Source organism: Vibrio sp. FF145 (assembly GCF_041439075.1).
Taxonomy (GTDB): domain Bacteria; phylum Pseudomonadota; class Gammaproteobacteria; order Enterobacterales; family Vibrionaceae; genus Vibrio; species Vibrio tasmaniensis_A.
Genome location: NZ_JBGONH010000019.1, coordinates 1 through 57,671 on the forward strand (window position 1 = coordinate 1; position 57,671 = coordinate 57,671).

Consider the following 57,671-nt stretch of genomic DNA (forward strand, 5'->3'; position numbering starts at 1 on the left):
CCTGTCACGCCGGGGGTCGCGGGTTCGAGTCCCGTCCACTCCGCCACTTATTAGACAAAGCCCTAACAGAAATGTTAGGGCTTTTTCGTATCTAGTGTTTTGGTCTGCGACCAACGAGTCCCGGTGCCTGCAACCCCAGCCGTTCCGCCATTTATTAGAAAGCCTAGTCTTATGACTAGGCTTTCGTCGTTTCAGGGCTGTGAGTTTTTGTCTTCGACTACGATAATATCGCTACAGATTGAGAAGATTCGCTAGGAATAGTGAAGCTTTTTCACTTAAATATCTAAAGTCAGTAGATAACTCTCAAGCTATCCCAAAAATATCACTCTCGACATACACCAATTCCCTAATGACGACTAGTATAAAAACAGTGATCGTTTATTTGGAATTGTTATGAGGTTATTTTGTACATTGGCTCTTATCTTTTGTTCGTTTGTTGTATCAGCAACCTCGTGGGAAAAAGAGAAAAGCCCAACAAGAAATTCAACCTCATCCATAGGTAGTTACGCTAATGGTTGTCTTGACGGGGCGCAAGCTTTGCCAATTAATGGGCAAGGTTATCAGGTGATCCGCCCTCAGAGAGAACGCTATTATGGCCATGCCGAAGCTATTCAGTTTATTGAACGGCTTGGTTTAACTACAAGCAAACAACTCAACACAAATCTATTAGTGGGTGATATTTCTCTGCCTCGTGGAGGACGTTTTTCTTCGGGTCATTCAAGTCACCAGACTGGTTTGGATATTGATATATGGTTAAGGCTCACTGATAAAAAACTTTCAGAGAATGAACTTGCCGTACCTAAGCCAATGAGCGTTGTCGATCTCACTAACTACAAATTGCGTGAATCGAATTGGACCGATGATCATTTTCAAGTGATTCGCTATGCAGCCAAAGATGAAAAAGTGGTGCGAATTTTTGTTCACCCAGTTATTAAGCAAACCCTTTGTGAACAAGAAAACTCTGATTCCAATAGGAGAGTTTGGTTAGGTAAAATCAGGCCTTGGTGGGGGCATCATTCCCACTTCCACGTTCGTTTAAAGTGTCCTGATGGCAGCTCAAACTGTATAGCTCAAGCAAGCCCTCCTAAAGGTGATGGTTGTGGAGATGAACTTGCAAGTTGGGCTCCAAAGACCATTCCCGTTCCTCCACCTAAAAAAGTCGTTAAAAGTAAGAAAAAAAAGAGAGTTAAAGTGATGCCAAGTCAATGTTTGGCCTTGATATCAAATAAGTAACCCTCTTCATCGAGGATTTTTGCAGTGGTAATGCCACTGGTTTTCTCGACTCTAAAACTGGAGAAATATCACACTTTTGTCTAGAGTTTATAAACACGAGATTAAGAACATCGTTTGATATCAATAAAATCAATAATGATATCAGCAAGGGCGACGATGACTAATTTGACAAGGTTTGGTCAGGGGTTGAGTGTTTTTTGGGGTGAAAGATGCGGCTTATACGCAGTATGCGAAATCAGAGTCTGATGCCCGTCGATAGATAATTCAAGGATAAGACTATGACTATGATTTGTGCAAAGGAATTTTCAGAATGGTTAAGACATAGGTTCAACGCTGAAAGCTCGGGTATTTCTATTTCAAGAGCTGATATCAATCAGCTAACAGGCAGACAACGTTTAGATCCTAGCTTCGTAAATGATGTTCACTATGAGTTAATGCAGTATGGAATGGCATTTGTGACCGACACCAGTAGAGAAAACTTCTATCTTGTTCCGATAGCTCAATCAATAAACTGGCGAGAGCGACTCGAATATCAATTTGAGAAAGAGATGTTCTGTAACATATATCCCATTGAAAAGTCGGGTTAAAAAAAAGGTTCAACTTGATGATTAAGTTGAACCTTTTATCTTTTAGGTCAAGCCTTGAATGATGACAAACTTTTCTAATAATTCGTCGTCAGTTTCAATATGGTTCGGGTCAGTAATGATACATTTTGTAATCGGACATACTGACTGACATGTTGGCTTCTCATAGTGACCTTTACACTCAGTACATAAATCAGGATCGATTTCGAAGATACTGTCACCCATAGTGATTGCACCATTTGGGCATTCTGGGTCACACATATCGCAGTTTATGCACTTGTCAGTTATTAGTAGAGCCATTTATCTTTCCCAAGTAACCGTTATTTACCTGATGCGTTACGTGTATCTTGGCCTTCGCTCAAGTTACGCATTAGCAAGCCATACTCTAGATCGAGATCTGCTGGCACAGGAATAAATACGAAGTGACCGTTACCTTTTGCGTCGTCTACCGCTTCAGATTTACGGTTTTCCATCACTTCTAGTTTGAAAACAACGTTACCTTTAGGTGTCATCATTTCTAGGCTGTCACCAACTAGGAATTTGTTTTTCACTTCTACTTCAGCTAGGTCGCCACGGCGTTTACCTGTGAATTCACCAACAAACTGTTGAGTATCAGAGATAGAGTAACCGTATTCGTAGTTTTGGTATGAATCGTGAGTGTGACGACGTAGGAAGCCTTCAGTGTAGCCTCGGTGAGCTAGGCTCTCTAGCGTACCCATTAGGCTCTCATCAAATGGCTTACCTGCAACAGCATCATCGATAGCTTTACGGTAAACCTGTGCTGTACGTGCACAGTAGTAGAAAGACTTAGTACGACCTTCGATTTTCAGAGAGTGAACGCCCATCTTAGTTAAACGCTCTACGTGTTGGATTGCGCGAAGGTCTTTCGAGTTCATGATGTAAGTTCCATGCTCATCTTCAAACGCTGCCATCTTCTCTTCAGGTTTGTGTGATTCAGAAAGTAAAACGACTTCATCAGTTGGTTTACCAAGGCCTAGAGTGTTGTCAGGGCGCTCGTCTTGAACTTCAATACCTTGAGTTTCTACTTCTTGAATAGCAACGCCTGTAGGGTTAGCTTCAACGATCTGACCGTTTTCGTCTTCTTTTGCAGCTTCTGTCTTGTATTCCCAACGACAAGCGTTAGTACAAGTACCTTGGTTTGGATCGCGTTTGTTCATGTAGCCAGAAAGTAGGCAACGACCAGAGTAAGCCATGCATAGAGCACCGTGAACAAAGATTTCTAGCTCTGTTTCTGGGCAGTGTTCGCGAATCTCTTCGATTTCTTCAAGAGATAGCTCACGAGATAGGATCACACGCTCAACGCCTTGAGTTGACCAGAACTTAACGGTCGCCCAGTTTACTGCGTTTGCTTGAACTGAAAGGTGGATCGGCATTTCAGGGAATGATTCACGTACCATCATGATAAGACCTGGATCTGACATGATAAGTGCGTCTGGGCCCATCTCAACAACTGGCTTAAGGTCGCGGATAAATGTTTTTAATTTAGAGTTGTGTGGCTGAATGTTACATACAACATATAACTTTTTGCCTTGAGCATGAGCTTCATCGATACCGATTTGTAGGTTTTCGTGATTGAACTCGTTGTTACGAACACGAAGGCTGTAACGTGGCTGGCCTGCGTATACTGCATCTGCGCCATAGGCGAATGCGTAACGCATGTTTTTAAGGCTTCCTGCCGGTGATAATAGTTCAGGTACAAATGGTTTTTGTGTCGTCATTGCTTCGTTCTCTAATCTGATCTCAAGTCAGGTTGATACCACCAAGTGATATCAAAGGGGCGCAAATTTTACGCTAAAATGAGTTTGGTTGATAGCCCTAAAGATAACAATGGTATTGCGAAGAGTGTTGTTAGGTGTTGATAGGCGGGGTGGAGAAGAAAACAAGCTCAGATATCGTCGACACCTGAGCTCTAAATCGGAACAATTAAGCGTTAGGTTGAGTTAACCCGCCTAATGATTCAAATAGGTTTGGAAGGAAAACACTGAACTCCCCACATAGCAGTGAGAAATCTGCATCAAAGCGCGCTGCTTGATCTTCACGAGGAATATCGTCGTTCTCATCTTTTAATTCATCACTGAATTTCAGGCGCTTGATGCTGCCATCTTCAGCAAGGATGAACTCTATGCGATCTTGCCAGTTAATAAGAAGCTTAGTTACAACTTTGTTGGCTTCAATGTGGTTCTTTATCTCATCAGCTTCTAGTTCTTGTTTCTTAACTCGAACAATACCACCGTCTTCTTGGATTGATTTAAGCTCTGCTTCATCGAGCATAGTGATACCTTGAGGCGTATCACCTGATTTCACCCATTCAGTTAACGTTGTTTCAATCGCTTGTTCTGGAATAGCTGGCACTACAGGCAGGCTACCCATAGTTTTACGTAGTAATGCCAATACGTCTTCAGCTTTTTTGTAGCTGCTAGCATCAACCACAATAAAGCCTTCTTTCGGCATGATCAGCGCGTAAGTAAAGTTACTGCGGCTGAAAGCACGAGGAAGAAGATCGATGATGATGTCTTCTTTTAGGCTGTCTTTCTCTTTCTTTTTCAAAGGAGTACCAGACTCCGCTTCAAGCGTTTCTACTTTTGCATTCAATGAATCTTTGATCACAGAAGCTGGAAGCATTTTCTCTTCTTTCTTTGCACAGATTAGAATGCGGTTTTCTGATACGTGCGTCATCATATCGCCGTGTCTACCCATCGCATTTACCCAACCAAACTTCTGTTTGTCTTGGCTACCACAAGGGGTAAAACGGAACTCTTCAAGTTGTTTCTCTAGCTGATCTGCGTTGAAGTCTATATCACGATTAAAGCGATAGACGAGGCAATTCTTAAACCACATAAATATTTCTCATACCTTTATCTGAAGACGCTCATCATAGGAGATTTCGATCCATTTGTCTTATACCTGCAATAAAAATTAAAAGTGAAATGTTTGAGACAGTTATATGAAAATTTGTTTTCAAAGGTCACAAAAGTGTCATAATTAAACCAGATAATGCAATGCGTTGATTAAATACTAAGGCTATTCAATTATGTCGAGAAGGATTCTGGTCGTTGAAGATGAAGCACCTATTCGTGAGATGCTGTGTTTTGTACTTGAACAAAAAGGCTACCAAGCAGTAGAGGCTGAAGATTACGATACAGCGGTAAACAAGCTATGTGAACCTTTCCCAGATCTAGTATTACTAGATTGGATGCTACCTGGTGGTAGCGGGATAAACTTTATCAAGCACATGAAGCGTGAAGAGTTAACTCGCAACATCCCAGTGGTGATGCTGACGGCTCGTGGCGAAGAAGAAGATAAGGTGCGTGGTTTAGAAGTGGGCGCTGATGATTACATCACCAAGCCATTTTCACCAAAAGAGCTCGTTGCTCGCCTGAAAGCGGTTATCCGCCGTGTAACGCCTACTGCACTAGAAGATGTGATTGATGTACAAGGTCTTAAGCTAGACCCTGTATCTCACCGCGTGACAGCAAGCGAAGGCCCAGTTGATATGGGCCCAACCGAGTTCAAAATGCTGCATTTCTTTATGACTCACCAAGAGCGAGTATACAGCCGAGAGCAACTGCTCAATAACGTTTGGGGTACCAACGTTTACGTTGAAGATCGTACGGTTGATGTTCATATTCGACGTTTACGCAAAGCACTTGAATCTGCTGGTCATGACAAATTAATTCAAACGGTTCGCGGCGCAGGCTACCGTTTTTCTACAAAGGCTTAATGTGGCTTCACTGCCCAGTTTATGGAGTCCTGAATGGTTGAGAAGTTAACCTGGAAGAAGCTAGCTTGGGAGCTGGCTTTTTTTTACGCACCTTGGATTATAGTCGGATGGATATTCGGTTATTTACCTTGGTTATTGCTGGCTGCAACAGTATTACAGTTAGCATGGCATCTACACTATCAAATGCGTTTGTCTGCTTGGTTGTGGGATGAAAAGCGGTTAACACCCCCTTCAGGTTCTGGAAACTGGGAGTCTCTGTTTAACGGTATCTATCGTATGCAGCAGAGACAGCGTCGTAAGCGCAAAGAATTGACCAACCTCATCCGCCGTTTCAGAAACGGTGCTGAATCCCTACCCGATGCCGTTGTGGTGTTTCGCGGTGAAGGCAATATTGTTTGGTGCAACAAGCTTGCTCAGTATTTACTGGGTTTTCGCTGGCCAGACGATTCAGGCCAACCCATCTCTAACTTGATCCGCACGCCGGACTTCATCAAGTACCTTAATAAACAAGATTTCTCAGAGCCGTTAGAGATGCCTTCGCCACTTAATGTGGAGCGCATGCTTGAGCTTCGTATCGTACCGTATACCGAGGGCGAACACCTCATGGTAGTACGTGATGTTACTCAGCTAAAACAGCTAGAAGGCATGCGTCGTAACTTTTTCGCTAACGTTTCTCACGAGCTACGCACTCCAATGACCGTACTTCAGGGCTATCTTGAAATGACGGAAGATCCAGACATGGTCGTTGGGCCTATGTGGCCTAAGGCTCATGGTGTGATGACTGAGCAATTGAATCGCATGAACAGTTTGGTCAATCAGCTTCTTACTCTTTCTAAGATAGAAGCGGCGCCAATGCATGAATTGGATGAAGTGGTTAACGTTCCGGCGATGTTGGAAGTTCTTGAAAAAGAAGCCGCTAGTCTCAGTGGAGAGCGAGAACACAAGCTGGAATTTGATATTGATAAGAGCTTACGCGTATTAGCTGATGAAGATCAGTTAAGAAGTGCGATATCGAATCTGGTTTACAATGCAGTGAAATACACGCCGCCTGGTGCGACCGTAAAGGTTCGTTGGTATCAAACCAGTCAAGGTGCGTGTTTGGATGTGTCAGACACCGGAGACGGTATCGAACCACAACACTTGCATCGACTTACAGAGCGTTTCTATCGTGTTGATAAAGCACGCTCACGCGATACTGGGGGCAGTGGCCTAGGGTTAGCGATTGTGAAACATGCGCTTAGTCACCATGATTCACATTTAGAAATTCAAAGTGAAGTGGGTGTTGGTAGCCGATTCCATTTCACGCTACCTAGCCGATTGACAGTGTCATGAGTTCCTTAATACGCCGGATGCGTTTCCCCATCAGTTCATTATTAGCATTAGCTTTGGTTACCCCTGTTCATGCCGAGCAAAGTGTCGATTCTCTTCCTGATTATTCTAAGGTTCCGGGTATTTCTGGCAGCTTGTTGTCTGTCGGTTCCGATACCTTAGCGGGAATGACAACGTTATGGGTTGAAGAGTTTAAGTCTTACTACCCGAACGTGAATGCTCAAGTTCAGGCTTCTGGTTCATCCACTGCACCTCCTGCATTAACGGAAGGTACTGCTCACCTTGGGCCTATGAGTCGTCCAATGCGCCTACGAGAAGTGGAAGCGTTCGAAAGGGAGCATGGCTATAAGCCGACGGCGCTTCGAGTTGCTATCGATGCGATTGGTCTTTTTGTGCATCGTGATAATCCTATCGAGGGGCTTAATTTTCGCGAAATTGACAGCATATTTTCGGAGACATTGCGCTGTGGCGCGACTAAGCCGCTAAACAATTGGCAAGATTTAGGTATCAGCCAGCCGTGGGCAAAACATAGATTCCAACTGTTCGGTCGTAATTCCGTTTCGGGAACCTACGGCTACTTCAAACAAAACGCATTATGTAGTGGCGACTTCAAGAACCGAGTCAATGAACAGCCAGGCTCAGCGTCGGTTGTACAGTCGGTCGCTTCATCAATCAGCGGGATAGGGTACTCAGGTATTGGTTATCGAGTGGCTGGTGTAAAGTTAATTCCTATTGCGGAGCATGGTTCTGATTACGTAGAGCCTACTCGAGCGAATATTTTAAGCGGAGATTACCCTCTATCGCGCTTTCTCTATGTGTATGTGAATAAACACCCAGATAAACCGCTTTCTCCTGTAGAGAGAGAGTTCCTCACTTTTGTATTCTCGAAGCAAGGGCAAGAACTGGTAGAGAAAGATGGCTATTTAGCGATACCGCCTGAGTTCGCGGAGCAAGAGTTGGCAAAAGTCGGGCTCTGATTGAGGCTAATACAAACTTAGAAAACGAACGTATGAACAGCTTGCTAAGTCGCAGGCTGTTTTTATTTTGACTGGTCGTTATTCTACCTTTAACGACCATCCAGCATTTTGCCAACGTTGTTGTTCTTCTTTGAGTTCATATTCAAGCAGTTGGTTTTGGGCCAACCAATAGCTGTTAGATCCTTTCAATCCCCAGTTATCCTGTTGTTCAATCGTTAGAGTCGTGTCTGGGACTAGTGCTTGATTTCTCTGACGATTGAGTAAGATAGCGAGTCTTAATATGCGAATTAGTAGCGTTATTTGTTGTGGAGAAAATAGAGACAGTTCCGGCAAGTCTTGTCGCTTAATCGCTTTTCTTTGGTGGCGAACCAATGTCGAGATAAGACGTTGTTGCTCAGTATTGAAACCGGGCATTGTCGTGTGCTTAAGCAGATAAGCCGAATGGCGGTGATAGCCTTGGAATGCGATGCTTTGCCCTACCTCATGAAGTAGTGCAGCCCAACCAACTAGATCATACAGCTCATTAGTGACCATAGTCGTTACTTGAGGCTGCACTTGTTTCAGTAATGCAAGGGCGAGTTCTTTGACTCTCTGGCCATGAGCTACGTCAACATGGTATCGAGAGACGAGCGTTTCGGCAGTTCTTGTTCGAACATCAATATCTTTAAACCTATCCTCCATGTCATAAAGAACGCCTTCTCTCAGGGCGCCATCAGAAAAATGTAACTCCTTTATGTCTAGCGTATCCATGGCTGCTGAAAGAATGATGACGCCAGCAGCAAACACCGGCTTTCTCTCATCACTTAAACCTGAAAGGTCTAAGGTTTTGGATGATGAAAACTCACATAAGTGATTTTTCAAATAGGACAGACGTTGTGGCGTAATGAGACCATCGGTAAAGCCTAAACCAATGAGTACCTCTTTTATTGATTTAGCCGTCCCTGATGAGCCAAAGGCGATTTCCCAAGGCGCCTTTGTATATTCTTCAATCAATGGCATCAATAGACGAGTAGCCGCGGTATAAGCATCTGAGAAGTGTTGTGAGGTTAGCTCTCCGTCAGCAAAGAAGTGTTGAGTGAAGCTGACGCATCCCATAGGTAAACTGCGCATAATTAGGGGCGTAAAGCCTTGCCCTGCGACGAGTTCCGTACTCCCTCCACCGATATCAATAACCAATTTAGATTCAGAAGCGGTTTGAGTGTGTTCTACACCGTTATAGATTATTCGAGCTTCTTCTTGACCTGAAATGATCTCTATTGGAAAAGGAAACAGTGGTTTGGCTTGCTCTAAGAAGTCTTGAGCGTTTTTGGCTTTTCTTAGGGTATGAGTCGCAACAACTCTTACATCATCAAGTTCAAAATCCGCTAGTCGTTCTGCGAACACTTTGAGGCACTCCAAGCCTCGCTCGATAGCACTTTCGGATAAGAAGTTAAACTCATCCAACCCATCACCTAATCTCACTTTCTGTTTGTGTCTGCTGACTAATTGCAGGTGTTGTTCGAATACTCGGGCAACCACCATATGAAAACTGTTCGAACCCAAGTCGATAGCGGCAATACATCGAGAATGTTTGTTATCAATTAGCGGCATGATTTCTTCTCTTGTTTGTACTTCTTGCGAGCAAGTTTCTCCATACGTTTAATATAGTGGTAAGTGGAGAGTTGTGACGTCGGGTAATCGAGTGGGTTTGTTGGAGCTTGTATGTAAGGATTGCTCATCGATTGGTCTAGCACTCGAGCTTTGTTGCTGTCATCGAAATGAAACTCGGTGATATCGATAATGGTTTGCTTGATCTTTGGATCTAAAATTGGAGTGGCGACTTCGATGCGGTGATCGAAGTTTCGTGTCATCCAGTCGGCAGAGGAGATATAGACTTTTGGATTACCAGCGTTACCAAAGATCATCACTCTTGGGTGTTCGAGAAAACGATCGACCACACTAACAATCTCAATCTGCTCACTGATGTTGGAGACTCCCGGTACGAGAGAGCACATACCACGAATGACCATTCTCACTTTCACATTGGCTTGGCTGGCCTGATAGAGCTTCTCAATGATCTCTCGGTCGACCAAATTGTTGAGTTTTAGAGTGATACTTGCAGGCTTGTTCTCTATCGCGTTTTGTATTTCATTATCTATCAACTGATACAGGCGTTTTCTTGTATTCTTTGGTGACACAATCAGTTGCTTGAACTGTGATTTTTGATAAGGGTTTTCAATATACTTAAAGACTTGTCTCACCTCTTGAGTCAAATCTTCATTTGCAGTGAGCAGAGAAAAATCGGTATACACGCGCGCTGTTACTTCATGAAAGTTACCGGTGCCAATATGAGCGTAATGCGCCGTATGCTTGCCTTCTTTCCGTTTAATGAGCAACAGCTTGGAGTGGATTTTCAAACTTGGGATGCCATGGATGACTTTTATACCGGCTTCTTGAAGTTTCTTGGTCCATTGAATATTGGCTTGCTCATCAAAGCGAGCTTGAAGCTCAACGACGACAGTTACTTTCTTACCATTGTGCGCCGCATCGATGATCGAGCTAAGGAGCTTTGAACCTTCTGCAACACGGTAAACGTTTATTTTTATGGAAGTTACCTTCGGGTCAAAGGAAGCCTGCCTCACGAGTTCAGTAATGTGATTAAAGGTGTGATAAGGGTAATGCAACAAGATGTCACGAGCTTTGATCGCTTCGAAATAGTTTGGGTAATGACTGAAATGCGCGCACTTAATCGTGGGTAGTGGACGATTAACTAAATCACGTCGATTAAGGCGTGGGAACTCAGAGAAGTGTTTGAAGTTATGGTAGCGACCACCCGCAATGACACTGTCATAGTCAGATAGTTTAAGTCTGACTTGTAAGAAATTGAGCATTTCAGCGGGCATTTCTGACTCATAGATAAGGCGTATCGGTAGTGCCGTCAAACGCTGTTCTAAACCCAACGACATAGATTCTAGTAGAGTATTTTCATTGCTCTCTTGAAGGTCATAATCGGCATCACGAGTCATTTTTATAGCAAAGCAACGCACGGAGTCATACTCAAAGAATCCTTTAAGCAAGTCATCTAAACAAAATCGAACTATATTATCTAATAAGATCAAAGTCGTACGCTGTGAACCCGAAGTGTCTGGTAACTTAACAAATCGAGGGAGAGCTTCAGATGGGATTTCGAGTAAGACATATTGAGAAGATGTCTCTTGCTCAATGTCGATCGCCAAGTAGCTTTGTTCATCTTTGATAATATTGAGTAACTGGCTATCTTCGTTCAAGAGAAACGGAGTTAAATGTGGAAGCACTTTTTTCTTAAAATACTTTTTGATCCACTCACTTTGCTCTTCGCTGATTTGCTGTTCGTTGACCAGAAAAATACGATTGCGCGCCAGTTCCAATAGTAATTCGCTATACAATTCATGGAATTGAGCATCGAGCTTACTTGCTTGGCTCTGCATTTGAGTTAGCAGGGTTTTCTGCGAGTTGGCAGGTAATTGAGGATCTTGAAGTAAGATCTTTCGTTTCACATCAGCAAATCGGACTTTGTAAAACTCATCGAGGTTTTTCGAGTAAATACCTAAAAAACGAACTCTTTCGATTAAGGGTACTGATTTGTCGGCTGCTTCTTGGAGCACTCTTTCGTTGAAGGATAACCAGCTAAGTTCTTTTGTGACATAGTCTTTTTCCATCGAGATGATAATCCTTGAGTGCTGGCTATAGAGCTGGTTACTTTAATTTAGAATGACAAGATTCACAAAATCTATGATCTTACTTTAAGAAATATGGTCAACAAACTTGTTATTAGTTTCAGTTGTTTAACGTAACTTGTAATATAATTGTCATCTAACGTACATATTATGTCAGTAGCTAAAAAAAGGTAGATAAACAGATGGCTTCAGCCCAATTTTCATTGAAAGAGCGCGACAAAAAAAGATGGTTGAAAGATCGTCTCGTCCGTTTTTCGGTGACATGTGGCGCGGTCAGTGTTCTAGCTGCTCTGGTGCTGATCTTTGTTTACTTGGCGATGGTCATTTTACCGGTATTTTCTGATACTGGTTTAGATACTGACCAAGCCGTGAAGACAGTAGCCATAGAAAAGCCTATCGCCTTATCCGTGGATGAATACGGTCAGCATGCGTTTACTATCGAAAAATCCGGTTTGGTGCAGTTTTGGGATTTAGAGTCTCAAAATACACATTCTTACTTTGAGCGTAATGTTTTAGCTAACCCCATCGCTTTTTCTCGAAATACCCCATCTGAAAACTGGTTTGCCTTTGCTGATAGCGCAAGCAACCTTACTTTTTTCTACCCTGAGTATAGTGCGCCTGTGCTGCAAAAGGGCAGTGAAGCCGAACCTAAAATTGAGCAAATCGATCTCCCGGAACCGTTTTTAAATGATGAATCATCAAACGGAACAACAATCGAAAAATTTGCGTTCTCTAAGAATGGACGTGGTATCACGGTTGCCGCTCAGCTAAGCGATCAACGAGTTTTGGTTAAGTGGTACCAGAGTGATCTTACTGGTCAGTATGTTTTTCAGAAGAGTCAATGGCTGTCGGATAAGTTGGGTTTACAGCAACAGTTGTTAGTCACGCCTGATGGCCAAACTTTATATCTTCGAGCACAATCGGATTTAGTTGTATTGAAGTTATCCGATAGCGGCTTCAATGTTCGTGAAGTGATTGATCTTAGCTTAAATGATGCGAAGCACTCGGTGAAAAGTATCGATTTACTGTCTGGAGCTTATTCACTGTTGGTTACGCATGAGGACGGACAGGTTTCTCAGTGGTTCGATGTACTCAAAGATGAAAAGCGTAGCCTGACCCATATTCGCGACTTCCAACTCGCCGAAGAGGTTCAGTTTATTCTGCCAGATACTTATAGAAAGGGTTTTTATAGTTTCTATCAGAATGGCACATTACAAAGCCACTATACGACCAGTGAAAAGCTGTCGCTGTTTGAGCGCGCATTTGATAAGTCACCACAATTAGCGGCTATGTCTGCTAACGAACTGCATTTGGCGACGCTGATTGATGGCACCATCAGCGTGGCTAAAGTTGATAACGAATATCCGCAAATATCATTCTCATCGCTTTGGCAAAAAGTCTGGTACGAAAGCTATCCTGAGCCACAATACGTTTGGCAATCAACGTCGGCGAACGATGACTTTGAAGAAAAATTCAGTTTAGTCCCTATCACATTCGGTACTATCAAAGCCGCTTTGTTTGCGATGATGTTTGCCGTGCCGGTTGCTGTGCTCGGAGCCATTTACACCGCATACTTCATGTCTCCACGAATGCGAAGAGTCGTGAAGCCGTCGATAGAACTGATGGAAGCTCTTCCGACCGTTATCATCGGATTCTTGGCTGGGCTTTGGTTTGCTCCCATTGTTGAAACGCATTTAACGGCCGTCTTCTCGTTAATGGTGCTATTACCACTGAGCACGCTACTGACTGGGCTTGTTTGGTTCTGTTTGCCAAAAATGGTGACGAGCCGTTTTACTAATGGTTGGCATGCTCTGATATTGATCCCGGTATTGGTGATTACTGTGATGGCAGTCTTTGCTGGTGAAAATGGTATGGAAGCCTTGTTGTTTGGTGGTGATATTCGTACCTTCTTGGCTAACTATGGCATCGACTTTGACCAACGTAATGCGCTGGTGGTTGGCTTCGCTATGGGCTTTGCTGTCATCCCGACAATTTTCACGATTGCAGAAGACGCTATTTTCTCTGTGCCAAAACATTTATCCGATGGCTCACTGGCGCTGGGCGCAACAGCGTGGCAGACCCTTATTTATGTGGTGTTATTGACGGCTAGCCCAGGTATCTTTTCTGCAATCATGATGGGGCTAGGACGAGCGGTTGGCGAGACTATGATTGTCTTGATGGCGACAGGTAACACCCCTATTCTTGACTGGAATATTTTGGAAGGGATGAGGACATTATCGGCAACAATTGCTGTCGAGTTACCAGAGTCCGAGGTGGGTGGTTCTCACTTCCGATTGTTGTTCTTAGCAGCACTCTTACTGTTTATTTTTACGTTCGCGGTGAACTCTGTCGCAGAGTGGGTTAGACAAAGACTGAGAGATAAATATCGTGCGCTGTAGTTTTAAAACTCTACCTCAATCTCTATCAATGGCTGTTCGCTGTTTGATTAGCGTATCTCACGAACTTGGCTCTTCCTTGGGTTCAGCACGTCAGAGCAAGGTCGTTCATGATGAATAAACTGAAGTCATTATTGTCTTGGATTAAATCAGGCTCTCCGTGGATCTGGCTTACGGGCGGGGCGGTGAGCATCAGTATGCTTTCGGTTCTTGGCCTAATGCTGTTGATTGGCTGGAAGGGCTTGACTTATTTTTGGCCTGCTCCTTTGTACCAATGGCAAGTGGATTCTAAAGATGCATCGTTAGTTGTCGGCCTCGACGAAACGGTAGTAAAGCAAGATGTATTGATTGGCCAGTTATATGAACGAAAATACATCCCGATAGAGCAAGTCCCACAAGTACACGACCTCTTGTCGACTCAAAACCTGTCGACTGGGCTAATTCAGCGCTTAAGTATCAAAGTTGCCAACAGGGAGATTTATCCAGCGGACTTTGTTTCCATTTTGGATGTGAACTTACGTGAACCAACCACCCCACCTGACTGGGCTGTGATTGAGCGAAGTCGAGGTGGTTATTTCTTTGGTAAACCAGTGGGTTTTATAACCGCTTCTGGCACCTTTGATTCGAACATAGACCAAAAGCTCGAGCAAGGCTTGGCGTTCGCTGATACGTTACGTAAAGAAACGTCGCGTGTAGTGAACCAAGAAATCCGCAATATCAGCTGGCAATTGGAAAATTTGCGCTTAGAAAAACGTAAGCTTGAACTCAATGAGTCAGTGAGCGATGAATACCTTAAAACCTATACTCAAACTAAACTGGAATTAAATCGCCAGTTGGCTGAAGCCGAAGTAAAGCTTGAGCATCTTAGAACACAGCTCAATGTCGAAAGCTTGTTGGTAGAAGATATGACAGGAGAGCAGGTTGAAATTTCGCTCAGTCATATTTTGGATTATTGGTACCCGAATAATATGTCTTATCTTGAAAAGGTTGGACATTGGGGAAAACAAGTTTGGAAGTTCTTGTCGGAGAACCCACGAGACTCAAACTCTGAAGGCGGTGTGTTTCCTGCGATTTTTGGCACGGTACTGTTGGTTATTCTTATGTCGATTGTAGTGATGCCTCTTGGTGTGGTTGCTGCGATATATCTTCATGAATATGCAAAAAACAACGCATTAACACGTTTGATTCGTATTGCCGTAATTAACTTAGCGGGTGTACCGTCGATTGTGTATGGTGTATTTGGCTTAGGATTCTTTGTGTATACCATAGGTGGCTCAATCGATTCTTTGTTTTACGCAGAACGATTACCCGCTCCGACATTTGGTACGCCGGGCCTATTATGGTCCGCACTGACCTTAGCGGTATTAACATTACCCGTTGTTATTGTAACAACGGAAGAGGGCTTAACGCGTATCCCTAGCTCCGTGAGGCACGGTTCATTAGCGCTTGGTGCTACTCAATTCGAGACGCTTTGGCGCATTGTTTTACCGATGGCAAGCCCTGCGATTATCACCGGTTTGATTTTGGCAATCGCGAGAGCTGCGGGGGAGGTTGCCCCATTAATGCTGGTGGGTGTGGTGAAACTCGCATCAAGCTTGCCTGTGGATGGTCAGTTCCCATACCTGCATTTAGACAGAAAGTTCATGCATTTAGGTTTTCATATCTATGATGTTGGGTTTCAAACCTCTAATATCGAAGCGGCACGACCTTTAGTGTATGCGACTTCATTTTTACTGGTTACTGTGATTGTTGGATTGAATTTAACGGCCATCAATATCCGTAATAACTTGCGTGAAAAATACCGAACCTTAGGACAAGATTAGATGTTCTCGATTAATGAAACCTTGGGTTACCAAGCACCACTTGATGTTCACAATTTGAAGGATGAGCAAATTGCTATCTCGATTGAAGGGCTGAATCTTTATTATAAAGAGAGCCAAGCACTTGATGATATTTCAATGCAAATCCCAAAGGGACAGGTGACCGCGTTTATTGGCCCATCAGGGTGTGGTAAGTCGACTCTACTGCGTTGCATTAATCGCATGAACGATCTTGTTGAAGGTTGTAAGGTTTCCGGAAAAGTAAAGCTTCATGGCAAGAACGTCTATCACCCTAAGGTGGATGTCGCGACCTTACGACGCCGAGTCGGCATGGTGTTTCAACGTCCGAACCCTTTTCCTAAATCTATCTATGAGAATGTGGTTTATGGATTGAGGCTGCAAGGCGTGAGCAACAGCCGAGATCTTGATGATGCAGTTGAGCGCTCTCTGCGCGCCGCGGCGTTGTGGGATGAAGTCAAAGATCGTTTGCATGAGAACGCCTTTGGGTTATCGGGTGGTCAACAGCAGCGTTTAGTCATCGCTCGTGCGGTTGCCATCGAACCTGAAGTGCTGTTATTGGATGAGCCAACATCGGCACTCGATCCGATTTCGACATTGACGATTGAAGAGTTGATCAACGAACTTAAAACCCAATACACCGTTGTTATTGTTACTCATAACATGCAGCAGGCAGCTCGCGTGAGTGACCACACCGCTTTTATCCATATGGGTAAGTTGATCGAGTACTCAGATACTGATTCTATATTTACTTCGCCATTGAAAAATCAAACGGAAGACTACATTACAGGTAGGTACGGCTAACGTTTAAGTTCGCGCCATCTAGAGCTAAGTCACTCTAAAATAAATGACTTTATTCATTTCTTTTAAGGAGCTGACATGCATTTTGGTCGCCACATCTCAGGACAGTTTAATGTCGAATTAGAATCTATCCGTACACACGTATTAACTATGGGTGGATTGGTAGAGCAGCAGTTGTCATTTGCGATGCAAGCGCTTCATAAAGATGACGCGGAACTGGCCAAAAAAGTAATTCGTGACGACCATAAAGTGAATGCGATGGAAGTTTCAATCGATGAAGCATGTACTCGTATTATCGCGAAACGTCAGCCGACTGCCAAAGATCTGCGTTTGATTATGGCGATCATCAAAACCATTACTGATCTAGAACGTATTGGCGATGTGGCCTCTAAAATCGCACAGGGTGCGATTGAGATCCCTTCGACCAAAGAACAAAAATTTCACGTCTCGTTAGAACCATTGTGTCGTCAGGCTATCACTATGCTGCATCAAGTATTAGATGCTTTTGCTCGTATGGATGTAGACGCGGCGGCGGAAGTACATAAACTTGACGATAAGCTGGATGCGGAATATGAAGCTGTGATTCGTCAGTTGATGACGTACATGATGGAGGACCCTAAGAACATCCCCAATATCCTGCAAGTGATGTGGTCAGCTCGTGCGATTGAGCGAGTGGGAGATCGTTGCCAAAATATCTGTGAATATATTATTTACTTTGTGAAAGGTAAAGATGTACGCCACCTTGGTGATCAAAGCCTAGATGACGCACTGAAGTAGGTATTAACTTTAGAAGCGAATAATTGCACCAAGGTTAAGGTTGATTGTTGTGTCGTAAGGCACGAAGGTCTTATTGTGATCAAAAATATTCATATCCACACCAGCTCGTAGCCCAAGCACTGGTGTTGCTTGGTAAACGTAGGCTCCACCTAGGCTTAAACCATGTGCTGTCTTCTCTTCAATTTCGCCGTTACGCGTTTTTGTTCCGTCATAACTCGCTACACCAATCTCCGCCTGAAAGCCGTGGTTCTGGTTGCTTCCAAACATATTTTGAATACCAACGCGGTACGCATCAACCGTTTCATCGTATCGGTCGCTGTCATACCAAAGCTGAGAATAGCTCAGATAAACCGCACCTAGATTTTCCACATCAGTAATACCTGCTTGTATTCCAAAACCATGATAAGAACCAATCTTTAGTTCAGGAGATAAGTGAAGACCATTTGAAAGTGCAGAGGTTGAGAATAAAGCTGAAGCTAAAAGAAGTGTTTTAAATTTCATGGTACCACCGAAGTAATTTTGCGCTCTCCTTAGCATTAGGTCGATCCATGCGTGAATCCAGTGAAATCACTGGCTAACGGTGATCATTATATGGGCTTTGAAAGAGCAGGCTAATTCGCATTGATTATCTCTGTGATAATGCTTGCTTATCAGCAGGAGTAAATCATTACACGTGATCTTTGGGTCTTACGTAGCCTTACAAAACGAGCGTGATAGAAGTGTCTAAACATAAGCTGATGTTCTGTAATGTATTTGTTTAAGGCTCATGAGAGAAATAACGATAGTATCGATATAGCTCATTGATGCTCGCTATATTCTTACTTATCTTTAATTTATTCTTTTACTGAATTTTTCCCTTACATTTATTTTTAGGTAGATATCAGTATGAAGAAGTTTCTTTTCGTTGTGACTCCTCTTTTCGCGTTAACTGCGTGCGGCAGCGTTGCCATCATGGACAAATCAGATGCGGTTAATCAGCAGCCAGAACTCATGGTTAAAACTGATGGTGATTTTTGGGGGTTAGGACAAGAAGGGACGTTTGATATTGCAGGTATGTACCAAGGTAAATATAGCCGAGATTCATCAGGTTCAACATGGTTTGAGACTGTTTCATTCAAAGAGGGTGAGCTGGCTGCTGAAATCACTAGAGTCGATAATGGCCAAGTGTGGAACTTAGTCTGTTCTGGCGCTGGCACTTCAGTTAACTACATGGGTGTTGATTTTGGTGGCAATAAACCTTACCGCTGTTCTGTATCTCAAAGCAATGAGAATATAGGAGAGTTCGTTTTAGAGCCTCAATCTGGGATGATCAGTGTTAGCTTAGAAAAGAAAGAAGCTGGCTACATCCGAGTTGGGGCGAATAAATATGACGTAGAAACTGTCCATTCAAGTAAAGACCTTTTAATGTCGGTAGAAAAACCACTAGGGTATAGCTTTAAACACGCTTCGCAAGAAGTAGCGGCTGCACAGACAAATGGAATGATAACGCTACAGATGTTACCTGAACTTAATGACGCTGAAAAAGACACATTAGTTATCGGTACTATTGCTAGCGCACTGAGCTGGCGTCCGGAAGAGTAAAATACAATATATAACTTTTAATCGAACTTACTTTTGTACTTGTTCTGATAAAACTTGCTCTATGAGTTTTGAAAGCCAATTTGTTAAAGGTGAGTTTCGATTTTTAATGTGTATATAACTATAGACCGGAGTTTTCAGTGTTTTTCCGTCCACTGAGACATCTATCCCGCGTAATGTCGGATAGTTTTCTACTGGGAAAAGGTTGGAATGGGGCATGTACATATCAGTATGTTGAATAACGTCGATCAGAGCCATGACCAACTCACTGCGAAAACCGATACGATGCTCGATGGAAAGGTCGGTTAGAATCTGAGACGCTAAGCTAAAATTGTCATTCCAACCTGGCGTTACTAAAGATGCGATTTCGTACCCTGCCATGTCATATGGAGTCACGGTGTTTTGCTTTAAAGGGTGATCTTTCCTAACAAATATACGTCCTGTTAATTCAATGAGCTGCCTTGTATAAACTTCTTTACTTGTCTTTTCCCCTAAGTAGCTTACTCCAATCAAAACCTCATCTTTTTGTATATCTGAGCCAGACAGACAAGAAAGCACCACTGGAGATAGGGCTATTTTCAACGTGTAATCGATCTCTTTCGGATCAAAAGTGTTTGATGTATTAACCGCGATAGATAGACCGTCCATGAATGGTTTTATTTGATTGGTGAGCTGCTCTGAAAATGCCGTAGGTTGTAAGCCTCCATGAACCTTTACGAAAAGGTCATCGTTGAAGTGGTGTCTTAGCTTTTGTAGGGCTTGGCTAACCGCTGGCTGAGAAACGAATAAACGTTCCGCAGCCTTTCTGGTGTTTTTTTCTTGATAAACAATAAGAAATGTTCGTAACAGGTTTAAATCAAGAGAGCTGAATAAGTCTTTAGCCATATCTGTCCATGAAAATTTTCTGTGCTATTAACTCTAATATACGCCAGTCCGCTAGATTCGTCAGCGTGGTTCTCTGGATTTGTGTTAGTGACGATTACCCTAAGCGGTGAGGGCAGCTCTCACATTGGATATCTTATTCGCATCAGTTACTGGTATCTGATAATCATCAACATCATTACTGCCCATTTGAGCGCTTGAATTGCTTTCCATTAGGCTGGGTCTTGTCGATTTACCTGAAAGGTGAAGTGCAGGTACTTGGGTGGAGCTTTGAATCATTTTGGCATTCGTTGCGTTGACGCCAGCACCAGCCATGATATCGATTCTGCCATCGGCTTGTTTGACCATATCTGCGAGCACATTGATGCCTTGCTCTGCATTAATAGCAAGCCCTGACGTCAGGATCCTTTCACATCCAAGCTCAATAATCTGCTCTAACGCTACTTTATAATCCTGAAGTTGGTCGATTGCACGGTGGAAGGTGATTGCTAGTTTGAATTGGTGAGCCTTGCTTGAGAGAATTTGCATTGCAGACATATCAATCTCACCATCAGGTGTTAGTACACCCAGAACGACGCCATTCAACCCTGCTCTTGCACAAGCTTCAATATCTTCCAGCATACAGAGGATATCGTCATAATCGAATATGAAGTCACCTTGTCTCGGTCGTATCATGGCATAAACTGGTACGGACGAAATTTTTGCCGCTTGCTTCATCATTCCGAAGCTTGGAGTTAACCCGCCAAGTGCTAATGAAGAGCAAAGCTCAATTCGATTCGCGCCACCAGATAGTGCGTTATATAGAGATTCTAAGTTATCGATACAGACTTCAATTTCGGTGTTCATCGTATTTATCCGTTCAAAAAGATACGGACGAAATCATAACAACCTAGATACGGATATGAATAGGTGGTAGCAGAGGAAAATAGGGGTAAAGTTTGTTCTTGTAACTGCCTCTATTAAATGTTGCAGAGACGGTTTAGGTAGAGAATTGTCGTCGGAGAGATATGAAAAAAGCCCGAAGCGTTAACTTCGGGCTTTTAATAGGACTTTACTTCTTAACTGATTGGCGGTGCGCTTTGCGCTATTAGCTTATGCTTTATTTCTCTTTATAGAGAGTCTTCCAACCATTAACCCGCGTTGAGTTCGGGCTTAAGAGGTAATTACTTGCTTAGGTCGTCAGCGTGCTCAGATAGGAATGCTGCAACACCTTGTGGAGATGCGTCCATACCTGATTTACCTTCTTCCCATTGTGCAGGACATACTTCACCGTTCTTCTCGTGGAAGTTTAGTGCGTCTACCATGCGTAGCATTTCGTCGATGTTACGACCTAGTGGAAGATCGTTAACTACTTGGTGACGTACAAGGCCGTCTGCGTCGATTAGGAAAGAACCACGGAAAGCAACGCCTGCTTCTGGGTGCTCAACATCGTATGCTTTGCAGATTTCGTGCTTAACGTCAGCAATTAGAGGGTATTTAACTTGACCGATACCGCCGTCAGCGATAGCAGTGTTACGCCATGCGTTGTGAGAGAATTGAGAATCGATAGAAACACCGATTACTTCAACGCCTTTAGCTTGGAAATCTTCTAGACGGTTGTCGAAAGCGATTAGCTCTGAAGGACAAACGAAAGTGAAGTCTAGTGGGTAGAAGAAAACTACCGCTTTCTTACCTTTAGTGAATTCTGCGAAGTTGAAGTTATCAACGATCTCACCGTTACCTAGAACAGCTGCTGCAGTAAAGTCAGGGGCTTGACGACCTACTAGTACCATTTGGAATCTCCTAAAAAATTAGTTGGCCCAACACATCTTTGTTTGGGCTCCGTTTCTACGGGACAAACTATAGTACAATCGGTACTATAGAAAAAAGCGAATTAAATAGATTAAGTTAATCGAAAAAAGCGATAAGCTTATTCTTTGTCCGTTCCTTAGGTCAAATGACCTTCACTTAAGTTATCCTACTCATATTACAAAGTAATTTCATGAATAAATGGCCAAGTCTTAAGCAACTTCACTATCTTGTTACTCTTCACGAAACTCGCCACTTTAGCGACGCTGCGGATCGCTGCTTCGTGAGTCAATCGACACTAAGTAAAGGCATTCAAAACCTGGAAGAACTCATTGGTTGTCCTCTCTATGAGAAGAAAGATAAAAAGAGCCCATTGGTTTTCACTCAAGCGGGTGAGCTGGTGGTTAAGCATGGTCGAGAGTTATTGGCGAAAGGGCAAGACTTGGTTGAGCTCGGAAATCTATGTAATGGAGACGCGATGCAAGGGCAGTTGCGAGTAGGGTGTATTCCTACTATTGCTCCATTCCTATTGTGCGATTTGGTACAAGAAGCGAACCAACGTTTTCCACAGTTGAACTTGTTGTTACGGGAAGACACGACCACTAACCTATTGGCTGCGTTGCGTCATGGTGAGTTGGATGTACTGATTCTGGCTTTGCCTGTCGATATCGACAACATGGAGAGCAAAGTTGTTGGGCAAGACCCTTTCAGAATGGTAATCAGCCGCAATCAAGCCGATGGTATTCGTGTTCCGATTAAATATGATGACCTGCCAGACGAATCTGTATTCTTGTTGGAGAACGAGCACTGCTTAACCGAGCACGCGGTATCAGCTTGTAAGCTAACCGACAAAGAGAAGATAAACCCGTTCACCGCCACAAGCCTACATACGTTGGTACAAATGGTGGCAAATGGTTTAGGAACCACCTTTATCCCACAAATGGCGATCGATCATGGTTTGTTGCAAAATCAGAATTTAGTGGTGATCGACCCGCCAGGCCAACAAGCATACCGAGACATAGGCCTTGTATGGCGACCAAGCTCGTCACGTCTTGAAACCTTTCATCAGTTAGCTGATGTGGTCTCAGAATTGCTTTAAAAAACTAGAAAATAAAATTCAAAAGAAAAAGAGCAGCTATTTGGCTGCTCTTTTTGTTTGTTCATTTGAAAAGAAAAACGCCACAAATAGTGGCGTTAGAAGCTTATTTATCTATTTTACTATAACGTTAGATTTTGAAAAAACTCAGCAAGTCTTTTTGCTTAACAGCTAATGAAGAGAGTTCTTCACTTGCCTGTTTGCTCTGCTCAATTCCTGAAACATTTTGATGAACAATATCAAAGGTCAGAGAAACATTTTGTGAAATATCTTGTGTTACGCCTGATTGTTCTTCAGACGCTGTGGCTACTTGTGTGTTCATATCAGATATTAGTTGTACAGAGTCAGTGATAGAAGCGAATGCAGCACGAAGCTGTTCGCTATACTGTCTAGATTCTTCTGCTAACGAAAGGTTGGATTGCATAAATTGGTTCGCATCTTTCGCTTGAGCCTGAAGGCGAGATATTATTTCTTGAATATCGACCGTTGATTGTTGCGTTTTAGCGGCAAGAGAACGAACTTCATCTGCAACTACCGCAAAGCCTCGGCCTTGCTCTCCCGCTCGAGCGGCTTCAATGGCTGCATTTAACGCAAGTAAGTTAGTTTGCTCAGAAATTGAATTGATCACTTCAATAACACTACCGATCTCTACCGAGTACTCTTGCAATTGATTAACGATGTTTGATGTTTCTTCGATCGAGTCTTCAACTTTTCGAGATATATCATCTGATGCATCGAGGGAAACACTGCCATCTTTGACATTTGTCGTTGCCCCAGTTGCAGCGCTCTCTGCGCTAGCTGCATTCTGGCTAACCTCACTCGCAGTACTAGAAAGTTCATTGATGGCTGTCGCGATTTGTTCCATTTGACTCAGTTCTTGTTGAGCATTTCCTTCTGTTTGGCTCATTACCGCGGTTAGCTCAACGGAGGCTGCTGAAACATTGTCTGAAATCTGGTGGAAACCATCGATTATTCGACGTAGTTCTTGGCGCATTTCTAAAATGTTTGCGTATATACCGGTTTCTTTACCCGTAATTGGAATCTGCTTTGAAAGATCACCAGCGGCGACTTCGGCAACAATTGCTTGGATGTCACTTGGCTCTCCTCCAACGACTTTCCATACACTGCGGTAAATCGAAACGGCAATGCTAAGAGAAGCGGCGACAACGAGAATTGAAAGAACGCCAAGCACAAATTGCGCGTTAGAGAATCGCTCGACCATATTAGGCCCGACAGAGTCTTGCTCTGACTTTGTTGATAGCTTTATCTCTTCAATTGTTTTTGCTGCATTAACACCAGCAAGATCAAGAGTCCCTGAAATGATGCCATTTCGCGTGTTTATAGTGTCAACGATCTTTGAAAATGTGTTGCGGTAAATTTTGAAGGCACTAGTGAAATCGTTTAAGTAGTTGATTTGTTCCATCGACATGAGTTGAGATTCGATTGTTTCTGCAAGTAGTGCGGCAGAGGCAAACTCTTTTTCAGCACGCTGAGCATCTTCTGTTTTATTGCTCGTCAGAAATTTAGAAGAGTACAATCTTGATAGCAATACATGCTGCTGAAGCTGTCCTGAACTGACAGCAACTTCTAAATCTTCTTCAGCTGAAGCCTGGGTCATTAGGTTAGTCACTGCCTCACGCATATTGACTCCTGATGGGTCTAAGGCCTCTTGAACTAGGTTGTTTCGAGTATTAACAAGTTGAACAACCTTGTTAAAGCCTTGGCTATATTGATCAAGCTGCTTCTTTATCGTTAGGAATTCATTTTTGTGTAGATCGTCAAGATGAGAGTCTAATATTTCATCTATCAATTGATTTGATGCGGTGATACGTCTATTCAGTTCAGAAGCATGTGACGGAATAGGGTTTTTAATATATTTAAGTGCAGATAAACGAGCTTCCAGTATATTGGCTTGGATTCGACCTGTTGAGACACTTGTTATTGCAAGAGAGCGGTAGGTGTTAAACCCATCACTCGATTGATAAAAGCGTAATGAAGCAACGACTGAAATAACCAAAATTAGCGCGAGAATCACGCCAAAACCTAAGGACAGCAATTTCTTTAAACTCATAAATATCATTCCTAGTAAGGCAGCTTGTTTTTATTCTTAACAAATTCTTACATGATTCTAACGATAAATATATCAATAAATAGTATGTATCCACTATATTTTGATGTCTAAGAATGATGGGTAAAATAGGTTGTTGATATTGTTGTTTTTTGTAACTTTTCTCTCGGCTTTTCATAAAAATAGATGAGATTTTAGACGTGTCAGAATTTAGATATGTTAAGAGCCTCAGGTTCAAAGGCTCTAAGGATTATCGTGAGTAATACAAACGGACTAACTTTCGACCTCTTCCGGTTCCGCTTCTTCTTGTAGCTCTAGCAGGTTAATGGCTATCGTAACGAAATCGCTGTCTGTAATGATGCCCACGAGTTCGTGGTTCTCTACGACAGGTAAACAGCCCACTTTGTGTTTCTGCATATAAACAGCAGACTCTTTTAGTCCTGCGCGCGGCTCTACAGACATAACACTCTTGTGCATGATGTCATTGAGTGGTGTTGCAAGAGTATAGGATTGAGCTTGTGGGATGTTTTGTAGGCTAGATTCTTGAGCGGCAAGAACGTCTCGCTGTGTGACGACGCCAAGTAGTTGTCTGTCGGCATCAACAACCGGAATATGGCGGATATCAAGCGCTTCCATCATGTGCTTTGCATCGGCCAGTGAGTGTGAGCGCAATAGGGTATGAGGGTTGCGAGTCATCATATCTTCAACCTTGATCATACGGACCTCCTTCTTTTTTATTTGTTGCTATTACTATAGTTTTTTATCCAAAAAATAACTGAGATCTAACGCATTTTTGGGTGAGTTTCATGCAACTAATTTTGGCTTTTTTATGAGGGGGAGTGGTCGTATTATTTTACGACTCTTTACAATAATCCAATGCTGTAAACCTTGCTATTGCGGCTCGTGTGCCTATACTAGCCCACTGCGAAATTTTTAGTCATGTTTACGATGTGTTTCTGGTAACGATTTACTTACCGAAACGATTGTTCGGCAACTTCGACTTAATATTCGTCAACGGCATAAATATCATCAACTAAGACAAGACTCGACACATGCAAGTTTCAGATTTTCACTTTGACCTACCAGATGAACTCATTGCTCGCTACCCTCAAGAGGAGCGCACAGCAAGCCGCCTACTTAAATTAGATGGCAACAATGGCAACCTAGCTGATGGTTCGTTTAAAGACGTTTTAGACTTGGTTGAGCCAGGCGATCTTGTTGTTTTTAATAACACTCGCGTGATTCCTGCTCGTGTATTCGGTCGCAAGGCATCAGGCGGTAAGCTTGAAGTGTTGGTTGAACGTATGCTGGATGAGAAAAGCATTCTTGCGCATGTTCGTTGTTCTAAATCACCGAAACCGGGTACCAAATTGTTCCTTGGTGAGAACGATGAGTATGAAGCTGAAATGGTGGCACGTCATGATGCGTTATTTGAAATCCATTTCACATCCGATCAAAGCGTTTTAGAGATTCTTAACAGTGTTGGTCACATGCCACTGCCTCCTTACATCGATCGTCCAGATGAAGACGCCGATAAAGAGCGCTACCAAACTGTCTATAATGAAAAGCCGGGTGCGGTTGCTGCGCCAACAGCAGGCCTTCACTTTGATGATAAGCTAATGGCTGACATGAAAGAAAAAGGTGTTGAGTTTGCTTACGTGACACTTCACGTTGGTGCTGGTACGTTCCAGCCAGTAAAAGTCGATAATATCAATGACCACCACATGCATGCTGAGTACGTTGAAGTACCGCAAGAAGTGGTGGATGCCGTAGCTGCTGCAAAAGCACGTGGCGGGCGTATTATTGCCGTTGGTACAACCTCTGTGCGTTCACTAGAAAGTGCGGCTCAAGATGCATTGAAAAATGGCACTGAGTTAGTTCCTTTCTTTGGTGACACAGAAATCTTCATCTTCCCTGGTTATGAATATCAGCTGGTGGATTGCTTGATTACCAACTTCCACTTACCAGAATCAACGCTGATTATGTTGGTGAGTGCATTTGCTGGCTACGACAATGTGATGGGCGCATACGATCACGCAGTGAAGAGCGAATACCGTTTCTTCAGCTACGGTGATGCGATGTTCATCAATAAGAAAACGAGCTAATTTTAGCTGGTTATAAACGATATAAGCAGAATTTACGGGTGCTAGCAGTAAGCTAGGAGTCGGGCAGGGTGTCTGTCTAATCTCTCGCAAGGAATACGCGACCGCTCCTCATAGAACCCACTAGACTGAACTTTTGTTTGGCCTAAGGTTCTGAATTAACAGTCAGATTGTTTCTCTGGCATATTGGAGGCTTCGTGAAATTAAAATACGAACTTAAAAAAACTAATAGCGGCGCACGTCGTGGTCAACTTCAGTTTGAACGCGGTACCGTTGAAACCCCAGCATTTATGCCTGTAGGTACTTACGGTACGGTAAAAGGCATGACACCTGAAGAAGTAAAAGACACAGGTGCTGAAATCCTATTAGGTAATACATTCCACCTATGGCTACGTCCTGGTCAAGAAATCATGAAACTGCACGGTGATTTGCACGATTTCATGAACTGGAAAGGTCCTATCTTGACTGATTCAGGTGGCTTCCAAGTATTCAGCCTAGGTGCAACGCGTAAAATCACTGAAGAAGGTGTTCATTTCCGTAATCCTGTAAACGGTGACAAGATTTTCATGGACGCTGAGAAGTCGATGGAAATCCAAAAGGATCTAGGTTCAGACATTGTAATGATCTTTGACGAATGTACGCCTTATCCTGCAACGCACAAAGAAGCTAAAGACTCAATGGAGATGTCTCTTCGTTGGGCTCAGCGTTCACGTGATCATTTTGATAAGCAAGAAAACCCGAACTCACTGTTCGGTATTGTACAAGGTGGCGTATACGAAGACCTTCGTGATGTATCCGTTAAAGGCCTAACAGAAATTGGCTTTGACGGTTACGCAGTAGGTGGTCTAGCAGTAGGTGAACCAAAAGAAGATATGCACCGCATTCTTGAGCACACATGTCCTCAACTGCCTGAAGATAAGCCTCGTTACCTAATGGGTGTAGGCAAACCTGAAGACTTGGTTGAAGGTGTTCGTCGCGGTATCGATATGTTTGACTGTGTTATGCCAACGCGAAATGCACGTAATGGTCACCTGTTTGTAACGGAAGGTGTGATCAAGATCCGTAATGCGAAGCATAAAACCGATACAACACCACTAGATTCAGATTGTGACTGTTACACTTGTAAGAACTACAGCAAGTCGTACTTACACCATTTGGATCGTTGTAACGAAATCCTAGGTGCTCGACTGAACACGATTCACAACCTGCGTTTCTACCAACGAGTAATGTCAGACATTCGTCAGTCTATCGATGAAGATCGCTTTGAAGAGTTCGTTGCAGAGTTCTACGCAAGAATGGGGCGTGAAGTGCCACCACTAGGTAAAGAATCTTAGTATTTCTTTTTTGCGAGCCCTATCTCTCTTCCGAGTGATGGGGCTTGAAAATAAAGGGATACGACCCAATTAGACAAACAATTACGAAAATATAATAGAGGATGTTTTAAATGTTTATTTCTCAAGCTCACGCAGCAGCAGAAGGTGCACCAGCAGGCGGCGGTTTCGAAATGCTTATCATGCTAGGTATGTTCGCTGTGATCTTCTACTTCATGATCTACCGTCCACAAGCTAAGCGTGTTAAAGAGCACAAGAGCCTTATGTCTTCTATGGGCAAAGGCGATGAAGTTCTTACAAGCGGCGGCCTAATCGGCAAGATCACTAAGATTGCTGAAGACAGCGACTACGTTGCTATCGAACTGAACGCAAACAACGAAGTCGTTATCAAGAAAGACTTCGTTACAGCAGTGCTACCAAAAGGTACTCTGAAATCACTATAAACAGCTAGAGGATCCTCGCTGTGCTAAACCGTTATCCGTTATGGAAGTATTTGATGGTGATGTTTGCCATCGCTATCGCTGCGTTGTACGCACTTCCAAATATATACGGTGAAGATCCGGCAGTTCAAGTTACAGGGGCGCGTGGCGCCTCTGTAGATCTGTCTACGCTGGATGCTGTCACCAATGCTCTTGAAGCAGAAAACCTTTCTACTAAATCCGTTGCTCTCGAAAACGGTTCCATTCTTGTTCGATTTAACGATACAGATACGCAAATCAGTGCCCGTGATATCATCACAGAAGCACTAGGTGATGACGTTATCGTAGCTTTAAACCTAGCGGCTTCAACTCCTGATTGGCTTGAATCTATTGGTGCTGCACCAATGAAACTGGGTCTTGATCTACGTGGTGGTGTTCACTTCTTAATGGAAGTGGATATGGACGCTGCGATGCAAAAACTGGTTGGCCAACAAGAAGAAGCGTTCCGCAGTGAACTTCGTGAAGAGAAAATCCGCTACCGCGCTATTCGCCCATCGGGTAAAGATGCGGTTGAAGTGATTCTGCGTAACGAAGAGCAGCTTGCTGAAGCGAAATCGCTACTGCAATCTAAGCACCAAGATATGACGTTCGTAGATTCAGAATCTAACGGTCGTTTCTCTTTGATTGCTAACTTCACTGAAACTCGTCTTCAAGAAATCCGCAATTATGCGGTAGAGCAAAACATTACTATTCTACGTAACCGTGTTAACGAACTTGGTGTTGCTGAGCCTTTGGTTCAACGTCAAGGTGCTAGCCGTATCGTAGTGGAATTGCCAGGTGTTCAAGACACGGCTCGTGCTAAAGAAATTTTAGGCGCAACCGCGACTCTTGAATTCCGTGAAGTGGACAGCAGTGCCGATTTGGCCGCTGCAGCTTCTGGCCGTGCTCCTGCTGGTAGTGAAATTAAGCAAGACCGCGATGGTCGTCCTGTAGTACTTAAGAAACGCGTTATCTTAGGCGGTTCTAGCATTACAGATGCAAGCTCAAGTGTTGATGAATATGGTCGCCCACAAGTTAACATCTCGCTAGACAGCGAAGGTGGTAGCAAGATGTCTACATTCTCTCGTCAAAATATCGGTAAGCTAATGGCAACCGTATTTGCAGAGTATAAAGACAGCGGTCGTAAAACACCTGAAGGCCGAGTGATCCTAAGTAAGCACGAAGAAGTGATTAACCAAGCGACGATTCAATCTGCGCTTGGCCGTAACTTCCGTATTACAGGTATCGACTCAACGGCTGAAGCTCATAACTTGGCACTTCTACTACGTGCAGGTGCATTGATTGCGCCTATCTCGATTGTAGAAGAACGTACGATTGGTCCATCTATGGGTCAACAAAACATCGATATGGGTATCATGGCGATGGTTTGGGGTATGGCTGCAGTAATGCTGTTTACACTGCTTTACTACCGTACTTTCGGTTTGATTGCGAACGTCGCTCTGATGGCTAACTTAGTGTTGATTATTGGTGTGATGTCGATGATTCCTGGCGCGACAATGACGCTACCAGGCATTGCCGGTATCGTATTGACGGTCGGTATGGCAGTCGATGCCAACGTTCTTATCTTTGAGCGTATACGTGAAGAACTTCGAGATGGACGCAGTCCACAACAAGCGATTCACCAAGGTTATGCAAACGCATTTAGTACAATCGCCGATGCCAACATCACCACACTACTAACAGCAATCATTCTATTTGCTGTAGGTACAGGTGCGATTAAAGGCTTCGCGGTAACGTTATCAATTGGTATCTTGACTTCAATGTTTACAGCTATTATCGGAACACGTTGTATCGTGAACCTGATGTATGGCGGCAAACGCGTTAAGAAACTGTCGATCTAAGGCTAGGAATTAATATGTTTCAGATTCTAAAAGCAGACAAAATGATCGACTTCATGCGTTGGTCAAAGGTTGCCTTTTTATTCTCAATCTTGATGATTGGTACTGCTATCTTCACCCTAACAACGAAATCGTTGAATTGGGGTCTAGATTTTACCGGCGGAACCCTGATTGAAGTGGGCTTTGAGGAGCCAGCAAACCTACCTGATATTCGAAGCGCACTAGAAGCTGAAGGCTTTGGTGATGCTACGGTTCAGAACTTTGGTTCTGCGCGTGAGGTAATGGTTCGTCTACGTCCACGTGATGGTGTTGCGGGCGAAACGCTTGGTAACCAAATCCTGTCTGCAATTAAAGATGGTACTGGTGAGCAAGTTGAGATGCGTCGTATCGAGTTCGTTGGTCCAAACGTGGGTGATGAACTAACAGAAGCTGGTGGTCTTGCGATCTTAGTTTCTCTGATCTGTATCTTGATCTACGTATCCGTACGATTTGAATGGCGATTAGCTGCAGGTGCTGTATTAGCCCTAGCGCACGACGTTATCATCACACTAGGTGTGTTCTCTCTAATGCAAATTGAGGTCGACCTTACCATCGTGGCAGCCTTGCTAACGGTAGTCGGTTACTCCCTCAACGATACCATAGTGGTATTTGACCGTATTCGTGAGAACTTCCGTAAGATGCGTAAAGGCGAGGCACCTGAAGTGCTGAACAGCTCAATCACACAAACATTGAGCCGTACATTGATCACTTCTGGTACAACGTTATTCGTAGTTATCGCACTGTTCGTTCAGGGCGGCGCTATGATTCACGGCTTTGCGACTGCACTTCTACTGGGTATTACCGTTGGTACTTACTCTTCTATCTACGTTGCATCTGCACTAGCTATGAAGTTGGGTATTACGCGTGAACACCTAATGCCACCACAAGTGGATAAAGAAGGTGAAGAGTTTGACGAAATGCCTTAGGCCGCGGCTTAACAACTTTCGCTAAACCAAAAAAACCGCTGGGCAACTAGCGGTTTTTTTATGTCTGTATATTGTGGGTTAGCTTTTGGAACCGACTGAACATTGTCGTATTTACCAATACCAATACCAATACCAAGTGCCAAAGTAGCTAAGTCACTATCTAGTGACGATCTAAATACAGCCGACAGAGCAGTGATTTGTGTTCACTGTAACTAACCGACATTTTGGTCGTATCTCGTATCTCGTATCGCGGATACAAAAAAGCCTCGCAATAGCGAGGCTTTGAAAATCTTCTGCTCTTAACTAGAGAGCATTAACGCAAGGTCTGAATTACTTCAGCATACCTTCGTTAGAGTTCTCACGAACGTGCTTAAGAATAGACTTAACACCACGTGCGCTTGAAGCAACAACATTACCAGACGTCATGTAATCAGTGCCGCCAGCAAAGTCAGTCATGATAGCACCAGCTTCACGAGCGATTAGATCGCCAGCTGCTAGATCCCATGGCTTAAGGCCTAGTTCTAGGTAACCGTCAACACGGCCAGCTGCTAGGTAACATAGGTCAAGAGCTGGAGAACCAGTACGACGGAAATCAGCACAATCAACGAATAGACCAGAGATGATCTTCATGAAAGATTCAGAGTGTTGTTTTTGCTTGAATGGGAAACCAGTCGCTAGAACAGTACCTTGAAGGTCTTTAAGTTGAGTAACACGCATACGAGCGTTGTTAAGTTGAGCGCCAGCGCCACGTTGAGCTGTGAATAGCTCGTTTAGCATTGGGTCATAAACACAAGCAACTTCTGTACGACCGTTCATGCGAACAGCGATAGATACAGAGAAGTGAGGGAAACCTTTTACAAAGTTGTTGGTGCCATCTAGTGGGTCAACGATCCATTGTACGTCAGAATCTTTACCTTCAGTTAGGCCTGACTCTTCAGAAATAATGCTGTGCTCTGGGTAAGATGATTTGATTGTCTCAATGATCATGTACTCAGCTTCTTGAGCAATGTTAGTAACGTAATCGTTGTTACCTTTTAGAGACGATTCGATCTTATCAGTTGTTTCTAGAGATTTAGCAATATGGTTGCCAGCTTTACGCGCAGCGCGTATCGCAATGTTTAGCATTGGATGCATATGGTTTTTCCCACAAGATGTTAAAGAACAATTTAAAGCGGCGGCGAGTATACCAAAGTTTCCCCAAAAGGGAAGTGGTTATTTTTTGAACTCTTGATTTCACATTCCGAGAAGGGTCTGACCATTTTACTTAGCTATGTGTTAATATCTCGCGATTATTTTTAAAGTGGTGTCATATAGCATGTTAGACAATGTAAAAGTCGTTCTGGTTGGTACGTCTCATTCGGGAAATATCGGATCAGCAGCTCGCGCAATGAAAGTGATGGGTTTGAGTCAGTTAGTTCTTGTAGACCCTCAATGTGAAGTTGACGAGCAGACCTTAGCACTGGCTGCGGGTGCAGGTGACATCGCGGAAAACGCGACCATCGTTTCTACACTGGATGAAGCAGTAAAAGACTGTGGTTTGGTGGTTGGTTCGAGTGCACGCTCTCGTACGCTTGAATGGCCAATGCTTGAGCCGCGTGAATGTGGACAAAAATTTGCAGTTGAAGGTCAAAAGCACCCTGTAGCGTTAGTGTTCGGCCGTGAGCGTACTGGCTTAACCAATGATGAGCTTCAGAAGTGTCATTTCCATGTATGTATTCCTGCAAACCCAGAATACAGCTCACTAAACCTAGCAATGGCAGTACAGACTCTTAGCTATGAAGTGCGTGTAGCACACCTTGATATGGTGGCGAGCCAGTACCAGCCGCAGCAACAAGATGAGTACCCTCGTCACGAAGAACTAGAAATGTTCTATGAGCACCTTGAAAAAGTGATCATTGATACCCAATTTATTTCTAAGGATAAGCCGGGTCAGGTGATGAATAAGCTACGTCGTTTGTTCAGTCGAGCTCGTCCAGAGCTGCAAGAGATCAACACTCTACGCGGCATTTTGACTTCAATTGAGAAGAGCAAAAACGACAAATAAAGCCCATGCAAACCCTAAGGGTGAATACCTGACTAAAATAGTCAACTAAATACTTGACCAATTTAGTCGGGTATGGGAAAATTCCAACCACATAAACAATGTGGATACGGTGTGATATGAAACTTACATCTAAAGGAAGATATGCGGTAACAGCTATGCTAGATGTAGCACTGCATTCGCAAAAAAGCCCAGTTCCTCTGGCTGATATTTCAGAGCGACAAGGCATCTCGTTATCTTACTTAGAACAACTTTTTTCTAAGTTACGTAAAGCTGGCTTGGTTGCTAGTGTTCGTGGTCCTGGCGGTGGTTACCGTTTAGGTGCTGAAGCGAGCGACATCGCTGTCGGAACTGTAATTGCTGCAGTTGACGAATCAGTCGATGCAACTAAGTGTCACGGTCGAGCAGATTGCCAAGGTGGTACTCGTTGTTTAACTCACACTTTATGGCGTGATTTAAGCTCCCGAATCAGCAGCTTCTTAAACGACATTACGCTCGGTGAGCTAATGAAAGATAACGAAGTTTTAGAGATTTCTGATCGTCAAGATATCGATCTTGCGGTTAATAATGGTTTTGCACATAAAAATACGAGCACTACAACGATTAGTGCAGCACCTCACGGTGTTAATGCCCGCTCTTAGCGGTCAGTTTTTACATTGGAGTAGAAAATGAAACTGCCTATTTACTTTGACTATTCAGCTACATGCCCAGTCGATCCACGTGTTGCTGAAAAAATGGTTCAGTGCATGACGATGGACGGTAACTTCGGTAACCCTGCATCTCGTTCACACCGTTACGGCTGGCAGGCAGAAGAATCAGTAGATAATGCTCGTGAGCAAATTGCCGATCTACTAAATGCAGACCCACGTGAGATTGTTTTCACGTCAGGTGCTACAGAGTCAGATAACCTTGCTATCAAAGGTGCTGCGCACTTTTACGAGAAGAAAGGTAAGCACGTAATCACGTGCAAAACAGAACACAAAGCGGTTCTTGATCCATGCCGCCAATTAGAGCGTGAAGGTTTTGAGGTGACATACCTTGAGCCAGAAGCAAACGGCATCATTGATCTAGACAAGCTACAAGCTGCAATGCGTGAAGATACTGTTCTAGTTTCTATCATGCACGTAAACAACGAGATTGGTGTAATCCAAGATATCGGTGCAATCGGCGAATTATGTCGTGCACGCAAGATTATCTTCCACGTTGATGCGGCGCAGTCTGCGGGTAAAATCCCACTAGACGTAAAAGAGATGAAAGTTGATCTTATCTCTATGTCTGCACACAAAGCATACGGCCCTAAAGGCATCGGCGCTTTGTACGTTCGTCGTAAGCCACGTATTCGCCTTGAAGCGCAAATGCACGGTGGCGGTCATGAACGTGGTTTCCGTTCTGGTACGCTTGCTACTCACCAAATCGTGGGTATGGGCGAAGCGTTTGCTATCGCTAAGCAAGACATGCAGAAAGATTACGATCACGCACTAGCACTTCGTGAGCGCCTATTGAAAGGTGTTCAAGATCTAGAAGCTGTAACCGTAAACGGCGACTTAGACCAACGTGTACCACACAACCTAAACGTGAGCTTCGCTTTCGTTGAAGGTGAGTCTCTGCTTATGTCTTTAAAAGACCTAGCGGTATCATCAGGTTCTGCATGTACATCAGCAAGCCTAGAGCCTTCATACGTTCTACGTGCTCTTGGTCTAAACGATGAACTGGCACACAGCTCAGTACGTTTCTCATTCGGCCGTTTCACAACGGAAGAAGAAATCGACTACGCGATTGCACAAATCCGTGTAGCGGTAAACAAATTACGCGACATGTCTCCTCTATGGGATATGTATAAAGAAGGGATTGATTTGAACACTGTTGAGTGGGCTCATCACTAATCTCACGGAAATAGAGGATTCGAGGTAACTATCATGGCATATAGCGAAAAAGTAATTGATCACTACGAAAACCCACGTAACGTAGGTTCGTTTGATAAAGAAGACCCAAGTGTAGGTAGCGGCATGGTTGGCGCACCGGCTTGTGGTGACGTAATGAAACTGCAAATCAAAGTATCTGCAGAAGGTATTATTGAAGACGCAAAATTCAAGACTTACGGTTGCGGTAGCGCAATCGCTTCTAGCTCACTGGTTACAGAGTGGGTTAAAGGTAAAAGTATTGATGAAGCTGCTGCTATTAAAAACTCTGAAATCGCAGAAGAGCTTGAGTTGCCACCAGTGAAAGTTCACTGTTCAATTCTTGCTGAAGATGCAATCAAAGCAGCTGTTGCGGATTACAAAAAGAAGCACTAATCGCTTCAATACCGTAATTACGTCGACAAAATAAGTAATATTTGGGAGCACCCTTTGTGCTCCCACCTGAGTTCTCAATTTATATAAAACACAAGGTTGTAGTATGGCCATCACCATGACAGATACGGCAGCAAGCCGAGTTCAAGCTTTCCTAGATAACCGTGGTAAAGGTCTCGGGTTACGCTTAGCAGTAAAAACTACTGGCTGTTCGGGTATGGCGTATGTACTGGAATTCGTTGACGAGCTTAACGAAGAAGACGAAGTGTTTGAGCACTCAGGTGTTAAGGTCATCATTGATCCAAAGAGCCTAGTATACCTAGACGGTACTGAGCTTGATTATGTAAAAGAAGGCCTAAACGAAGGTTTTGAATTCAACAACCCGAACGCGAAAGGCGAATGTGGTTGTGGTGAGAGCTTCAATGTTTAAACGCTTGAATCGTTAAGCGTTGTAAGCGAAGAATAAAATTAGGCTCTGAACAAAGAGCCTAAACTTAGGACCACCTTTACATGAATCATTTCGAATTATTTGGGCTACCACTTCAGTTTCAACTGGATGGTAGCCTTCTTTCTTCTCAGTTTAGAGATCTGCAACGCCAATTCCATCCTGATAAATTTGCGATAGCTTCTGAGCGTGACCGCTTATTAGCCGTGCAAAAAGCGGCACAAATCAACGATGCGTACCAGGTATTGAAGAATCCAATCAGCCGAGCAGAATACCTGCTAGTTCAACACGGTGAAGACATTCGTGGCGAACAACAAACCATGCAAGATCCGATGTTCCTGATGGAGCAAATGGAACTGCGTGAAGAGCTGGAAGATATCGCAGACAGTTCTGATCCCGAAGATGCGCTATTTGCATTTGAAGGCAAGGTTAGCAAAATGTATAAACAACAATTAAGCGCTATCCAACAAGAACTCGAAAGCGAAGCTTGGCTAGAAGCTGCAGACCGAGTAAGAAAGCTTAAGTTTATTGCAAAATTAAAGAATGAAATCGAATTAGTTGAAGATCGTTTGATCGGCTAGTTTGTATAACAAGGACACATCCATGGCACTACTTCAGATTGCAGAACCAGGGCAAAGCGCCGCTCCTCACCAGCACAAGCTTGCTGTGGGTATTGATTTAGGTACAACAAACTCGTTGGTTGCTGCAGTACGCAGTGGCGAGGCAAGTACACTCGTTGATCAACAAGGTCGAAGCATTTTACCTTCAGTTGTTCACTATACGTCAGAGTCGTACACCACTGGCGATGAAGCTCGTGCTAACGCGCAGACTGACCCTAAAAATACCATTATCTCAGTTAAGCGATTAATCGGTCGTTCACTGTCAGATATTCAACAGCGATACCCGTCTCTGCCATATCAGTTTGAAGAAAGTGATAATGGTTTACCTGTGATCCGCACAGAACAAGGCAACAAGAACCCAATCCAGGTTTCTGCTGATATTCTACGAGCGCTTGGCCAACGTGCTGAGTCTACGCTAGGCGGTGAGTTATCTGGCGCCGTAATTACGGTTCCTGCGTATTTTGATGATGCACAGCGTGCTGGTACGAAAGACGCGGCTCAACTTGCTGGTCTTCACGTGTTACGTCTTCTTAATGAACCTACTGCGGCAGCGATTGCTTACGGTCTGGATTCAGGTAAAGAAGGGGTGATTGCGGTTTATGACCTTGGCGGTGGCACGTTTGATATCTCTATCTTACGCCTGTCTAAAGGTGTTTTTGAAGTATTAGCAACGGGTGGCGACTCTGCATTAGGCGGAGACGACTTTGACCACTTGATCGCAGAGCACTTCCAAGAGCAAATGGGCTTATCAGAGCTAACCGCAGAACAGAATCGTATTCTTCTAGATGCAGCAACAGAAGCGAAGATAGGCTTATCTGACGCTGAAAGCGTTAATGTTGAAGTGTTGGGTTGGGCTGGTTCATTAACTCGTGAAGAGTTTGAAGAGATCATCAAGCCACTGGTTAAGAAAACACTGCTTTCGTGCCGTCGTGCATTGAAAGATGCTGAAGTTGACGCGGATGATGTTCTAGAAGTCGTGATGGTCGGCGGTTCAACTCGTACATTGCTTGTCCGTGAAATGGTGGGTGACTTTTTTGGTCGTACGCCATTAACCAGCATTAACCCAGATGAAGTGGTTGCGATTGGTGCTTCTATCCAAGCGGATATCTTAGTCGGTAACAAGCCTGACTCTGAAATGCTGCTGCTTGATGTTATTCCTCTTTCCCTAGGTATCGAAACGATGGGTGGCTTGGTCGAAAAGATCATTCCACGCAATACCACTATCCCTGTTGCTCGCGCACAAGAATTTACCACGTTCAAAGACGGTCAAACTGCAATGACAGTGCACACCGTGCAAGGCGAACGTGAGATGGTTGATGACTGTCGTTCATTGGCTCGTTTTGCTCTAAAAGGTATTCCACCAATGGCGGCTGGTGCGGCGCATATTCGTGTGACTTACCAAGTAGACGCTGATGGCCTGCTATCGGTTACTGCTATGGAGAAGAGCACAGGTGTTCAAGCTGAAATTCAGGTTAAACCGTCTTACGGCTTAAGCGATAATGAAGTGGCGAGCATGCTGAAAGATTCGATGACGTTTGCTAAAGAAGACATGCAAGCGCGTGCTCTAGCTGAGCAACGTGTAGAAGCAGATCGTGTTATCGAAGGTCTTATTGCAGCAATGCAAGCTGATGGCGATGAGCTGCTTGATGAGCAAGAAAAACAGCTCCTTCTGCAAGCTATTGAAGCACTGATTGAAGTGCGTAATGGCGAAAGCGCTGATGCCATCGAACTAGAAATTAAGAATACCGACAAAGCGAGCCAAGACTTTGCTTCTCGTCGTATGGATAAATCAATTCGAGCTGCACTGTCAGGTCAGTCAGTCGATAATATTTAATAGTTAGAGAATAGATAAACATGCCAAAGATTATTGTTTTACCTCACGAAGATCTATGTCCAGAAGGCGCTGTTTTAGAAGCAAAAACTGGTGAGACGGTTCTTGATGTTGCATTGAAGGCCGGTATTGGTATTGAACACGCATGTGAGAAGTCGTGTGCATGTACTACATGTCACGTCGTGATTCGTGAAGGTTTCGACTCTTTAGAAGAGAGTGATGACCTAGAAGACGACATGCTAGATAAAGCATGGGGTTTAGAGATGGAATCTCGCCTTGGTTGCCAAGCTAAAGTAGCTGATTCGGATCTTGTTGTAGAGATTCCAAAGTACACGTTGAACTTAGCTTCTGAAGAGCATTAAGAAATAAGCTCGACTAAAACTGTTAGTAAAGCTGGCATAGAATATAAGTCACTAAGATGACAAATCGTCGCTGATAAAGATAAGGAAATGTTATGAGTTTGAAATGGATTGATTCGCGAGATATTGCGATTGAACTATGTGATTTATACCCAGATACCGATCCTAAAACAGTACGCTTCACGGACTTGCATCAATGGGTGCTAGATCTTGAAGATTTTGATGATGAGCCGAATCACTCGAATGAGAAAATTCTAGAGGCCATTATATTGTGCTGGATGGATGAGATGGATTAATCCTCTTGTCTAATCACTTGGTCGCGGGTTGGTATCAGTCCAATGTAAAACGCAGCCAAGTTAACAATTCTTACTAAAAAAAGCGGACCTTATGGTCCGTTTTTTTATCAAAATGACATTTTCCTCCTACATAATGCTAACATCAGTGCGCTAATAAAAAACAATCAGAATCACATACTCAAAGTGGTTCATGACAAGGAGAAATCATGTCTACACAGATGTCAGTATTTTTAAGTCAAGAAGCTGCCCAGCCTCAGTGGGGAGCAAGAGCTATTTTATCGTTCTCAGAAGCGGGAGCGACAATTCACATTGGTGAAGGCCACGATCTAGGCGCGGTTCAACGTGCGGGTCGTACGCTTGACGGACAAGGTATCGCATTGGTTGCACTTAGCGGTAAAGGCTGGGATCTAGAAAGTGTTTGGGCTTTTTACCAAGGCTACCGTGGACCAAAGAAAAAGAATGCATTGGAGTGGGATACTCTAGCTGAAGCTGATCAGGTTGAATTGGAAGCACGTATCCGCGCGACAGATTGGACGCGTGACATCATCAACAAAACGGCTGAAGAAGTTGCCCCTCGTCAATTAGCGACAATGGCAGCTGAATACATCAAGTCAGTGGCACCAGCAGGCACTGTTAAAGCGAAAATCGTTAAAGACAAAGATCTCCTAACTGAAGGTTGGGAAGGCATTTATGCGGTAGGCCGCGGCTCTGAACGTACTTCTGCAATGCTTCAACTGGACTTCAACCCTACCGGCGATGAAAACGCACCCGTGTTTGCTTGTCTTGTGGGTAAAGGTATCACTTTCGACTCAGGCGGTTACAGCATTAAGCCAGGTCAATTCATGACAGCAATGAAGGCTGACATGGGTGGCGCCGCGACTATTACCGGTGGTTTAGGTCTTGCGATTGAACGTGGCCTGAACAAGCGCATCAAGCTTATCTTATGTTGTGCAGAGAATATGATCTCTGGTCGTGCATTGAAGCTTGGCGACATCATTACTTACAAAAATGGTAAGACTGTCGAGATCATGAATACCGATGCGGAAGGTCGTTTAGTTTTGGCTGATGGCCTGATGTTCGCAAGCGCTCAGAATCCTGAGTTGATCATCGACTGTGCAACGCTAACTGGCGCGGCTAAAAATGCATTAGGTAACGACTACCACGCATTATTGAGCTTTGATGATGAGTTGTCTCATCAAGCACTAACGGCTGCGAACCAAGAGAAAGAAGGTCTATGGCCATTGCCGCTTGCTGATTTCCACCGTGGTATGTTGCCTTCAAACTTTGCTGATCTTTCAAACATCAGCTCTGGTGATTACACTCCGGGTGCAAGTACAGCTGCCGCGTTCCTTTCTTACTTTGTAGATGACTACAAAAAAGGTTGGATTCACATGGATTGCGCGGGTACTTACCGCAAGTCATCAAGTGATAAGTGGGCTGCAGGCGCGACCGGTATGGGTGTTCGTACACTGGCTCGTCTTCTTATCGACCAAGCAAAATAATAATAAGAGTGAGCGGTATTTCGATACCGCTTATTCATAAACTCAGATCGAATGATCTTAGTAATTTCAGTATTTAATAACAAAAAAATGAAGTGAAGGAATCCCTATGGCTCTAGAAAGAACGTTCTCAATTGTTAAGCCGGATGCAGTTAAGCGTAACCTTGTCGGTGAAATCTACCACCGCATTGAAAAAGCTGGCCTACAGATTATTGCCGCTAAAATGGTTTCTCTTACAGAAGCGCAAGCAAGTGGCTTCTATGCAGAACATGAAGGTAAAGAGTTCTTTGGACCACTAAAAGAGTTCATGACTTCTGGTCCTATCATGGTTCAAGTACTTGAAGGCGAAAATGCGATCGCTCGTTACCGTGAACTAATGGGTAAAACTAACCCAGAAGAAGCTGCATGCGGCACTATCCGTGCTGACTACGCAATCAGCATGCGTTACAACTCAGTACACGGCAGTGATAGCCCTGAATCTGCGGCTCGCGAAATCGAATTCTTCTTCCCAGAATCTGAAATTTGCCCGCGTCCAGCTGAATAAGCAGACAACAGCAAGTCTCAATAAAGGCTTCACTTCGGTGAAGCCTTTTTCATTTCTGGTGAGTTCTCGTGTCATTCCTGAGAGTGAAGAAGGAGCATATCAGGAGTCTGAGTTTACTATTGGAGATTCCAGATACCTCGTTCCTCGGTTCTGGAATGACGAACAAGTCGCGTTAGTAGGGCGCGAGTATTAGGTGGTTAAAGCCCGTCATTCCCGAAAGCGACGGAGGAGCGTAATCGGGAATCTCTCTTTGAATTGGCCAAACTTAAGCAGGTAAATTTGACTGTGTAAATTTTAATCACTTAAGTTTGAATGTCTTAGTAAACACAAGGTTTTACAGTGCTTGTTGAAGTTGCGTAAAGGCTGTACAATTCGCGCCCTTAATTATTGTTCCGTCATTGAGAGGCATCATGACCACAGCTAAAGTCAATCTACTCGATTTTGATCGTAAAGGTCTTCGTAAATTTTTCACAGAAGAACTGAATGAGAAAGCGTTTCGAGCAGAGCAAGTGATGAAGTGGATTTATCACTTCGGTGTCGATGACTTCGAACAAATGAACAACATCAACAAAAAGTTACGTGAGAAACTGCTGCATCGCTGTGAGATTGTTGCACCTATCGTTTCTGAAGCTCAGCACTCTGCGGATGGCACCATTAAATGGGCGATGAGCGTTGGTGACCAAGACGTTGAGACTGTATACATCCCAGATGGTGATCGTGCGACGCTATGTGTATCTTCGCAAGTAGGTTGTGCGCTTGAATGTAAATTCTGCTCTACGGCTCAACAAGGCTTCAACCGTAACCTGAAAGTTTCAGAGATCGTTGGTCAAATCTGGCGTGCTGCACGTGAAATCGGTTTAGAGAAAGAAACGGGTCGTCGTCCAATTACTAACGTCGTAATGATGGGTATGGGTGAACCTCTATTGAACATGAAGAACCTAATTCCATCATTGGAGCTGATGCTTGATGATCTAGGTTTCTCACTGTCTAAGCGTCGTGTAACAGTATCAACATCTGGTGTTGTTTCTGGTCTTGATCAGATGACAGACAACATCGATGTAGCTCTGGCGATTTCTCTACACGCACCAAACGATGCACTACGTAGCCAAATCATGCCAATCAACGATCGTTGGGATATCCAAGACTTCCTAGCATCGGTTCGTCGCTACATTGCTTCTTCAAATGCTAACCGCGGCAAAGTAACGGTTGAGTACGTTCTGTTGGATCATGTGAATGATGATATGGACCACGCTCGTGAACTTGCTGAGCTAATGAAAGATACGCCTTGTAAGATCAACTTGATTCCATTTAACCCTTATCCGGGTTCGCCTTATAAGAAGCCAAGCAACTCTCGTATTGATCGCTTCCAAAAAACGCTGATGGAATACAACTACACAGTTACGGTTCGTAAAACTCGTGGTGATGATATTGATGCCGCATGTGGTCAGCTGGTTGGTGATGTTATTGATAGAACCAAGCGTACTAAAATGCTGAAAGCCGCCTCTGAAGCTAACTTGATCGCAGGTGATGTGATTCAAGTAAAAGCGGTTTAAATACCATTTAGATCTAAACAAGCCAGAAGGATTCCTTCTGGCTTGTTGCTTTTCTGGAAGGTGAATTTCCAATAATTGGATTTTTTCCCCATGCTTTCTTACATTTTTCGTCAAATTTTGGACAAAACCATGAGCTGACGGTAAATTTTGTTTAAAGTGTTTTTGCCTTGCAATGGCATTAGCTTATGATTAACTCATCTTAAATTAATTTAAGTGCTCGCTTGTTACCCGGTAATCGTCAATGTGTCTATTTAGGTTGGCTACTTGATAAACTAGCTTCCTGAGAAGGTCATCCATAGTCAATGGGTGATGTTCGTCTTTAAGGGTTGATGATTTAGATAACAGGAAAAATTCCACATAAAGTGGGTTGTTAGATTGAGCTTAAACGACAATAAAAATGCTCTCATCAACCTGCGATAATACTTTAGAAGTTCACTCTCTATGAACACAGAACACGAAACACAAACAAAAGAAACTGTCGCTCCAGAAATCGAAGCGGGAACGCTGCTTAAAAATAAACGAGAATCTCTTGGTTTAACACAAAAGCAGATTTCTGATCGTTTAAAGCTGCGCGTTACGCTGATCCAACAAATTGAAGAAAACCAATTCGAGTCAGATCAAGTTGCCACCTTTATGCGTGGCTACATTCGTTCATACGCGAAATACGTCAATCTTGACGAAAAGGTCGTATTGAGCGCACTCCATCATGCCGGTGACGCTCAACATCAAGAACAAGAAATGTTGAGCTTTTCTCGTAAGACTAAAACCGAGAAGCACAACAGCCGTATTATGATCCTTACTTGGAGCATTTTTGCGGTAATTGCGGGTATCTCCTCACTGTGGTGGTGGCAGAACCAACAACAAGACACCCTATCTCAATCTTTAGCTAATACTGAAAGCTCAGAAGAGCTAGCTGTAGAAGAATCACTTGCCCCTGAATTCACCTCTTTAGAAGTGATTGAAGCTGAACAAAATGAAGAGGGTACTTCTGTAGTTGAAGATACTGATGACCTTGCTGCGATAAGCGATGCGGAAGATTCTGTTACTTCAACTGACGAAACTACTGCACAGCAAGCAACAGAGACAGAACCAACTGCTGAAGTTGCTGTTAATGCTGCTAATACTGCTAATACTGCTAATGCAGAAGCTGTTGAAGCAAGCACTGCGCCTGAAGCTGTGATTAACGAGTTAGTGATGCAGTTCTCTGCTGATTGCTGGATCCAAGTGAAAGATGCTTCGGGCAAAACCTTGTCGACTGGCATCAAAAAAGCAGGTCAGTCGTTAAATCTATCAGGAACTGCGCCATATAAAGTGATTCTAGGTGCGCCAGAGGGCGTATCGATGACATTTGCAAGTGAACCTGTCGACCTTTCTGGGTATACTTCAGGCAAAGTAGCTAGAATAACCTTACCTTAGAGTTAATATGCAACACGAATCTCCTATTATTCGTCGCAAATCAACCCGTATTTATGTGGGTGATGTGCCGATCGGTGATGGTGCACCAATTGCTGTGCAATCCATGACCAACACAAGAACAACAGATGTAGCCGCGACCGTTGCTCAAATTAGAGCTCTGGAAAAAGTTGGCGCTGATATCGTTCGCGTATCTGTACCGACTATGGATGCAGCTGAAGCCTTTAAGCTAATCAAGCAGCAGGTCTCTGTTCCTTTGGTTGCTGATATTCACTTCGACTACCGTATCGCACTTAAAGTGGCTGAATACGGCGTTGACTGTCTGCGTATCAACCCAGGTAACATCGGTAACGAAAGCCGCATTCGCTCTGTTGTGGATTGTGCTCGTGATATGAATATCCCGATTCGTATTGGTGTTAACGGTGGTTCTCTTGAGAAAGAGATTCAAGAGAAATACACAGAGCCTACAGCAGAAGCGCTTGTTGAATCTGCAATGCGTCACGTCGACATCCTAGACCGTTTGAACTTTGATCAATTTAAAGTCAGCGTTAAGGCGTCTGATGTATTCCTAGCCGTCGGTTCTTACCGTTTACTTGCTAAGCAGATTGATCAACCTCTTCACCTTGGCATTACCGAAGCGGGTGGTGCGCGTGCAGGCTCTGTGAAGTCAGCGGTAGGTTTAGGCATGCTTCTTTCTGAAGGTATCGGCGATACGCTGCGTATCTCGCTAGCGGCTGATCCTGTTGAGGAGATCAAAGTTGGCTTTGATATTCTTAAATCTTTGCGCATTCGCTCGCGTGGTATTAACTTCATCGCATGCCCGAGCTGTTCTCGTCAAGAGTTCGATGTTATTAACACCGTTAATGCCCTTGAAGAGCGCCTAGAAGACGTGATTACTCCAATGGATGTCTCTATCATCGGTTGTGTGGTTAACGGCCCTGGTGAAGCTGAAGTGTCTCACTTAGGCCTAGCTGGTAGTGCACGTAAGAGTGCTTTCTACGAAGACGGTAAGCGTCAGAAAGAGCGCTTCGACAACGATGATCTTGTCGACAAACTTGAAGCTAAGATTCGTGCAAAAGCATCAGTGCTTGATAAAGCAAATCGCATTGATGTAGAAAACTTAGAAGATTAATACAACGCGATGGGGTGTGATTGTCTATTCGCACTGATACCTGGTCGTGATAAATTACGGAATAAATACTGTGGCTAAAAATATCCAAGCAATTCGAGGCATGAACGACTGCCTTCCAACTCAATCACCACTGTGGCAGAAAGTAGAAAGCGCAGTTAAAAGTGTGGTGAGCGCATACGGTTACAACGAAGTACGTATGCCTATCGTTGAAGAGACGAACCTATTTAGCCGTGCGGTTGGTGAAGAGACTGATGTTGTTTCTAAAGAGATGTACACCTTTGATGACCGCAATGGTGACAGCCTAACGCTGCGTCCAGAAGGAACAGCAGGTTGTGTACGTTCATGTATTCAGAACAGCCTTATTAACCGTGATGAACAGCGCCTATGGTACATGGGCCCAATGTTCCGTCATGAGCGTCCTCAAAAAGGTCGTTACCGTCAATTCCACCAATGTGGCGTTGAAGTGTTTGGCCTAGACGGTCCAGACGTTGACGCAGAACTTATTATGATGACAGCACGTCTATGGCGTGAACTAGGTATCGATAAGCACGTTCGTCTAGAACTGAACTCAATCGGTTCTCAAGAAGATCGCGTAAGCTACCGTACTGCGTTAGTGGCGTTCCTTGAGCAACACATCGATGTGCTAGATGAAGACTGCAAACGTCGCATGCACACTAACCCTCTACGTGTTCTGGATACTAAGAACCCGGATGTTCAAGCGATCTTAGGTGACGCCCCTCGCCTATCTGAATATCTAGGTGAAGAATCGAAGCAACATTTTGCTGGTTTGTGTGAACTTCTTGACGCTGTTGGTATCGAATACCAAGTTAATGAGCGTCTAGTACGCGGCCTAGATTACTACAACCGCACCGTTTTTGAGTGGATCACAGACAGCCTTGGTGCCCAAGGTACAGTATGTGGTGGTGGCCGTTACGATGGTCTTGTTGAACAACTCGGCGGCAAAGCAACCAATGCTGTTGGCTTCGCTATGGGTCTAGAGCGTCTAGTCCTTATGATGGAAACGCTAGAGCTTACAGAAGTTCGCCGTAGTGTTGACGTATACATGGTTGCTGCTGGCGAAGGTACAATGATCGCGGGCATGCAGTTAGCGAATCAATTACGCGACACCGTTGAAGGTGTACGTGTGATGAACCACTTCGGTGGTGGTAACTTCAAGAAGCAATTCAAACGTGCTGACAAAGTAGGTGCTGTTGTGGCGTTGGTACTTGGTGAGAACGAAGTTGCTGACAATACAGTTGTGCTAAAAGATTTGGTTGGCGGCGAGCAACAAACCGTGTCTCAAACGGAAGTTGCAGAAAAAGTTGCTGCGTTAATCTAAGCCATTGAGCAAACGCTCATCATGAATATCAACGTCAGCACTATGCTGGCGTTTAAAGAATTAAAGAGGACAGGAAGTGGAACTTTACGATAGCGAAGAGCAACAAGTTGAAGCCATTAAAGATTGGTGGAAAGAGAATGGCAAAGCCGTAATCTTTGGTGCGGTTATTGGTTTAGGTGGCCTATTTGGTTGGCGCTATTACCAAGATTCAGTCGTTGAAGCGCGTGAAGCCGCTTCAGAAAGCTACACCTCTGCAATCTCAGCTCTAGATGCTAAAGGCGTTGATGCTCAATCTGATATTCAAGCTTTCATCGACGCAAACAAAGACGCTGAATATTCAGTACTTGCTGCTATGCAATTAGCAAAAGCGCAAGTTCAAGCGGGTGACCTTACTGCTGCACTAGAACAACTTGAGTGGGCAAAATCGGCAACTAAGGACGCGGCATTAGCGCCACTACTGACTTACCGTGTTGCTCGTATCAAAGCTGAGCAAGGTGAATTTGACGCAGCATTGACTGATCTTGAAGCGATGACTGACGAATCTTGGACTGGCCGTGTTGCTGAACTGCGTGGTGATATCTCACTTCGTAAAGGCGACACAGATGCAGCTTACAGTGCTTACTCTGAAGCTCAACAAGCTGCTGATGCGAGCCAAACGCTTCAAATCAAACTTGACGACCTAGCTAAATAAGGCGCTTTGAATGAAGAAGATGTTTCCAAAAGCGGCGTTGTGTGCGATTGCTCTTGGCCTGCTAGCGGGCTGTGCAAGTGAAGAAGACACCGTAATCATGGCACCAGTACCAACGGTAAACAGCGAGTTTACTCCTAGCCAGGAATGGTCTACGTCGGTTGGTGATGGTGTTGGTCACTACTTTTCAAAACTAACGCCGGAATTGGCTTACGACAAAGTATTTGTTGCAAGCCGTGAAGGTATGGTTAAAGCGCTTGACCCTGAAACAGGTAAAGAGCTTTGGAAAGTCGATCTTGAGAAAGAAGTACTGGCTCGTTTATCGGGTGGCTTAACGGCAGCTTACGGTAAGGTATTTGTTGGTTCTGAAAATGGCGAAGTGATCGCACTGGATGAATCAACCGGTGAAGAGCTGTGGCGTGTATCAGTGAATGGTGAGGTGCTTGCATCCCCTGCAACTGAAAGCAACATGGTTATTGTTCATACCAGTCGTGGCATGTTGACCGCGTTAGATCAAGAAAGCGGTGAGCAAAAATGGACCATCAGTACAGAAGTACCAAGCCTAACACTTCGTGGCGATAGCTCACCTGTTACGGTTTCAGGTGGTGTATTCTGGGGTACGGCAAATGGTCGTTTAGCCGCAGCTATCGTTGATCGTGGTCAGCTTATTTGGCAACAGCCAGTAGGTACGCCAAAAGGCGCAACGGAAATTGATCGTTTGGTTGATGTTGATGCATCACCGGTTGTTCTTGGCGGCACCCTATATACCGTAGGTATCAATGGTCAACTGATTGCTATCGATCTTCGTTCTGGTAAGCCAGTTTGGAAACGTAACTACTCGTCAGCGATTGATTTAGCAAGTGATGGCAGCCGTTTGTTCGTTGTGACTGACAAAGACCATGTGGTTGCGGTTGATGCGCGTAGTGGCACTGAACTTTGGAGCACTCCATTGTTAGAAAACCGCTTACTGACAGCTCCTGCTATTATTAATGGTTATGTAGTTGTTGGTGATACTGAAGGTTATCTGCACTGGTTAGATCGTTCATCGGGTGAGTTTGTTGCTCAACAGTTGGTCGATGATAGCGGCTTTGCGGTTGCGCCAATTGAAATGCCTGAAGGCTACTTAGTGACGACTCGCAATGGCGATGTAAAGAAACTAACGATTAGCCAATAAAAGCGTGATATAATTCACAGTCGGCTCCTGGTTGGTAACAGCTAGGAGCCGTTTTGTTGTTATAAATTAATAAACCGTGTGGTTATAGGTAAGAGTTTAAACTTGCGATCAAGTGCTTACCTATAACTACATTTAGAGAAGAAATTGTAGAGGTTGTTATGGTACCTGTTGTTGCTCTAGTAGGGCGTCCGAACGTAGGTAAATCTACGTTATTTAACCGATTGACTCGAACTCGTGATGCATTGGTTGCGGATTTCCCTGGCTTAACGCGTGACCGTAAATACGGTCATGCTCATTTTAGCGAGCATGACTTTATTGTTATCGACACTGGTGGTATCGACGGTACCGAAGAAGGTGTTGAAACTAAAATGGCTGAACAGTCGCTCGCGGCGATTGATGAAGCTGATGTCGTTCTATTTATGGTAGATGGCCGTGCGGGTCTAACACCTTCAGACGTAGCTATTGCTAAGCACCTTCGTCAACTAGAAAAGCCTTCAATGCTAGTAGTAAACAAGGTTGATGGTATCGACCCTGATGCTGCAAGTGCTGATTTCTGGCAACTAGGCGTAGAAGACATGTACCAAATCGCTGCAGCGCACGGTCGTGGTGTAACTGCGTTGATTGATCTTGCTCTAAACCCATTCGCTGAAGCGTTAAAAGCTGAGAATGGCGAAGTAAGCGATTTAACTGAATTTGAAGACGAAGAAGAAGAGCAAGTTGATTTCACTGAAGAAGAAGCGGAAGAAGAATTCAAGCGCCTTCAAGATCAACCGATTAAGCTAGCGATCATTGGTCGTCCTAACGTAGGTAAATCAACACTAACTAACCGTATTCTTGGTGAAGAACGTGTTGTTGTTTACGATATGCCAGGTACAACTCGTGACTCTATCTACATTCCGATGCAGCGTGATGAGCGTGAATACGTTCTGATTGATACTGCGGGTGTTCGTCGCCGTAAAAATATCAACGAAACAGTTGAGAAGTTCTCAGTGGTTAAAACACTGAAAGCGATTGAAGATGCTAACGTTGTATTACTGCTTATCGATGCTCGCGAGAACATCTCAGATCAAGATCTAAGCTTGTTAGGCTTTGCGTTGAATGCTGGTCGTTCAATTGTTATTGCCGTAAACAAGTGGGATGGCCTAGATAACGACGTTAAAGATCGTGTTAAGAAAGAACTAGATCGTCGTTTAGGTTTCGTTGATTTCGCACGTATTCACTTTATCTCTGCACTTCACGGTACTGGTGTTGGTCACTTGTTTGAGTCTGTTCAAGAAGCTTATAAGTCAGCAACGACTCGTGTTGGTACTTCTGTACTTACTCGTATCATGAAGATGGCGACTGATGATCACCAACCACCTATGGTTCGTGGTCGTCGTGTTAAATTGAAATACGCGCACGCTGGTGGCTACAACCCACCGATTATCGTTATCCACGGTAACCAAGTACGTAACTTGCCAGATTCATACAAACGATTCTTGATGAACTACTACCGTCGTTCACTAGAAATTATGGGTACACCTATTCGCATTCAATTCCAGAACAGCGAGAACCCATTTGAAGCTAAGACTAACAAGCTGACAATTTCTCAAGAACGTAAACGTAAACGTATGATGAGCATGGTTAAAGGTCGCAAGTAAACCTTTCCAATAGATTTGATACCCGAGCCTGTCTCGGGTATTTTTTTAAGTAAAATTCACGTTATCTGATAATCGCGTCTTTGATTCCGTTATCAGCTAGCGACTTAGACTAGATTCCAAAAGAAGAATGATATGACCACTAGCGATTTGATTACACCAGCGTCAGCAATCACACCAACCATCACTCAATTTTGTCATCAAACTTGGCTGCTAAATGCAAAAGCAGTGTACGTTGAAAGTGACGACAGCAAAACTTACTTGATCACTGACGTGACACCTTTCCACCCTGTGAGTCATATTTGGCCCGATCACCCAGCAGACCGAGGTTTTGTCAGCGTAGGTGGCGAACAGTATATTGTTGAAGATTGCCTTGTTGGTGCAATAGAGCAATCTACTGGAAATCTTTATATTGCAGCAGATATCCCTGTTAAGCGTGATACGGAAGGGTGGGCGTTTGTGGTTGTCCACCAACTACCTGTATCAGCTTCTATTATTAAAATTGGCGATGAAGTTGAGTTGTCGGTTGATAAAGAGCACCAAGCCAGTTTGAGCCGCGGTCATAGTGCCGGACATATTGCCTTCTTAGCCTTGAATAAAGTATTGGCTGAGAGTTACTGGCGTAAAGATGCGGATAGAAAAGATCCACTCGGCAGCTATGACTTCAATAGCTACGCACAGGTGACTAGCTTTGTGACTCCAGAGTTGTGTACCGATAAGTATCGTTTAGGTAAAACATTGAAGAAACGCGGTCTGAACGTTGCTGACATGCTAACGAACCTTGATGGCATTGAGGCCAATATCAACCAGATGATTGCAGGCTGGCTTGCTGAATCGACTCTTGTAACGATGAGACTAGAAGGTGAGTCGTTAACAGACTCTCGCTACTGGGAATGGCAACTAGATGACGAGACTTTAGTGTCTATTCCGTGTGGTGGTACTCACATCGACAATACTTCAGAACTTAAGGCATTGTCGGTTAAGTTAACCCAATTAGATGACCAACATATCGAAATGCAGACGTGTGTCTCTCGATGATCTCAATTAAAGATCGAAAATAGATTGTTCTGCATTGTTGGTTTTATTTGTTTGTTTCTAGTCATATATTCCATTGTAAATTGAAATGCAGTATATGTAACTTATGCTTTCGGTGTGTGGTGATATAAATATTCTTTTTGGGGTAGATCGCTGATCAAAGTAGATAAAGCAAAAGATCAACCTATGATCTTCGGTGGTGTGTTGTGGTAATTTAGTGTGTTAATATTGACCAGTATATAGGCTTGCATAAGAACAAGCTGTTCCCACCATATAATTGAAAGCTTTAGTGAATGAAACAACAATTTTTATTAGAAGGTCACCGAGCAGTAAACAGTTTGCTTCGAAAGCTTGCCCTTGGGTTGGATCGCAAAGAATTAAATCGCAAGATCATTCAACTCACCGAGCAGATTTTTGGTCAAAGGATGGCCTCTATCCTATTGCTAAACCCCGAATCGAATACATTACATTTAGAATATGCTCCAAACTTGCCTGATTTTTATAACCAGCAGATAGAAGGGGTGGGGGTTGGTGCCGGAATTGGTTCTTGTGGCGAAGCGGCGGCACTTAAGAAAGCTGTCATGGTCTCCAATATTAATGCACACCCGAATTGGATTCCTTTCTTAGCCTTAACCAATCAGGCCAATCTTCATGCATGTTGGTCAGTGCCAATCATCTCTTCACATGGTCACGTATTAGGTACCTTCGCAATTTACAGTCAGTACATCTCTGAACCTCATGAGTTTGAACTTGAGATCTTAGAGTTATTGGCTTCTCTGTATTCAGTCGCGCTTGAGAAGTATGAGTTAGAGAATCAACTCAACTTTTTTGCCAATCGGGACTCCCTAACACACAGTTTGAATCGCCGAGCATTGCTGAGAGAAGCCGAGCAGGTGTTAACTAACCGGTGTTTTACTGAAAAAGTGATGGCATGCCTGTTTGTTGATGTCGATAAATTTAAGTCAATAAACGATACGTTTGGCCACAGCTTTGGTGATGATGTGTTGTTAGCCGTTGCAAAAGTGCTTGATGAGGCAACGACTGCCTGTGCCAAGATAGGGCGCTATGGGGGCGATGAGTTTGTCGTGTTCTCTTGCTTTGATGATCAAGAAAGTGTGCTGAACTTTTATCGAAGCTTAGAAAGAACCTTGGAACAAGCGCTCTATATCGATGGCACTCAGTTTTCTGTCAGCGTTGGACTTTCTTATGATAAAGATCCTGAGTCATTGGAAGGCTTGATCGCACAAGCTGATAAGAACATGTACCAAATCAAGCAAGCTAAGTCTTAGCAGTAGTAGATTGTAAAAAAAGTAGTGAGTTAGGAAATGCTAATGAGTGAAAATATCTGCCCTAAGTGCCAATCAGAGCTAGGTTGGGATGGAAAGTATCACTGTGAAAGTTGTCAGGCACACTTTACTAAGGTTGGGTTTTGTCCTGAGTGCAGCAGCCAACTTGAGAAGCTTCAAGCCTGTGGTGCAGCGAGCTATTTTTGTAATGGTGAGTGTAATGAGCTTAAATCTAAATCGAGAGTAAAGTTCGAATTCCAACCAGCGGAATAGCCTTAAATTATTTGGTTTGAACGACAATCGGTGATGTTATACCAAAGACTCAATACCAAAGTGTTGGGTCTTTTTTGTATCTAATGAACCTAGAACTCGCTCTTAGCGACTCTTGTGGTCACTTTCGATTCAATCACACCGTCTTCAATTTGGGTGGTGATCACTTCACCGACTTCGATATCGTTAACGGATGATACAGTTTTACTCGATGCTGAATGGGTGATGCTGTAGCCACGTTTTAGGGTTGCTAATGGACTTACTGTTTCTAACTTCTCGGCAGCCATGGCTAGTTGGTGGCGAGTAGTTAGTAATGTCTTGTCCATTGCATCCAATAGCTTTTGCTCTGAACGTTGTAGATGCAGTTTCTGTTCACCAAGGCGTTTCACTGGCGAGTTCAGCTGAAGTTGGTGCTGTTTACGTTCAACACGCTGTGCATGCTGCTTTAGGTATTGAGTCATACCACGACGCAAACGCATATCTAGGTCATCAAGCTGCTGACTCTGCTTTTGCAGTTGGTAGCTAGGATGTTGCTTCTCTAAGCGGTACTTCAATGTTTGAGTTGATTGCGCTTGTTTGATTAACACATGACGAATCGCACTGACTAAGCGAGCACGTTTAGACGCAAAAGCTTGTTCTTTATGGCTGTTATCACGGCTAACCAATTCAGCGGCTGCTGATGGTGTTGGAGCGCGCATATCTGCGACGAAATCCGCAATAGTGACATCAACTTCGTGGCCAACTGCACTGATAATCGGGATTTGGCTTGCAGCGATTGTGCGAGCTACGATCTCGTTATTGAAACACCATAGGTCTTCTAACGAACCGCCGCCACGACCCACGATCAACACATCACACTCATTGCGCTCATTGGCACGCCCAATCGCCTGAGCAATCTGAATTGCCGCCTCTTCGCCTTGAACCATGGTCGGGTAAACCACAACAGGCAATGAAGGATCGCGTCTTTTGAGGACATCAAGAATATCAAACAGTGCTGCACCGGTTTTAGAGGTGATGACGCCAACGCGTTTTGGATGTTCAGGAAGAGCTTGCTTACTGGACTGAGCAAATAAGCCTTCCGCCGCCAAGTTCATCTTAAGCTTTTCAAACTCTTGCTGAAGTTTACCGTCACCCTCTGGCTGCATGCTTTCGATGATCAGTTGGTAGTCACCGCGTGGCTCATAAAGCGACAGGCGAGCTTTGACTAACACTTGATTACCGTTCTGAGGCTTAAAAGTGACTCGGCGGTTATTGCCACGAAACATGGCGCACTTAACTTGAGCGCGAGAGTCTTTAAGCGTGAGGTACCAGTGACCAGATACAGGTGCAGAGAAGTTTGATATTTCACCAACGAGCCAGACTATTCCCATTTCGTTTTCTAATAGGAGACGAACCTCTGAGTTGAGGCGAGAAACAGTAAAGATGTTTGGATTAGTCATAGAAGCACTATCTTTCCTTGAAGGAAGGTCTTTCTTGGAATCTCACAGGGCGTGAGTATGGAAGATAGCGGAAATATAATACATAGCAAGGGGGTAAATGCAAATTAAAAATACAAAAATGTGTAGCCAAGCGATTTCGTTGGCCGTATAATCCGTCCGCAATATCTAATCCAAATGCAGTTTGATTTTCCTTAATTGGCTGCCCTCATTAGGCGAAACGATGAGATTGGATTGTTTCTTTTTACTCCTATTATTGTGAGATATTGCAAATGCTAAGAATTGCCAAAGAAGCGCTGACATTCGACGACGTACTGCTAGTGCCAGCACACTCCACCGTTCTCCCTAATACAGCTGATCTTCGCACTCAGCTGACGAAGAATATTTCCCTAAACATCCCAATGATCTCTGCATCGATGGATACTGTGACAGAAGCTCGCCTAGCGATTGCACTGGCACAAGAAGGCGGAATAGGCTTCATTCATAAGAACATGTCTATTGAACAGCAAGCTGAAATGGTTCGCCAGGTTAAAATTTACGAAGCAGGTGTGGTTTCTCACCCAGTAACTGTAAACCCTGACGCGACAATCGCTGATGTTGTAGCCCTAACTGAAAAACACGGCTTTGCCGGTTTCCCTGTTGTTACTGAAACAAACGAACTTGTTGGTATTATTACTGGCCGTGACGTTCGCTTTGTTACTGACCTTTCTAAGAAAGTTGATGTAGTAATGACGCCTAAAGCTCGCCTTGCTTCTGTTAAAGAAGGTGCAACTCGTGAAGAAGTTCAAGAGAAAATGCATGAAGCGCGTGTTGAAAAAGTTCTTGTTGTAAATGATGACTTCCAACTAACTGGAATGATCACTGCAAAAGATTTCCACAAAGCAGAACGTAAACCAAACGCTTGTAAAGATGAGCGCGGCAGCCTACGTGTAGGTGCAGCTGTTGGTGCTGGTGCTGGTAACGAAGAGCGCGTTGCTGCTCTAGTTGAAGCTGGCGTAGACGTTCTACTTATCGACTCTTCACACGGTCACTCTGAAGGCGTACTTAACCGTATCCGCGAAACTCGCGCTGCATACCCTGATCTACAAATCATCGGTGGTAACGTAGCAACTGGCGCTGGCGCTCGTGCTCTTATCGAAGCTGGTGTTAGTGCGGTTAAAGTAGGTATCGGCCCTGGTTCAATCTGTACGACTCGTATCGTTACTGGTGTTGGTGTTCCTCAAGTGACAGCAATCGCAGATGCAGCTGAAGTCGCTAACGAATACGGTATTCCAGTAATCGCAGATGGCGGTATCCGCTTCTCTGGCGATATCTGTAAAGCTATCGTTGCTGGCGCATCTTGTGTGATGGTTGGTTCAATGTTCGCTGGTACTGAAGAAGCTCCAGGTGAAGTTATCCTTTACAACGGTCGTTCTTACAAGTCTTACCGTGGTATGGGTTCTCTTGGCGCTATGTCTCAAGGTTCTTCTGACCGTTACTTCCAATCTGACAACGCTGCAGACAAGCTTGTTCCAGAAGGTATTGAAGGTCGTATCGCATACAAAGGTCGTCTAAAAGAGATCGTTCACCAACAGATGGGCGGTCTACGCTCAAGCATGGGCCTTACGGGTTCTGCAACTGTTGAAGACATGCGTACTAAAGCTGAGTTTGTTCGTATCTCTGGTGCGGGCATGAAAGAGTCTCACGTACACGATGTTCAAATCACGAAAGAAGCACCTAACTACCGTTTAGGTTAATAATACGTCCAAACGTTTGAATAATGTGCTGATTGAGTCGGCACATTATTATACCAATCGTAGTAAATAACTGGTCATCCTAGCTTGTTAAAAACCTCGATAACTTCGTTAGAATTTCTGATTGTAGAATAACTACTTATCAGAACTCTTTGTTGAATAGAGCAGCCTTGTTCTCAAGCTTTTTCCAGCGCTACTACTGAACACTTACTTACTGTGATTGGTATTATATCTACCGCCTGTTTTGCTGAAATTCTGATTTTCTCAAAACACGAGGTTACAGATAACCAACGAAAACGTTTGCTTTATTTCTTGAAGAGTTAATCAGAGGTGAGTAAACTCGCCTCCGTTTTATCACATAGCCAATAAGACTGCTTACAATGACTAAAAATATTCATGACCAACGTATTCTAATTCTGGACTTCGGTTCTCAATACACACAGCTAGTAGCTCGTCGTATTCGTGAGATCGGTGTTTACTGTGAACTTTGGAGCTGGGACGTAGAAGAAGCGGATATTCGTGAATTCAATCCAGACGGCATCATCCTATCTGGTGGCCCTGAAAGTGTAACGGAAGAGAACTCTCCACGTGCACCTCAGTACGTATTTGATTCAGGTGTTCCTGTATTCGGTATCTGCTACGGCATGCAAACTATGGCTGAGCAACTTGGCGGTAAAGTAGCAACGTCTACTGAGCGCGAGTTCGGTTACGCTGCAGTACAAGTTACTGGTGAGTCTGCACTTTTCGCAGACCTTGAGTCTACTCAAGATGTTTGGATGAGCCACGGCGATAAAGTGGTTGAGATCCCAGCTGATTTCACAAAGATCGCTGAAACAGACACTTGCCCATACGCTGCAATGGCAAACGAAGAGAAGAAGTACTACGGCGTACAATTCCACCCAGAAGTAACACACACTAAGAACGGCCTAAAAATGCTAGAGAACTTCGTTCTTAACGCATGTGGTTGTGAAGGTCTGTGGACTTCAGCTTCAATCATTGAAGATGCAGTTGCACGTATTAAAGAACAAGTAGGTGACGACGAAGTTATCCTTGGTCTTTCTGGTGGTGTTGATTCATCTGTAGTTGCAATGCTTGCTCACCGCGCTATCGGCGACAAACTAACATGTGTATTTGTAGATAACGGCCTTCTTCGTTTGAACGAAGCTGAGCAGGTTATGGAGATGTTCGGCAACAAGTTTGGTCTAAACATCATCAAAGTAGATGCTGAGCAACGCTTCCTTGACGCTCTTGAAGGCGAAGCTGAACCAGAAGCTAAGCGTAAGATCATCGGTCACGTATTCGTAGATATCTTCGATGAAGAGTCTAAGAAACTGAAGAATGCTAAATGGCTTGCTCAAGGTACTATCTACCCAGACGTAATCGAGTCTGCTGCATCTAAGACAGGTAAAGCACACGTAATCAAATCTCACCACAACGTTGGTGGTCTTCCTGATGATATGGAAATGGGCCTTGTTGAGCCTCTACGTGAGCTATTCAAAGATGAAGTACGTAAGATCGGTCTAGAGCTTGGTCTTCCATACAACATGCTT

The 57,671-nt window shown here is 43.9% G+C and carries 52 protein-coding genes (1 of these 52 running past the window's edge); 39 read left to right on the forward strand and 13 right to left on the reverse strand.

What is annotated here, in order from left to right:
• The first annotated feature begins 393 nt into the window (after nucleotides 1–393).
• Nucleotides 394–1,233, forward strand: a complete 840-nt coding sequence (gene mepA, locus ACED42_RS09085) for a penicillin-insensitive murein endopeptidase (RefSeq protein WP_371702242.1) — start codon at nucleotides 394–396, stop codon at nucleotides 1,231–1,233.
• 278 nt (nucleotides 1,234–1,511) lie between these two features.
• Nucleotides 1,512–1,820, forward strand: coding sequence for a hypothetical protein (locus ACED42_RS09090; RefSeq protein WP_009848260.1), 309 nt, complete (start codon nucleotides 1,512–1,514; stop codon nucleotides 1,818–1,820).
• A gap of 42 nt (nucleotides 1,821–1,862) precedes the next feature.
• Here ACED42_RS09090 and ACED42_RS09095 read toward each other — a convergent pair whose 3' ends face one another.
• The 3 genes from ACED42_RS09095 to rdgC all read right to left on the reverse strand — a co-directional run bounded on the left by ACED42_RS09095 (nucleotide 1,863) and on the right by rdgC (nucleotide 4,676).
• Nucleotides 1,863–2,117: a YfhL family 4Fe-4S dicluster ferredoxin gene (locus ACED42_RS09095; protein ID WP_004735061.1), complete on the reverse strand. Its 255-nt coding sequence runs from the start codon at nucleotides 2,115–2,117 to the stop codon at nucleotides 1,863–1,865.
• A gap of 20 nt (nucleotides 2,118–2,137) precedes the next feature.
• Nucleotides 2,138–3,556, reverse strand: a complete 1,419-nt coding sequence (yegQ, locus tag ACED42_RS09100; protein WP_009848261.1) for a tRNA 5-hydroxyuridine modification protein YegQ — start codon at nucleotides 3,554–3,556, stop codon at nucleotides 2,138–2,140.
• A gap of 205 nt (nucleotides 3,557–3,761) precedes the next feature.
• A complete protein-coding gene (gene rdgC / locus ACED42_RS09105; protein ID WP_004735063.1) occupies nucleotides 3,762–4,676 on the reverse strand; it encodes a recombination-associated protein RdgC in 915 nt (304 codons plus the stop codon).
• 193 nt (nucleotides 4,677–4,869) lie between these two features.
• Between rdgC and phoB the strand changes: the two genes are divergently transcribed.
• Genes phoB through ACED42_RS09120 form a run of 3 tightly spaced genes read left to right on the forward strand, consistent with a single transcriptional unit; the run spans nucleotide 4,870 to nucleotide 7,865 of the window.
• Nucleotides 4,870–5,559 carry a phosphate regulon transcriptional regulator PhoB gene (gene phoB, locus ACED42_RS09110; RefSeq protein ID WP_004735064.1) on the forward strand — a complete coding sequence of 230 codons (690 nt, stop codon included), beginning with the start codon at nucleotides 4,870–4,872 and terminating at the stop codon, nucleotides 5,557–5,559.
• Between the two features lie 33 nt (nucleotides 5,560–5,592).
• Entirely contained in the window at nucleotides 5,593–6,891 is a 1,299-nt protein-coding gene (gene phoR / locus ACED42_RS09115; protein WP_017106503.1) for a phosphate regulon sensor histidine kinase PhoR, read from the forward strand.
• Nucleotides 6,892–6,908: 17 nt separating this feature from the next.
• On the forward strand, nucleotides 6,909–7,865 hold the full coding sequence (locus ACED42_RS09120) for a PstS family phosphate ABC transporter substrate-binding protein (protein ID WP_029223961.1): 957 nt from the start codon (nucleotides 6,909–6,911) through the stop codon (nucleotides 7,863–7,865).
• A 78-nt stretch (nucleotides 7,866–7,943) separates the two neighbouring features.
• On the opposite strand, the gene ppx is transcribed toward ACED42_RS09120, so the two are convergent.
• Complete coding sequence (ppx, locus tag ACED42_RS09125) at nucleotides 7,944–9,455, reverse strand: exopolyphosphatase (RefSeq protein WP_371702245.1); 1,512 nt, start codon at nucleotides 9,453–9,455, stop codon at nucleotides 7,944–7,946.
• A complete protein-coding gene (gene ppk1 / locus ACED42_RS09130; RefSeq protein ID WP_371702247.1) occupies nucleotides 9,446–11,542 on the reverse strand; it encodes a polyphosphate kinase 1 in 2,097 nt (698 codons plus the stop codon). The genes ppx and ppk1 overlap by 10 nt, the downstream gene beginning before the upstream one ends.
• Nucleotides 11,543–11,742: 200 nt before the next feature.
• On the opposite strand from ppk1, the gene ACED42_RS09135 reads away from it, so the two are divergent.
• From ACED42_RS09135 to phoU, 4 genes are all read left to right on the forward strand, one after another.
• Entirely contained in the window at nucleotides 11,743–13,959 is a 2,217-nt protein-coding gene (locus ACED42_RS09135) for an ABC transporter permease subunit (protein WP_009848267.1), read from the forward strand.
• A 110-nt stretch (nucleotides 13,960–14,069) separates the two neighbouring features.
• Nucleotides 14,070–15,779 carry a phosphate ABC transporter permease PstA gene (gene pstA, locus ACED42_RS09140; protein ID WP_017098087.1) on the forward strand — a complete coding sequence of 570 codons (1,710 nt, stop codon included), beginning with the start codon at nucleotides 14,070–14,072 and terminating at the stop codon, nucleotides 15,777–15,779.
• Nucleotides 15,780–16,598: a phosphate ABC transporter ATP-binding protein PstB gene (pstB, locus tag ACED42_RS09145; RefSeq protein WP_004735071.1), complete on the forward strand. Its 819-nt coding sequence runs from the start codon at nucleotides 15,780–15,782 to the stop codon at nucleotides 16,596–16,598.
• A 75-nt stretch (nucleotides 16,599–16,673) separates the two neighbouring features.
• A complete protein-coding gene (gene phoU / locus ACED42_RS09150) occupies nucleotides 16,674–17,372 on the forward strand; it encodes a phosphate signaling complex protein PhoU (RefSeq protein WP_004735072.1) in 699 nt (232 codons plus the stop codon).
• 9 nt (nucleotides 17,373–17,381) lie between these two features.
• On the opposite strand, the gene ACED42_RS09155 is transcribed toward phoU, so the two are convergent.
• A complete protein-coding gene (locus tag ACED42_RS09155; RefSeq protein ID WP_371702249.1) occupies nucleotides 17,382–17,873 on the reverse strand; it encodes a hypothetical protein in 492 nt (163 codons plus the stop codon).
• Nucleotides 17,874–18,257: 384 nt separating this feature from the next.
• Here ACED42_RS09155 and ACED42_RS09160 point away from each other — a divergent pair, with 384 nt between their 5' ends.
• Complete coding sequence (locus ACED42_RS09160; protein WP_371702251.1) at nucleotides 18,258–18,953, forward strand: hypothetical protein; 696 nt, start codon at nucleotides 18,258–18,260, stop codon at nucleotides 18,951–18,953.
• Between the two features lie 27 nt (nucleotides 18,954–18,980).
• Here ACED42_RS09160 and ACED42_RS09165 read toward each other — a convergent pair whose 3' ends face one another.
• The 3 genes from ACED42_RS09165 to ACED42_RS09175 form a co-directional block, all read right to left on the reverse strand.
• Complete coding sequence (locus tag ACED42_RS09165; RefSeq protein ID WP_371702253.1) at nucleotides 18,981–19,835, reverse strand: LysR family transcriptional regulator; 855 nt, start codon at nucleotides 19,833–19,835, stop codon at nucleotides 18,981–18,983.
• Nucleotides 19,836–19,934: 99 nt separating this feature from the next.
• The gene (locus ACED42_RS09170; protein ID WP_371702255.1) at nucleotides 19,935–20,678 is read right to left on the reverse strand and encodes a copper homeostasis protein CutC; all 744 of its coding nucleotides are present in this window, start codon (nucleotides 20,676–20,678) and stop codon (nucleotides 19,935–19,937) included.
• A 317-nt stretch (nucleotides 20,679–20,995) separates the two neighbouring features.
• Complete coding sequence (locus ACED42_RS09175) at nucleotides 20,996–21,604, reverse strand: peroxiredoxin C (RefSeq protein WP_009848275.1); 609 nt, start codon at nucleotides 21,602–21,604, stop codon at nucleotides 20,996–20,998.
• 209 nt (nucleotides 21,605–21,813) lie between these two features.
• On the opposite strand from ACED42_RS09175, the gene ACED42_RS09180 reads away from it, so the two are divergent.
• Nucleotides 21,814–22,719 carry a hydrogen peroxide-inducible genes activator gene (locus ACED42_RS09180; protein ID WP_009848276.1) on the forward strand — a complete coding sequence of 302 codons (906 nt, stop codon included), beginning with the start codon at nucleotides 21,814–21,816 and terminating at the stop codon, nucleotides 22,717–22,719.
• Nucleotides 22,720–22,846: 127 nt separating this feature from the next.
• Here the strand turns inward: ACED42_RS09180 and ACED42_RS09185 are convergent, their stop codons facing one another.
• Nucleotides 22,847–24,787: a methyl-accepting chemotaxis protein gene (locus ACED42_RS09185; RefSeq protein WP_371702257.1), complete on the reverse strand. Its 1,941-nt coding sequence runs from the start codon at nucleotides 24,785–24,787 to the stop codon at nucleotides 22,847–22,849.
• 270 nt (nucleotides 24,788–25,057) lie between these two features.
• Nucleotides 25,058–25,501: a CBS domain-containing protein gene (locus ACED42_RS09190; protein ID WP_009848278.1), complete on the reverse strand. Its 444-nt coding sequence runs from the start codon at nucleotides 25,499–25,501 to the stop codon at nucleotides 25,058–25,060.
• Between the two features lie 335 nt (nucleotides 25,502–25,836).
• On the opposite strand from ACED42_RS09190, the gene queA reads away from it, so the two are divergent.
• The 5 genes from queA to secF all read left to right on the forward strand — a co-directional run bounded on the left by queA (nucleotide 25,837) and on the right by secF (nucleotide 31,499).
• On the forward strand, nucleotides 25,837–26,889 hold the full coding sequence (gene queA, locus ACED42_RS09195) for a tRNA preQ1(34) S-adenosylmethionine ribosyltransferase-isomerase QueA (RefSeq protein WP_017099581.1): 1,053 nt from the start codon (nucleotides 25,837–25,839) through the stop codon (nucleotides 26,887–26,889).
• Between the two features lie 194 nt (nucleotides 26,890–27,083).
• Nucleotides 27,084–28,220: a tRNA guanosine(34) transglycosylase Tgt gene (gene tgt / locus ACED42_RS09200; RefSeq protein WP_009848280.1), complete on the forward strand. Its 1,137-nt coding sequence runs from the start codon at nucleotides 27,084–27,086 to the stop codon at nucleotides 28,218–28,220.
• A 110-nt stretch (nucleotides 28,221–28,330) separates the two neighbouring features.
• Nucleotides 28,331–28,660 (forward strand): preprotein translocase subunit YajC, encoded by a 330-nt coding sequence (gene yajC / locus ACED42_RS09205; RefSeq protein ID WP_009848281.1) that lies wholly within the window; start codon nucleotides 28,331–28,333, stop codon nucleotides 28,658–28,660.
• Nucleotides 28,661–28,680: 20 nt separating this feature from the next.
• The gene (gene secD / locus ACED42_RS09210; protein ID WP_009848282.1) at nucleotides 28,681–30,537 is read left to right on the forward strand and encodes a protein translocase subunit SecD; all 1,857 of its coding nucleotides are present in this window, start codon (nucleotides 28,681–28,683) and stop codon (nucleotides 30,535–30,537) included.
• Between the two features lie 14 nt (nucleotides 30,538–30,551).
• Complete coding sequence (secF, locus tag ACED42_RS09215; protein ID WP_012603308.1) at nucleotides 30,552–31,499, forward strand: protein translocase subunit SecF; 948 nt, start codon at nucleotides 30,552–30,554, stop codon at nucleotides 31,497–31,499.
• Between the two features lie 330 nt (nucleotides 31,500–31,829).
• On the opposite strand, the gene suhB is transcribed toward secF, so the two are convergent.
• Nucleotides 31,830–32,633: an inositol-1-monophosphatase gene (gene suhB / locus ACED42_RS09220; protein ID WP_009848284.1), complete on the reverse strand. Its 804-nt coding sequence runs from the start codon at nucleotides 32,631–32,633 to the stop codon at nucleotides 31,830–31,832.
• Nucleotides 32,634–32,814: 181 nt separating this feature from the next.
• On the opposite strand from suhB, the gene trmJ reads away from it, so the two are divergent.
• From trmJ to ACED42_RS09325, 21 genes are all read left to right on the forward strand, one after another.
• Nucleotides 32,815–33,543, forward strand: a complete 729-nt coding sequence (gene trmJ, locus ACED42_RS09225; RefSeq protein ID WP_004735091.1) for a tRNA (cytosine(32)/uridine(32)-2'-O)-methyltransferase TrmJ — start codon at nucleotides 32,815–32,817, stop codon at nucleotides 33,541–33,543.
• A 116-nt stretch (nucleotides 33,544–33,659) separates the two neighbouring features.
• On the forward strand, nucleotides 33,660–34,181 hold the full coding sequence (gene iscR / locus ACED42_RS09230; protein ID WP_012603310.1) for a Fe-S cluster assembly transcriptional regulator IscR: 522 nt from the start codon (nucleotides 33,660–33,662) through the stop codon (nucleotides 34,179–34,181).
• 27 nt (nucleotides 34,182–34,208) lie between these two features.
• Nucleotides 34,209–35,423, forward strand: a complete 1,215-nt coding sequence (locus ACED42_RS09235) for an IscS subfamily cysteine desulfurase (RefSeq protein WP_009848287.1) — start codon at nucleotides 34,209–34,211, stop codon at nucleotides 35,421–35,423.
• A gap of 33 nt (nucleotides 35,424–35,456) precedes the next feature.
• On the forward strand, nucleotides 35,457–35,834 hold the full coding sequence (gene iscU, locus ACED42_RS09240) for a Fe-S cluster assembly scaffold IscU (RefSeq protein WP_004735094.1): 378 nt from the start codon (nucleotides 35,457–35,459) through the stop codon (nucleotides 35,832–35,834).
• A gap of 103 nt (nucleotides 35,835–35,937) precedes the next feature.
• Complete coding sequence (iscA, locus tag ACED42_RS09245; RefSeq protein ID WP_004735095.1) at nucleotides 35,938–36,261, forward strand: iron-sulfur cluster assembly protein IscA; 324 nt, start codon at nucleotides 35,938–35,940, stop codon at nucleotides 36,259–36,261.
• An 80-nt stretch (nucleotides 36,262–36,341) separates the two neighbouring features.
• A complete protein-coding gene (hscB, locus tag ACED42_RS09250) occupies nucleotides 36,342–36,857 on the forward strand; it encodes a co-chaperone HscB (RefSeq protein ID WP_009848288.1) in 516 nt (171 codons plus the stop codon).
• A gap of 22 nt (nucleotides 36,858–36,879) precedes the next feature.
• Nucleotides 36,880–38,730 (forward strand): Fe-S protein assembly chaperone HscA, encoded by a 1,851-nt coding sequence (gene hscA / locus ACED42_RS09255; RefSeq protein WP_371702260.1) that lies wholly within the window; start codon nucleotides 36,880–36,882, stop codon nucleotides 38,728–38,730.
• A gap of 20 nt (nucleotides 38,731–38,750) precedes the next feature.
• On the forward strand, nucleotides 38,751–39,089 hold the full coding sequence (fdx, locus tag ACED42_RS09260; protein ID WP_017098073.1) for an ISC system 2Fe-2S type ferredoxin: 339 nt from the start codon (nucleotides 38,751–38,753) through the stop codon (nucleotides 39,087–39,089).
• 92 nt (nucleotides 39,090–39,181) lie between these two features.
• Nucleotides 39,182–39,382, forward strand: a complete 201-nt coding sequence (gene iscX / locus ACED42_RS09265) for a Fe-S cluster assembly protein IscX (protein ID WP_004735099.1) — start codon at nucleotides 39,182–39,184, stop codon at nucleotides 39,380–39,382.
• Nucleotides 39,383–39,588: 206 nt separating this feature from the next.
• Entirely contained in the window at nucleotides 39,589–40,884 is a 1,296-nt protein-coding gene (gene pepB / locus ACED42_RS09270) for an aminopeptidase PepB (RefSeq protein ID WP_017099586.1), read from the forward strand.
• 106 nt (nucleotides 40,885–40,990) lie between these two features.
• Nucleotides 40,991–41,425 (forward strand): nucleoside-diphosphate kinase, encoded by a 435-nt coding sequence (gene ndk, locus ACED42_RS09275; protein ID WP_004735101.1) that lies wholly within the window; start codon nucleotides 40,991–40,993, stop codon nucleotides 41,423–41,425.
• Between the two features lie 410 nt (nucleotides 41,426–41,835).
• Nucleotides 41,836–42,978, forward strand: coding sequence for a bifunctional tRNA (adenosine(37)-C2)-methyltransferase TrmG/ribosomal RNA large subunit methyltransferase RlmN (locus tag ACED42_RS09280; protein WP_009848292.1), 1,143 nt, complete (start codon nucleotides 41,836–41,838; stop codon nucleotides 42,976–42,978).
• A gap of 441 nt (nucleotides 42,979–43,419) precedes the next feature.
• Nucleotides 43,420–44,394 carry a cytoskeleton protein RodZ gene (gene rodZ, locus ACED42_RS09285; protein WP_371702262.1) on the forward strand — a complete coding sequence of 325 codons (975 nt, stop codon included), beginning with the start codon at nucleotides 43,420–43,422 and terminating at the stop codon, nucleotides 44,392–44,394.
• Nucleotides 44,395–44,401: 7 nt separating this feature from the next.
• Nucleotides 44,402–45,523 carry a flavodoxin-dependent (E)-4-hydroxy-3-methylbut-2-enyl-diphosphate synthase gene (ispG, locus tag ACED42_RS09290; protein ID WP_009848294.1) on the forward strand — a complete coding sequence of 374 codons (1,122 nt, stop codon included), beginning with the start codon at nucleotides 44,402–44,404 and terminating at the stop codon, nucleotides 45,521–45,523.
• A 70-nt stretch (nucleotides 45,524–45,593) separates the two neighbouring features.
• Nucleotides 45,594–46,862, forward strand: coding sequence for a histidine--tRNA ligase (hisS, locus tag ACED42_RS09295; RefSeq protein WP_012603314.1), 1,269 nt, complete (start codon nucleotides 45,594–45,596; stop codon nucleotides 46,860–46,862).
• A gap of 76 nt (nucleotides 46,863–46,938) precedes the next feature.
• Complete coding sequence (locus ACED42_RS09300; RefSeq protein WP_012603315.1) at nucleotides 46,939–47,553, forward strand: YfgM family protein; 615 nt, start codon at nucleotides 46,939–46,941, stop codon at nucleotides 47,551–47,553.
• Nucleotides 47,554–47,563: 10 nt separating this feature from the next.
• The gene (gene bamB, locus ACED42_RS09305) at nucleotides 47,564–48,724 is read left to right on the forward strand and encodes an outer membrane protein assembly factor BamB (RefSeq protein ID WP_009848297.1); all 1,161 of its coding nucleotides are present in this window, start codon (nucleotides 47,564–47,566) and stop codon (nucleotides 48,722–48,724) included.
• Nucleotides 48,725–48,882: 158 nt separating this feature from the next.
• Nucleotides 48,883–50,364, forward strand: coding sequence for a ribosome biogenesis GTPase Der (der, locus tag ACED42_RS09310; protein WP_010440555.1), 1,482 nt, complete (start codon nucleotides 48,883–48,885; stop codon nucleotides 50,362–50,364).
• A gap of 132 nt (nucleotides 50,365–50,496) precedes the next feature.
• Nucleotides 50,497–51,399, forward strand: coding sequence for an alanyl-tRNA editing protein (locus tag ACED42_RS09315; RefSeq protein ID WP_371702264.1), 903 nt, complete (start codon nucleotides 50,497–50,499; stop codon nucleotides 51,397–51,399).
• A 290-nt stretch (nucleotides 51,400–51,689) separates the two neighbouring features.
• Nucleotides 51,690–52,685 (forward strand): sensor domain-containing diguanylate cyclase, encoded by a 996-nt coding sequence (locus ACED42_RS09320; protein ID WP_017099591.1) that lies wholly within the window; start codon nucleotides 51,690–51,692, stop codon nucleotides 52,683–52,685.
• A gap of 42 nt (nucleotides 52,686–52,727) precedes the next feature.
• Nucleotides 52,728–52,955 (forward strand): zinc ribbon domain-containing protein, encoded by a 228-nt coding sequence (locus tag ACED42_RS09325; protein WP_017099592.1) that lies wholly within the window; start codon nucleotides 52,728–52,730, stop codon nucleotides 52,953–52,955.
• A gap of 89 nt (nucleotides 52,956–53,044) precedes the next feature.
• Here the strand turns inward: ACED42_RS09325 and xseA are convergent, their stop codons facing one another.
• Nucleotides 53,045–54,391, reverse strand: a complete 1,347-nt coding sequence (xseA, locus tag ACED42_RS09330) for an exodeoxyribonuclease VII large subunit (RefSeq protein WP_371702266.1) — start codon at nucleotides 54,389–54,391, stop codon at nucleotides 53,045–53,047.
• 269 nt (nucleotides 54,392–54,660) lie between these two features.
• On the opposite strand from xseA, the gene guaB reads away from it, so the two are divergent.
• Nucleotides 54,661–56,124 carry an IMP dehydrogenase gene (guaB, locus tag ACED42_RS09335; protein ID WP_048669208.1) on the forward strand — a complete coding sequence of 488 codons (1,464 nt, stop codon included), beginning with the start codon at nucleotides 54,661–54,663 and terminating at the stop codon, nucleotides 56,122–56,124.
• Nucleotides 56,125–56,501: 377 nt separating this feature from the next.
• Nucleotides 56,502–57,671: the 5' portion of a glutamine-hydrolyzing GMP synthase gene (gene guaA, locus ACED42_RS09340; protein ID WP_019820323.1), read on the forward strand. 384 nt of this gene lie beyond the right edge of the window; the window shows 1,170 of its 1,554 coding nt (coding positions 1–1,170); it begins with the start codon at nucleotides 56,502–56,504; its stop codon lies off the right edge, out of view.

What these genes read in the sequence shown, in the direction of transcription:
- suhB (WP_009848284.1), bottom strand. Translation starts at nt 32,633, where the DNA reads ATGCATCCAATGCTAAACATTGCGATACGCGCTGCGCGTAAAGCTGGC.
- ACED42_RS09235 (WP_009848287.1), top strand. Translation starts at nt 34,209, where the DNA reads ATGAAACTGCCTATTTACTTTGACTATTCAGCTACATGCCCAGTCGAT.
- mepA (WP_371702242.1), top strand. Translation starts at nt 394, where the DNA reads ATGAGGTTATTTTGTACATTGGCTCTTATCTTTTGTTCGTTTGTTGTA.
- fdx (WP_017098073.1), top strand. Translation starts at nt 38,751, where the DNA reads ATGCCAAAGATTATTGTTTTACCTCACGAAGATCTATGTCCAGAAGGC.
- ACED42_RS09170 (WP_371702255.1), bottom strand. Translation starts at nt 20,678, where the DNA reads ATGAACACCGAAATTGAAGTCTGTATCGATAACTTAGAATCTCTATAT.
- ACED42_RS09185 (WP_371702257.1), bottom strand. Translation starts at nt 24,787, where the DNA reads ATGAGTTTAAAGAAATTGCTGTCCTTAGGTTTTGGCGTGATTCTCGCG.
- pstB (WP_004735071.1), top strand. Translation starts at nt 15,780, where the DNA reads ATGTTCTCGATTAATGAAACCTTGGGTTACCAAGCACCACTTGATGTT.
- ppk1 (WP_371702247.1), bottom strand. Translation starts at nt 11,542, where the DNA reads ATGGAAAAAGACTATGTCACAAAAGAACTTAGCTGGTTATCCTTCAAC.
- yegQ (WP_009848261.1), bottom strand. Translation starts at nt 3,556, where the DNA reads ATGACGACACAAAAACCATTTGTACCTGAACTATTATCACCGGCAGGA.
- ACED42_RS09095 (WP_004735061.1), bottom strand. Translation starts at nt 2,117, where the DNA reads ATGGCTCTACTAATAACTGACAAGTGCATAAACTGCGATATGTGTGAC.
- trmJ (WP_004735091.1), top strand. Translation starts at nt 32,815, where the DNA reads ATGTTAGACAATGTAAAAGTCGTTCTGGTTGGTACGTCTCATTCGGGA.
- ACED42_RS09090 (WP_009848260.1), top strand. Translation starts at nt 1,512, where the DNA reads ATGACTATGATTTGTGCAAAGGAATTTTCAGAATGGTTAAGACATAGG.
- rdgC (WP_004735063.1), bottom strand. Translation starts at nt 4,676, where the DNA reads ATGTGGTTTAAGAATTGCCTCGTCTATCGCTTTAATCGTGATATAGAC.
- ispG (WP_009848294.1), top strand. Translation starts at nt 44,402, where the DNA reads ATGCAACACGAATCTCCTATTATTCGTCGCAAATCAACCCGTATTTAT.
- ACED42_RS09315 (WP_371702264.1), top strand. Translation starts at nt 50,497, where the DNA reads ATGACCACTAGCGATTTGATTACACCAGCGTCAGCAATCACACCAACC.
- rodZ (WP_371702262.1), top strand. Translation starts at nt 43,420, where the DNA reads ATGAACACAGAACACGAAACACAAACAAAAGAAACTGTCGCTCCAGAA.
- phoB (WP_004735064.1), top strand. Translation starts at nt 4,870, where the DNA reads ATGTCGAGAAGGATTCTGGTCGTTGAAGATGAAGCACCTATTCGTGAG.
- iscX (WP_004735099.1), top strand. Translation starts at nt 39,182, where the DNA reads ATGAGTTTGAAATGGATTGATTCGCGAGATATTGCGATTGAACTATGT.
- ACED42_RS09160 (WP_371702251.1), top strand. Translation starts at nt 18,258, where the DNA reads ATGAAGAAGTTTCTTTTCGTTGTGACTCCTCTTTTCGCGTTAACTGCG.
- ACED42_RS09155 (WP_371702249.1), bottom strand. Translation starts at nt 17,873, where the DNA reads ATGAAATTTAAAACACTTCTTTTAGCTTCAGCTTTATTCTCAACCTCT.
- ndk (WP_004735101.1), top strand. Translation starts at nt 40,991, where the DNA reads ATGGCTCTAGAAAGAACGTTCTCAATTGTTAAGCCGGATGCAGTTAAG.
- ppx (WP_371702245.1), bottom strand. Translation starts at nt 9,455, where the DNA reads ATGCCGCTAATTGATAACAAACATTCTCGATGTATTGCCGCTATCGAC.
- der (WP_010440555.1), top strand. Translation starts at nt 48,883, where the DNA reads ATGGTACCTGTTGTTGCTCTAGTAGGGCGTCCGAACGTAGGTAAATCT.
- pepB (WP_017099586.1), top strand. Translation starts at nt 39,589, where the DNA reads ATGTCTACACAGATGTCAGTATTTTTAAGTCAAGAAGCTGCCCAGCCT.
- ACED42_RS09320 (WP_017099591.1), top strand. Translation starts at nt 51,690, where the DNA reads ATGAAACAACAATTTTTATTAGAAGGTCACCGAGCAGTAAACAGTTTG.
- ACED42_RS09175 (WP_009848275.1), bottom strand. Translation starts at nt 21,604, where the DNA reads ATGGTACTAGTAGGTCGTCAAGCCCCTGACTTTACTGCAGCAGCTGTT.
- ACED42_RS09325 (WP_017099592.1), top strand. Translation starts at nt 52,728, where the DNA reads ATGAGTGAAAATATCTGCCCTAAGTGCCAATCAGAGCTAGGTTGGGAT.
- xseA (WP_371702266.1), bottom strand. Translation starts at nt 54,391, where the DNA reads ATGACTAATCCAAACATCTTTACTGTTTCTCGCCTCAACTCAGAGGTT.
- phoU (WP_004735072.1), top strand. Translation starts at nt 16,674, where the DNA reads ATGCATTTTGGTCGCCACATCTCAGGACAGTTTAATGTCGAATTAGAA.
- ACED42_RS09190 (WP_009848278.1), bottom strand. Translation starts at nt 25,501, where the DNA reads ATGATCAAGGTTGAAGATATGATGACTCGCAACCCTCATACCCTATTG.
- hscA (WP_371702260.1), top strand. Translation starts at nt 36,880, where the DNA reads ATGGCACTACTTCAGATTGCAGAACCAGGGCAAAGCGCCGCTCCTCAC.
- yajC (WP_009848281.1), top strand. Translation starts at nt 28,331, where the DNA reads ATGTTTATTTCTCAAGCTCACGCAGCAGCAGAAGGTGCACCAGCAGGC.
- ACED42_RS09120 (WP_029223961.1), top strand. Translation starts at nt 6,909, where the DNA reads ATGCGTTTCCCCATCAGTTCATTATTAGCATTAGCTTTGGTTACCCCT.
- ACED42_RS09135 (WP_009848267.1), top strand. Translation starts at nt 11,743, where the DNA reads ATGGCTTCAGCCCAATTTTCATTGAAAGAGCGCGACAAAAAAAGATGG.
- secF (WP_012603308.1), top strand. Translation starts at nt 30,552, where the DNA reads ATGTTTCAGATTCTAAAAGCAGACAAAATGATCGACTTCATGCGTTGG.
- ACED42_RS09280 (WP_009848292.1), top strand. Translation starts at nt 41,836, where the DNA reads ATGACCACAGCTAAAGTCAATCTACTCGATTTTGATCGTAAAGGTCTT.
- iscU (WP_004735094.1), top strand. Translation starts at nt 35,457, where the DNA reads ATGGCATATAGCGAAAAAGTAATTGATCACTACGAAAACCCACGTAAC.
- hscB (WP_009848288.1), top strand. Translation starts at nt 36,342, where the DNA reads ATGAATCATTTCGAATTATTTGGGCTACCACTTCAGTTTCAACTGGAT.
- iscR (WP_012603310.1), top strand. Translation starts at nt 33,660, where the DNA reads ATGAAACTTACATCTAAAGGAAGATATGCGGTAACAGCTATGCTAGAT.
- pstA (WP_017098087.1), top strand. Translation starts at nt 14,070, where the DNA reads ATGAATAAACTGAAGTCATTATTGTCTTGGATTAAATCAGGCTCTCCG.
- guaB (WP_048669208.1), top strand. Translation starts at nt 54,661, where the DNA reads ATGCTAAGAATTGCCAAAGAAGCGCTGACATTCGACGACGTACTGCTA.
- bamB (WP_009848297.1), top strand. Translation starts at nt 47,564, where the DNA reads ATGAAGAAGATGTTTCCAAAAGCGGCGTTGTGTGCGATTGCTCTTGGC.
- iscA (WP_004735095.1), top strand. Translation starts at nt 35,938, where the DNA reads ATGGCCATCACCATGACAGATACGGCAGCAAGCCGAGTTCAAGCTTTC.
- ACED42_RS09180 (WP_009848276.1), top strand. Translation starts at nt 21,814, where the DNA reads ATGAATAAATGGCCAAGTCTTAAGCAACTTCACTATCTTGTTACTCTT.
- queA (WP_017099581.1), top strand. Translation starts at nt 25,837, where the DNA reads ATGCAAGTTTCAGATTTTCACTTTGACCTACCAGATGAACTCATTGCT.
- ACED42_RS09165 (WP_371702253.1), bottom strand. Translation starts at nt 19,835, where the DNA reads ATGGCTAAAGACTTATTCAGCTCTCTTGATTTAAACCTGTTACGAACA.
- phoR (WP_017106503.1), top strand. Translation starts at nt 5,593, where the DNA reads ATGGTTGAGAAGTTAACCTGGAAGAAGCTAGCTTGGGAGCTGGCTTTT.